The following is a 57671-nucleotide window of genomic DNA, read 5'->3' on the forward strand; positions in this document are numbered from 1 at the left end:
GTTTGGCATTTATGCTGCGTTATCGCCTATTTATGGGGAATAACCACACTACGTAGGCTCTGCCTTGCCTAAAAACCAAACGCACTGCTGCAAAATCAACCTCGAAAGATAAACAGACCCTAAAAACATTAAGTTTTTGATCTCATACCTACTATTAATATGTTTTTGTTGTAAACTAAAACAATAAAGGTATTAAAATAATGGTGTGTAGGTGTCTAGGAGCTCCAATACGGTGGAACAAAAACTAAAGCAAGCAATCGACAGTAGAAAAGTAATAGAAAGCGCACGTAAACATCAAGTTGACACCCTTTCTAACTTTGCAGCTAAGTTATCTTTAAGCTGTAAAGGACTTGATATTGAGCTTGATAACCGCCTAGCAAAGTTCCGTAGCGCATTAAACAAAGGAATGGATTTTGAAGACTTCTCTCCTTTGGTAGATGATATTTTGGCCTTGCTAAAAAATCAAGAAGCGATTCAACTAGCGCATCAACGCGACCTGTTAACCAGCGTACAAAATGCAGGAAAACAGTTACAACAAACGAAAGGCCTGCCTGACGAAACCCGCAGAACGCTGCGTCATTTATTAGATAACCAACTTGACGATATACAATCGGTGCATGGGTTTATCCCAATATTAAACCAATTGATCACCTTTTATCATCAAGCTTTAATTGCTAAAAGCAATAATACCTTTAAACCACCCAATTTAAGTGTGCTCACTGAAAAGCTGTTTAAATTAGTTAGTGAGCTCGAACTAGAAGAAGAAGCCAACGAATCACTGTATTTAATAAAAAAACGCATTGCTAAAAATAAAGCCGTTGACCAGCTACTTGATGCCGCAATAGATGTGATTACTTTAATTGTTAAAAGTTTTCACGTTGAGCGTGAATCAGCGCAAAGCTTTTTAGCTTCATTAAACCAAACACTTGAAGAGCTGCATCGCTCATTGGTATCAACCAGTGAACACTCTCAATCGATGAATGTTGAATTTGACTTAATAAATAAACGCATTGGTGAAAAGCTAGAAAGTCTAAATACACAAACAAAAAATGCGACCTCAATCACAGCGTTAAAGCAGCTAGTTGAAAACGAGTTACGCTCACTCAGTGCAGATATTTTAGAAAAAGAGCAACTCGAACAAAAAGATCGCAGAATTTTAGTTGCCAGCTTTACACAAATAAATGAAAGAATTAATAGCTTAGAAAACAAAGTCAGTAACTATAAAAAACGTTTAAATGAGCAACGATTTAAAAGCTTACTCGACAGCCTGACAAAACTGCCTAATCGCGCGGCATTTGATGAGCGTTACAACTACGAAATTAATTTATTTAACGAACAACCCTCAGACATAACGCTAGTTGTTATAGACGTCGACCATTTTAAATCAATCAACGATCGATTTGGCCATACTGCGGGCGATATTACTTTACAAGTTATTGCCAAAGCGTTGCAAAAGTCGATTAGGCAATCAGACTTTATTGCACGCTATGGCGGCGAAGAGTTTGTGCTATTAATGCCACGCACTTCACTTGAAAACGCGACAGCGCACCTCAATAAATTAAAACAGTCTATTAAAAAGATACCGTTTAAATTTAAAGACAAACAAATTGAAATTACTGTTTCGATAGGCGCAACCCAATTTAAAGAGGGAGATACCCCTCTAAAAGCATTTGATAGAGCCGATCAAGCTTTATACGATGCTAAAAATTCAGGCCGGGATCGTCTGTGCATTAGTAAATAGTGTTATGCATTTCTACCTTTGAGTACAAGGCATAATTACGCAGTAAATTTACCCAAGAAGTTTCAAGGAGAATGCCGATGCTAATACAGTTAAACCCAACAGGGGTATTAGATTTATTATCGCAGCTAGAAGTAGACCTACTAGAACAGTCATCAACAAGCGAACGTTACAGGTTATTCAGAAATTGTGTTTTAGCTGTGCTTAATGTAGGCAGCCATACCGATGTAAGTAACGATATATACGAAAAACATAAAGACTTTGATATTCGTTTGGTAAGCCGTGAACGCGGTATTAAAATTGAATTAGAGAACCCGCCGCAAACGGCCTTCGTTGACGGCCACATAGTCACCGGCATACATGAGCACATATTTTCGGTTATTCGCGATATCTTATTTATTTGCCAAAAGTATGAAAAAAATCTCCAAGAAACTAAAGCCATTACCCACATGGTTTTTGACATGCTTAGAAATGCCGACGCTCTTAAAGTAAATAGTGAACCTAACATGATTGTATGTTGGGGCGGCCACTCTATTAACGAAATAGAATATAAATACACTAAACAAGTAGGTTACGAATTAGGCTTACGCGGGTTAAATATTTGTACTGGCTGTGGGCCTGGTGCAATGAAAGGCCCGATGAAAGGCGCCACTATTGGTCATGCCAAACAACGTATAACTAACAACCGTTATTTAGGTTTAACTGAGCCCAGTATTATTGCAGCTGAGCCACCTAACCCGATTGTGAATGAACTGGTTATTTTACCCGATATTGAAAAGCGACTTGAGGCCTTTGTTCGCACCGCTCATGCCATTATTATTTTTCCTGGTGGTGCAGGCACAGCTGAAGAACTATTGTATTTATTAGGTATTTTGTTGCACCCTGAAAACGAAAAGCAATGTTTACCTGTTATTCTTACCGGTCCAAAACAAAGTGAAGCTTACTTTGAGGAGCTGTGTCAATTCATTCAAATGACTTTAGGCGATGCAGCCCTAGATAAATTTGAAGTGATTATTGATGATCCTCAATTAGTAAGCCAAAAGTTAAAGTCGGCAATGAATGGCGTACGCGAATACCGTAAAAGCCAAGGGGATGCATATTACTTTAACTGGACCTTGAAAATAGACAGTGATTTTCAGCAACCTTTTTACCCCTCTCATGAGGCCATGGCGTCGCTTGATTTACACCTTGATCAACCCAAACAACAGTTAGCGGCTAATTTACGCCGTGCGTTTTCGGGAATAGTGGCGGGAAATGTAAAAGAAGAAGGTTTAAATGCGATTAAAAAAGACGGCCCGTATGTCCTCAGTGGCGAGCCTGATTTAATGAAAGCAATGGACACACTTTTACAAGCGTTTGTAGAACAAGGTAGAATGAAGCTCCCTGGCAGTAAGTATATTCCTTGTTATACAATAAAAGCGTGAGTTTATAATTGAATCCCCATTTACTTCTTATTGATGCGCTTAATTTAATTAGGCGCATCTATGCTGTTGATGCTAACCAAACGCATCACAGCGACGAACATATGTTAAAAGCATGCTGCGCTCGAGTAGCACATGCCTGCAAAAAACTCATAACAACCACTAATGCAACCCATGCAATTGCTGTATTTGATGGCGATAAAAGTTGGCGCTATCACTTTTACAAAGATTACAAACATTCGCGCGCCCCGATGCCACAAACGTTAAAAGAAGCCTTGCCACATTTTAAAGCGGCCATTGAAGAAACCGGCATTGTGGTATTTGAGCCGACTAACGATGAAGCCGATGACATTATTGCAACATTAGCCCATAAAGCCGCAAAAAATCAGATAAATAACACTATTGTCTCTACCGATAAAGGGTTTTTACCGCATTTAAATGAGCAAATTGAAGTGTATGATTACTTTAAAAAGCAACAGCTCACACAGCAGCATATCCAAGAACGTTTTGGCGTGGCACAACAAAAACTCATAGACTTTTGGGCTCTGGCAGGAGACAAAACCAATGACATTCCAGGTGTTAAAGGCATTGGTATTAAATCGGCGCAACAATTGGTGAATCAGTACAACACTTTCGAAGAGGCATTAAGCGATGAATCATTAAGTGCGCGCTTACAAAAAAAGCTTGCTGATGATATGGATATGTTTGTTATTTCTAAACAATTGGTGAGTTTGCGTACTGATATCCACTTAGGCTTTAGTTTAAAGCAGTTAAGGCTTAATTAGTCGCAAGTTAATGGCACTGAACGATCGCAATACGTATACTAGTAATAGTTATATTGGTCTGGGTAGGCAATGTTTAAAAAGTTTTTTAGGTATTTGATATTGGGATTAGGTTTATATGCACTGATAGCCACGTCGGTTATTATGTTTTATAAAGACGATCCACAAGCAATGATTTGGCAAGACCGCGAAGCATTCAATAAACGCTATATTGAAAAACTGCGCTTAGAAGATGCTTTTACGCTAAACGCTGTGCTTGAATATTTAGGCAGCCCAGATTTAACCTACGCGAAGCGCGATGGTGAACAGGTGTGGCAAGTTATATTTTATCGTACACAACATAAAACCTCGGATGGCATTACCACCATGGATGAATGTACCGGGTTATTATTTAAAAACGGCCAACTAATAATGTGGGGCCCAAGTGCTTATGAAAAATACCTTGAGCAAAATGATGGAACAATTTAATGGAAGCACCACTGTCGGGTAACCTAAAAAAGCTACTCGAAAGCACACAGTTGCTTTTAAGTTCACATAATAATAAAAACCAGTGGCATACTTTTTACCCGATTGTTTGTAAACTTGCAGAGCAATACGCATCATTATATAAACAAAACCCAGCAGCGTTACAAGCTCAGCTCAATTTGTATAAAACACACTATAGCTTTGCAACCAATTTAGTGGTTAATCAATGTGTTTTAACCTGTGCATTAAGTGCTAGCCAAAATTACGATAAACACTTAACAGAGCTTTATATCAGTGCCTCATTGGTGGAACACCTTTGTGTTGCTAATCAGTTGAATAAACTAGCCCAACAGCAAGCATTTACTAATACCGACACTAAAATGTGGCAGTTACGCCATAAACTCGCTGCCAAAGTGATATTGACATCACAACAACCAGCACATCAAATTGCCCATATTTTAGCTAAACTAGCCAAATACAAACACGCATTATTAAACACACCTAAAGTCATGCTTTATGACGGAGCCAGTGTATTGGTTGCTTTGGCAAATATTTTGGCGCTTAACGTAACCTGCAACGCAAAACAGCAGCATATTAGTTTTTATAAAGCAGTAGCTGATTTGTACATAAGAACCCCCAACTCATTCGCACAGAGGCTATTAAAAGACTTAGTGGCACACGTTGGACAATATGTACCAGGTAGCCAAGTGGTTTATGCTGACCAAACAATGATTTATTTGGCTACAGATTCGGCAGGCCGTCATATTATCGTTAATAATGCCAATACAAAAATAGCTTGGTATCGAATAAAAGCATCATTAGAGGATGGCTCAAAGGCATGGCCGTGTAATGACGATCGCTTGTTTTTAAAAGTCTGGGACAGTGAGTATCTGCATATTGTTCATAAGAGTGACGATACACAGTCCTCTTTGTACGAATTAGTTAAACAAATAAAAAACCAACAAGAGTACAGTTACAAAGCATTAAATACATTACTTACCCCTTATCCTAATGTTATAAAATCAGTGTGCCATGCAGTAAAACTGTATAATAAAGAGCTGCAACCGGCAAAAGATTTAAGGCATAGCTTGTCTATGGTCGGTTACGATAAGGCCCCTGCGATTATTCAAGGCATGGTTTTCGAGCAGTTAGTAAATAGTATTGCCCATCCTTTACATACATTTTTGTGTACCCGCATGGGTTGTTTAGTCAACATTGTAGAGCTGTTAGTAAAACACGATAAAAATTTGCAAAGTGAACGCATTAGTTTGAGCCTATATGCCTATTTATATTATCTATTAATTAATTACAGCCCAGAAGTTTCTAGAAAAATCACCCTAGACCAAACACCTAATAAATCCTTAGATACGCCAATATGCACATTTTTTGGCATAAACAATGTTGATACCCCTCATTTAACTAATGAGCTTAATGAATTACTTAGTAGCGACCCCTGGGCAATAGCGTTATTAAAAGCTGAAACATTGCCTAAAAAGCAGCTCGATGATAGCGCTAAGTTGTGGGCAGCTTTGAAAGTTGTAGCCCAGCGCGTACTTAAACCTAACCAACCATTAACAGCATGGCAACAGCAGATATTAAATCAACAACTCACCCGCCATGGCTGGAAAAGTGAGGTCATTTTTTATCAATCCCTGCAGCAATTAGGTCTGCACAATAGTATTTAGCTGACTTATTATCACTATAAATTAAAGTTATACCCTGTATTTGCAGTATAAACTGGCAAAATGTTCAATAAATTGGTATAAATGCCGGCTTAAATTTAGCACCCCTGTCATATAAGTAGTCTAAACTCTGTGAGTATTTTTTATTTATGTGTGTATCCAAATCTTTAAAGGAAAAGTTCATGGCCAAACAAACCATAACAGTGATCAAAGGCGACGGCATCGGCCCAAGCATTATCGACTCAGCACTTGAAATACTAAAAGCCGCAGGATGCGATTTTGATTATGAATTTGTTGACGCTGGCCTCGCTGCGCTTGAAAAAACGGGCGAATTGCTTCCACAAGAAACAATTGACACGATTGCTAAAAATAAAATCACTTTAAAAGGTCCATTAACGACCCCTGTAGGCGAAGGCTTTACATCAATCAATGTAACACTTCGTAAGCAGTTTGGTTTATACGCTAATGTTCGTCCTGTGAAGTCGTTCGCAGGTACTAAAGCACGTTACGATGACATTGATATTATTACTGTTCGTGAAAATACCCAAGGTATGTATTCAGGTGCAGGTCAAGTAGTGAGTGCTGATGGCAACGAAGCTGAGGCAATGTCTGTGATCACGCGTGAAGGCGCTGAAAAAATCGTTACTTTTGCATACGAGCTAGCTGTACGCGAAGGCCGTAAAAAAGTAACCGCTGTTCATAAAGCAAATATTTTAAAATCAACATCGGGTTTGTTCTTAAAAGTTGCTCGTGAAGTGGCTGAACGTTACCCTGAGATTGAATCAACTGAAATGATTGTTGATGCAACCTGTATGAAACTAGTAATGACACCGGAAGAGTTTGACGTAATTGTAACGACTAACCTATTCGGCGATATTTTATCTGATTTATGTGCTGGTTTAGTTGGTGGTTTAGGCATGGCGCCTGGTGCTAACATTGGTGAAGATGCGGCTATCTTTGAAGCTGTTCACGGTAGCGCACCTGATATTGCAGGTAAAAACCTAGCAAACCCTACGTCAGTTATTTTAGCGTCTATTCAAATGCTAGAGCATTTAAATATGGGCGATACGGCAGAGCGCATTCGTAGCGCAGTGGCAGATGTAATTAAATTAGGCGACCGTACTACTCGCGATTTAGGCGGCAGCCATGGTACAACTGACTTCACTCAGTCGGTAATCGACCGTCTGTAACAGTATAATTGAATTATAAAGCCAACATCTGTTGGCTTTTTTTATGCCTGCTCAAAACCGCTTGTATTACTTTAATGTAATTAATGTGTATTTAAGCTCCCTACTCCTTAAAATTGAAAATGCATAATTTCTGCTTTTAAAGTGAGAATATTTCATAACAATTAGAATTTAAGATTAAAAAAGATATAAAAGTGAATTTTTAATCCAAAACTTTAGTTTTTGGTTGACATGAGCGCGCAAAAGCCTTAAAAATAACCACATATAAAAATTGTAATTTAAACAGCATTTTATTTTAAAGAGCAAAACATTATGAACACAGAATTTCGTCTTTTAGTCTTACTCGTACTGGTCTTAGTGATAAGCCCAGCGGGGATGTATTAAAAGGTGAAACATGCTTTTTAAAACCCTCGCACTACGCGGGGGTTTTTTTTTTGCATAAATCAGTCAACAGAGGAATGAGGATGAGTAAACAAGAATATAATGGCTCTGAATTGGTTGTTAAGTCATTAAAAGAGTTAAACGTTAAGTATATATTCGGTTACCCCGGTGGCTCAGTATTAGACTTATATGATGCGCTATTTCAACAAGATGATATTGAACATATTTTAGTCCGTCACGAACAGGCCGCCACACACATGGCCGATGGTTACGCAAGAGCAACCGGTGAAGTCGGTGTTGTACTTGCCACTTCTGGACCAGGGGCAACAAACTGTGTAACAGGCATAGCAACTGCGTATATGGATTCTATTCCGATGGTGGTGTTATCAGGTCAAGTGCCAACCAACTTAATTGGCGATGACGCCTTTCAAGAAACGGATATTGTTGGCTGCTCTCGTCCGATTGTAAAGCATAGCTTTAATTGTAGAAGCGCTAGTGAAATCCCCAATATTCTTGCTAAAGCCTTTTATATTGCCAGCTCAGGTCGCCCAGGCCCAGTTATCGTTGAACTTCCTAAAGACATGCTTAACCCTGAGCTAACTTTTGCTTACAACTTTCCAGCGGCAACAGAACTCAGAACCTACAACCCTAATACCAAGGGTCACTCTAAACAAATTCGTAAGGCCGTTACTGCTATTTTAGAAGCGAAAAAGCTGGTTATTTATTCTGGTGGCGGAATTGTGCTTTCAAATACATCAGAACAACTAACCCATTTAGTCGAATCGCTTAATGCCCCTATTACCAATACCCTAATGGGACTAGGCGGTATATCAGGCATTCACCCTAACTTTATTGGTATGTTGGGTATGCACGGTACATTAGAAGCAAATAAAGCCATGGCCAATGCTGATGTTATTTTAGCCCTTGGCGCACGATTCGATGATCGAGTTACCAATAACGTACAAAAGTTTTGCCCTAATGCCACTATCGTGCATGTAGATGTCGATCCGACTTCAATTTCCAAAACCATAAAAGCACATATTCCGGTTGTTGGCTGTTTAGCCACGGTACTTGAACAGTTACAAACTGCTATAGATAAAAGCCCAATAAAAATAGACCGCAGTGCACAAGAAGATTGGTGGCGACAGGTGATCAGTTGGCGCGAACAAAAATGCTTAAACTACAATACCGATGGCGATAAAATTAAACCTCAAGCAGTTATAGAGGCTATTTATAAAGCGACTAATGGTGATGCTTATGTCAGTTCAGATGTGGGCCAACACCAAATGTTTGCAGCGCAGTATTATCCATTTAAGCACCCTCGTCAGTGGATCAACTCAGGTGGCTTAGGCACCATGGGCTTTGGCTTACCAGCAGCTATGGGGGTTAAGCTCGCCTTTCCGGATAAAGAGTCTTTATGTGTGACTGGCGATGGCTCTATTCAAATGAACATTCAAGAGCTTTCTACCTGTTTACAATACAACTTAGCGGTAAAAGTGATCTCGTTAAATAACCGTTCACTAGGTATGGTTAGACAGTGGCAAGATATGATTTATGGCGGCAGACACTCCTCTTCCTATATGGAATCACTTCCTGACTTTGTAAAACTTGTAGAAAGTTACGGCCATGTAGGAATACGAGTCAATACACTGGATGAATTACAGCCGGCAATAGACAAAGCCATGTCGATAACCGATAGATTAGTGTTTTTAGATATTTTAGTAGACGAAAAAGAACATGTTTACCCGATGCAAATTAAGCACGGTGGCATAGATGAGATGTGGTTAAGAAAAGGAGTAAAGGCATAATGCGTCGTATATTATCTATATTATTAGAAAATGAACCCGGTGCGTTGTCACGTATAGTGGGGCTTTTTTCTCAACGAGCTTACAACATTGATAGTTTAACTGTTGGAACCACTGATGATGAGTCACTCTCGCGTATTACTGTCACCACTAAAGGCGATGATAGAATTGTTGAGCAAATCACCAAACAGGTAAATAAACTGGTTGATGTGCTTAAGGTAATCGATTTAACCGAAATGAGTCACATAGAGCGCGAACTGTTATTAGTAAAAGTATTTGCTAAAGATGAAGCTACGCGAGCTGCTGTAACGCGTGTTGTGGATGTATTTCAGGGCGCTATTTTAGATATGGGGCGTCAAAGTTACAGCCTACAATTGGTAAGCAGTACCGATAAAATAGAGTCGTTTTTAGATACCTTACGTCATGAAACAGACATTATAGAAGTGGTGCGCTCTGGCGCGGTCGGCATTGGTCGCGGAGATAAGGCGCTTAAAGCTAAATAAGCGTTAAATTTACAGTAAAAAAAAGGGCTAAATAGCCCTTTTATTATTTTTATAAACCTAAACCTTATAGGTTTACTTGGTCTTTAAGACCTTTACCTGGTTTAAAGCTTGGAATAGTCGCTGCTGAAATTTGGATTTCTGCACCTGTTTGTGGGTTACGACCCGTGCGAGCAGCACGTTCTTTAACTGAAAAAGTACCAAAACCAACTAATGCAACAGAGTTGCCTTCTTTTAGTGAAGAAGTTACAGCGCCTGTGAATGCATCAAGTGCACGTGTAGCGGCTGCTTTAGAGATTTCTGCGTCAGTAGAGATTTTTTCAACTAGTTGAGCTTTGTTCATTATTAGATTCCTATTCGTTATTATTTTGCCTTCGCAAATCCTATCTTTATGCATTTTCGAAGAGTTAGCAACAGCAAATTACGTTTTTTATCTAAAATACTAAAAAATTAGTAAAATTATAATAATTCACTGTAAAATACAGCGAGTTGGGTTAACAAAAACTTAATTTAAGCACAAATATAGTGCAGCTATGCACTGTGATGAGTCGCTATATTTTTTCTATTACTAAGGTCACTTCCCCGACCTCAACGCCAAACTTAACAATAGATGTGCGGTTTATCAAGCGCGTATTGGTGACTAAATACATCCAATCATCAAAGTTAACTTCAAAAGTGCTGCCATCGTAAGGAATTTCTACATTGTAGTTCCAATGAAAAACACTGCCTTCACTTTTGCCTGTGGCCGTGCCTAAAACATCAGAAGCAGTACCGGTTAACGTGTTGTCGTCGTTTAAGGTTATTTTCCAAATACGTTTTTGGGTTTCGCCGTCATCATAAACGAAGTCTTCCTCAATAACGCCTTGGTTGCCATCCCACTTAGCGCTCAAGTCTACAACAAGCTTTCGGGTTAATTCGCCTTTAAAGTCTTGTACAACACCGTAGGCTTTTAAATCGCCGCTAAAAAAAGTCTTAAAATCGAAATTAGGTTCTGAGCCTTTGTAATACTCTACACTCGGCGCTGAACAACTTGCAATAAAGAAGCTTACTACCAGCAGCAAAGTTACTTTGATACGTTTTAGATTAATCATATTAAATCCCTAAAAGTTGATTTCTAATCGATGGTTCTGAGGTGTTCTCACTTAGCCAAATAGCTAAGAAGTCATCTGCAAAAGTGGTGTCTTCTATGCGGCCTATTTCATTGTCATTGTGAAAGAAAATACTGTGTCCTTGCTGATCGGTCAGTAAGGTTAACGATTCACCCTTTTTAATGTCTGGCCATATGGCTAATAATTTATCTGCATAGCGAGCTGATAATTGTGATTTACCTAAATGTTGCCATTGCTCTTTAGTGGCTTTTACAATGTCTTTAGCATCAAAGTCGCGCAGGTAAGTTAAAGTAAATTTAACCGGCGTTTGCTTGGGACTATAAGATCCAGAGGGAGTAAAAAGCGTTGCATCATAAACATCCCAAAAAAGGTATTCCATACGTGCCTCGCCCACTTTGTTAAACTGGGTATCAGCATAAGCAGCATGGTTAAACAGGGCATAAATTAGTACTAAATTTAAAAGCGTTTTCATAATCAGCTCCAAGCAGTAAATACAATTGTTTTATTGCTTAATAAACGCGCCAATTTTACCGTTAATAAATAAAATAACGCTAAACGTTGCAGCCCATAAAGCACCGTATAAAGGCCAAAATTGCCATAACGGCAAGCCGAGTTCTAACACATCGAATCGCGCCCCTGCCCAGTAACTTCCTGGTGCAAACACTAAGCATACAATAAACGCTTGCCAAGGTTTAAGGGTTGTTAAAAACGACATAGAGGTGTTAATACATAGCAATAAAGCAGCCCATAAAAACACTAACCAAAGTGGAAATGGCGCTACTTTAAATTCAATCAGACCGAACTTAACCGCGATAAACTCACTTAGTAAGGCTAGTGGTAAGCACTTTAGAAGCAAAAAAGCATCCTGTTTTTTTTGCGCTGACAAATAAAACATTAATGCAATGATAACAGTTGAATAGATAAGTGAGTGCTGTTCAAGCAGTAGGCATAAAAACCACACTACTTGAAACAGCGCAAAATTAATAAGCGAGTGCAATCTCATCATTACTACTCGTAAAACGGGGTTTGCGTGCCATTAAATGTACGGTACTTGTTGCGCGAGTTCTAAATGCGCCCTCGCAATAAGCAAAATAAAATAGCCATAGACGATAAAATCGCTCATCAAATTTATTACTATCAAGATTTGGCCAACTTGCAATGAAACGATCTCGCCAATCAGCAAGGGTTCTTGCGTAGTGAGCTCCAATATCGCTAACTGTGTGGATATTCATATCGGTATGATTTTTTATTTGCTCACTCATTTCGTTGAGCGAAGGCAAACACCCACCAGGAAAAATATACTGCTGAATAAAGTCAGAATTTTTTAAATAATGTTGGTAACGCTGATCGCTAATTGTAATTGCTTGAATAAGCATAGCACCGTCGTCTTTTAATAGCTGACCGCACTGAGTGAAAAAACTAGGCAAGTACTCATGACCAACCGCTTCTATCATCTCAATTGATACTAGCTTATCGTATTTACCGGTTAATAAACGGTAATCTTGTTTGAGCAAGGTTATTTTGTTTTTAAGCCCAAGCTCTTTAATTTTATTTGCAACATAATCGTGCTGTTCATCAGAGATGGTAGTGGTTGTTACATGGCAGTCGTAGTGAGTAGCCGCATAAATTGCAAATGCTCCCCAACCCGTACCAATTTCAATGACGGTGTCGCCTTGTTGTAACTCAACTTGCTCACAAATACGCTGTAATTTGTATTGCTGTGCTTGCTCGAGGGTGGCGTCTTTACTTGGGTATACGGCACTTGAATAAAGCATTTCTTTACTTAAAAAGGACTCGTATAAATCATTGCCTAAGTCGTAGTGAGCAACAATATTCTTTTTAGAACCCGAATGAGAGTTTTTATTTTTAATGTGGTTTATACGATGAGCAATGTTACTAAAAAAAGCGAATTTCTTTTCAAATGCGTCTAGTTGATCTTGGTTAATTGCAAAAATTTCGATCAACCGAGTTAAGTTATCACACTGCCACTGCCCTAATATGTAAGATTCTCCCGCGCCAATACTTCCCGAGAGCGCAAATGCTTTATACATAGCAGTATCATTAACGGTTACCGTTACTTTAAGCTCTGATGACGTATCGCCAAATACAGACTGCTGATTATTGTCTACAAGCACTATTTGGCCTGTTTCAATAGACGAGAACGCTTTGAATACTAACTTCTTGTATAAGTTAGTAAACCAACTTGTGCGTTCTTGAACGCGTAAGCTCGATACCTTTTCCATACACTTACCTATATTATTGTTATTACTTGTTAAACAACATAAATTAATAAAAAATTATGATCTACCTGAATGACCTAAAAATGGGACTTTTTTTACAAACAGTTTAAATGCCTGATAGTAAATACCTTTGAAAATAGACCATGTCATTGCTGGAAAACGCTTAAGCAATTTACTCATTTGTGCTGTGCAGAGTGTTTGACGCTGTAACCTTAACGATGCGTCAAAAAGTAATTCGTCATCACGCTTATTTTCTATACGTATCAGTATATTGTCTTGCTTTTGTCGAACAGTCCAATGGTAGTTCATATCTAAGTTCATGAAAGGTGATACGGAAAAAACTTTCTTAAAGTTCACTTTTTTTTGTAGTGGAACCAAGTAGTAATGTCGTTCATTCCATGGGATATTACTCACCTCAGCGACCATGTAGCTAAATTGATTATCGTCATGGCCAAAAAAATAAAAATTAACGGGGCTAAAGTAAATACCCAAGCAGCGTAACTGCCCTAACATATAAACATGACTGAACTTTTCTTCAACACCTAGCGCAGCTAACTGAGCGTGAGCACGCTCTACAATGGGCTTATTGTCAGTGTTCGCCAATCCTTTCAAATAGTCATACTGTTTAAATTTTAAAGCCTTAAATCCTGTGGTACCAAGTTGTTTATGTACCCCATTAAGTGCTTCGATGTTATTTAAGTCAACCCACATCATATAAAGCGGGTAATTAAACGCATGATGTTTAACAGCAAAACGGCGATGTTTAACATCGCCTAAATACACTGCATTAGTCAAACTCTACTCCAAATTGCTTGGCCACATCAACGGCGCTGCGCACACCATCCTCATGAAAACCGTTGTACCAATACGCTCCGCAAAAGTACGTGTTATTTTGCCCATCAACGGTATGCTTTTGCTGTTGAGCGGCAATAGATGATTGGTTAAATACCGGATGATGATAGGTAAATTCACGTAAAATTTTACTCTGATTAATACCTTCTAAGTGGTTCAAGGTAACGCAGAACTGTGTATCTGATTTGATCCCTTGCAGTATATTCATTTGATACGTAACCACCGCCGCTTTATCGGTATTATTATTGAGCAAATAATTCCAACTTGCCCATGCGGCTTTTCTATCCGGTAATAATGATTCATCAGTGTGAAGTACTACTGAGTTTTCTGTGTACGGGATAGCACCTAAAACAGTGGTTTCTTGCTCACAAGGATCGCCAAGCAAAGCTAAAGCTTGATCAGAGTGACAGGCAAAAATGACTTTATCAAACTGTGCTTGCTGATCATCTGCAAAGGTAATTGTTACGCCTTCTGCGTTTCTAGTCACAGACTTAATGTGACTGTTAAGTTTTATGTTGTCGGCAAAACCGGCAATTAAAGGCTTAATGTATTCTCGCGAGCCACCGGGAATAACGTACCATTGAGGTCTATTAGTAATGTCTAGCAAACCATGGTTGAAGAAAAACTTTACAAAAAACTCAACCCCTACATTTTCCATTTCTTTAATGCTAGTAGACCAAATGGCAGCACCCATAGGTAAAATGTAGTGGTATTTAAAGAAATCATTAAAACGATGTTGTTGTAATAATTGACCTAGTGATTGCTCTGTGTAGTGACCTTTCGCGTGCAAAGCCTTACATAACTTATTAAAACGCACGATGTCATACAATAAACGCCAAAATTTAGGTCTAACTATATTTCTGCGCTGAGCAAATAAACTACTAAATGTATGCCCATTGTATTCAAAGCCGGTTGCTTCGTTATGCACACTAAAACTCATTTGTGTCGGTTTACGTTTTACACCAATGCGTTCAAGCAACTTTTCAAAATAAGGGTACGTTCTATCATTAAATACAATAAACCCCGTATCTACCGCGTAATTAATACCGCTGTGCTCTACATCTACAGTTGCGGTGTGACCACCAATATAATCATTTTTTTCAAATAATGTGACATCGTAATGCTTGTGCAGTAAATGCCCGCAGGTTAAACCTGATACGCCAGTCCCAATTATTGCTATTTTTTTCAACGGGTTAATCCTTTTGCAATTTTAAGCCAAAGCGAAAGTGGCAATATTCGCAATGCTTTAAGTATAAGTGTAAAACGATAGGGGAAATGAACTTCTTTGCGGCGTTTAGCGACGCCTTTTATTATATAGTCAGCCGCTTTTTCGGCTGTAACAGCCATCGGCATAGGGAAATCATTTTTATCAGTTAAAGGGGTTTTCACAAAACCAGGGTGTACTAATGTCACATCAACATCAGTTAAATCTACCGCTAGGCTCTTAGCTAAATAGCTAACACCTGCCTTTGATGCGCCGTAGGCTTCTGAACGCGGTAATGGTAAATAAGTAACACTTGAACTAACCATCACTAATTGCCCGCCCGAGACTATTTTTGGCAAAAGTGCCTCTAAGCAGTAACCCATTGATAATAAATTAACATTAATAACGCGCTCAAATAAGGCGCTATCAAAATTACGTGCATCGTCAACATACTCGCAGTTGCCAGCATTGAGAATTACGCGGTCAAATTGAGTGTACCCTAACGTTGCCGCTTTTATATCTTGTAAATTAGTGGCGTCAAATTGGCAGGTTTCTATGTTGTTGTGTTTACCTAGTTCAGCAAGTTTTTGCGTATTACGCCCGCAAGCGATCACTGTATCACCCTGCTCGGCATACTTAATAGCAAGTTGTTCACCAATACCCGACGTTGCACCTGTAATAAGGGTAATCATAGTTAACCAGCCCTTTTATCAATAAAATTAATAATGTTGCCCAGTAATGGAATATGCTTATACAAAAGCTCACCAGCATTAAAGTAATCTCGATGTTTTACAATCTTGTCGCCTTCAAATACCAACTTGCTGTGCCCTTGCACTGAAATTGTATTGCCCGCGTTAAGTTTTGGGTGAGAATAATGCATTGTCCAATACACAAATGCGTTATTATCGTTGGTAAATGAGTCGGTTATGTCAAATCGACAATGCTTAACATTACTATATAAACCACAAAAATAACGCCTTAAATCTTCAAGGCCATTAATCTCGTGCAGCGGATCTATAAAGTGAATGTTTTGAGCGTAAATTTCAGTTAATAACTCTAGGTTATCTTTATCAAGCTTTTGATATATTTCTACAAATTTATCGACTGATAATTGGTTATCCATATCACACCTTAAATGCAGCTAAAGCCCTCGCTCGTGCCGCTTTATGATCAACTATTGCTGGCCAGTAACAGTGTTCACTTTGTCCCGTTGCTGCTAAGTAAGTATGTGGGAAATGAATGTGTTTATCTGGCACTTTTTGTAATTCAGGCAGATATTTACGGATAAAATCACCATTTGGATCAAAGCGTTCGCTTTGGGTAATGGGGTTGAATACCCTAAAGTAAGGTTGTGCGTCACAGCCGGTACTTGCAGCCCATTGCCAACCACCATTGTTTGAGGCTAAATCGCCATCAATAAGATGCTGCATAAAAAACTGCTCGCCCTTACGCCAGTCGATTAAAAGATGTTTAGTTAAGAAACTTGCCACTACCATTCGCAAACGGTTGTGCATCCAACCAGTTTGCAATAGCTGTTGCATGGCAGCATCAACAAGTGGATAGCCTGTACGGCCTTCACACCAAAGCTTAAACTCAGCCTCATTATCACGCCAAACAACACTATCGTACTTTTCGTTGAAATTAGCACCGCGCGATAATTTAGGAAATTCGGCAATGAGGTGTTTATAAAATTCACGCCAGATCAGCTCGTTAACCCAGGTAAACGTTTTACTTTTTGAGGTGGTCAGTATATCGGGGTAATGTTGTTGTATATTAACCATTAATTGTTTACTACTAACAACCCCTAGTGCTAAATAGGGGCTTAAACCCGATGTTCCTTTTACACTAGGTATATCGCGTACATCATCATAACTTGCTAATTTATCATGGATAAAATTATCGACTACATTAGCTAAAGTGTCGTCATCAACCGGCCATTTTTTTGAGCTGTCATCACTGCTGAGTAATTCACACGATTCAATCTCAATAGGATTTGAAGATAATGGCCACGGCACCAAGCTAAAGTGAGTATCTTGATATTGTTTTAGCCACGCCCGCTTAAAGGGCGTAAACACTTTATACATTTCATTATTTTGAGTGCGTACACTACCTACGGGAGCAATGATATCACCTTCGTATAAAGTAAATGTTATTTGCTGTTGATCGCATTGCGCTTGAATCGCTTTATCTCTATTAAACTCATTAAGTTCATATTCTTTATTGGCTATTATGTGTTTAATCTCATACTGCTGACAAAAATCGAGAAGCTTAGTTTGGCAGTCTGTGAAATAAGGAGCCTCTATCACGTGTAAATTAATGCCATACTCAGCTAATTTTTCACGGATATAACTGACTCTGCGTTTTAGTAAGTCAATTTGAATTGGGGCAGTATTATGCTGTGCCCATTGTTTTTCGCACACAAAAAAAATGGCGTGTTTAGCACCATTATTTAGCGCTTCAATAAGCGCTTCGTTAGAAAAAAGGCGCAAATCGCGCCTAAACCAAAATAGTGTATTCATTACAAACCGTAACGTAGCTTAAGTTCATTAGGATAAGGGTTAAAGTATATTTGCTTGCTTAAATACTCATTCGGGTGAACCTTTAAATGATGTTTAAGCAAGGTTAGTGGTACATAAAGCGGCACCAACCCTTGGCGATACTCGTCAATTGCATCTCGCATTTCTTCTTTTTCGATTTTTGATAAATCTTTTTTGAAGTAACCTTGCAAATGCATCAACGTATTAGAATTATTTTTTCTTGAAGCAGGTCGTTTAAGCGCGGTCATTAAACCTAAAATGTACTCGTCGGCTAGAGCATTAACATCGTCACCTACAAACGTTCCAAGTAGATTGCCTAAATCACGATACGCTTGATAATTATGAGCCATTAACAAGTATTTGTATTGAGCATGGAACTGGGTCAAACGATGTACAGTAACCGGCTCTTTCACTAACTGTTGCCAGTTATGTAATGTATAAACACGCATTACAAAATTCTCGCGTAAATGAACGTCATTTAAACGTCCATTTTCTTCGCAAGGTAGTAAAGGATTGTGTTTCATGATTTGTTCAGCAAAGAAGCCAACGCCCTCAGAGGTGTTACCCGTTCCTGCTTCATTGTAAATTTTTACCCGCTCCATGCCACAGCTTGGGCTCTTAGCACAAAAAACGAATCCACTTAGATGCCCCGCTTGTTCTGTAGCTATTTTTTTACCGTACTCTGTGAGCTGCGGGCCAACATCTCCCGTACCATCCGGACGACACACTTTAATAGTATCGCCTGTTTTTACTTGACGAATTGTTGGACGGGGTATTGGTAAACCTACCGCAACCTCAGGACAATACATTTTATATTCAACATGTTTTGCCAGCTCTTCCATACAAAAGTTAGATTTTTTGTGGCCGCTGTCAAATCTTACCTTTTCGCCTGCTAAGCAGGCGCTAATACCTATTTTTATTGTATCTGTTTGCATAGATTCTCTTAATAAATCAAGCCACCAATTGGGTTAAGTAACTTGCTAAGTCCTTTATTGAAATGTAGCGCACTACTAACAACAGTAAAGCACAAACATCCCTCTTTTGTTAAAGGAGTATGTTGATGACGGCCATCTTGCCAAATAAAATCACCTGGTACATAACTGCCTTCTTCATCTGTAAATTCGCCATCAAGAAGTAGCGTAACTTCAAAACCTGTATGTGTATGCTCAGGAATTTCGCCGCCTGCGTCTATGTGCAATAAACTCGAGCGCAAATGCCCATCGTCAAGCGCTATACGTGAACGAGCAAGCTTACCTACTTGTGTAAATTTGCTATAAGAAATACGTGTTAATGCTCTTGGTAAGCTGTAATTATGGTCATTCACATCAATAGTAACAGGTTCAACAGCATAAACTTCATCAATCGAATCGTCTGACGTGATTAATTCAAGCAACCCTGAGTCCGCTATATCGTCGCTTTGCTCATCGTTATTAACATTCATGTTGTCACTAAACACTGCTTTTGCATTACTTGCCTCGAGTTTTTCAACCTCAGCTTGGCATATTGGGCACATGTCTACATGAATAGATACGGCTAAGCTTAGTGATGCGGGAAGTGTTGCTGCACAGTATTGTGTAAGTAGTGTTTCACTCGGGTGATGTTTAATCATGCTGATCTCCCATTTCATTACGTAATTTCTGCAAGGCTAAACGTAATCGTGATTTTACCGTGCCTACTGGAATGTTTAATTGTTGAGCAAGCTGCTCTTGCGACATATCTTGAAAGTAAACACCGCGTACCACTTCTCTTTGTGCTTGTGGCAGTTTATCTAGGTAGCGCTTAATTTGTTTATCTTCAAGGTGGTCACTGTATTCGTGATGTGTATCTTCTGATTCATTCAATAACGGCCAGATGTCTTCGCTGATATTTTCTTCTTTGTTGCTTTTCATCTTTCGAAGCATATCAAAGGACGCATTACGCATTACCGTATAAACCCACGTAGTGGCTGCGCCTTTGTCGCTGTTGTACAAATGCGCTTTTCGCCACACTGAAGTGAGCGTTTCTTGCACCAACTCCATTGCTTGGGCTTCTACACCAAACTGCTTAATGCCAAAGCGTTTGATCTTTGGTGCAAAATATTCAAACAAGTACGCGAAAGATTTTTTATCGCGAGATTGGGCTACATTAACTAATGCTTCCCTGAGCTCCGTACTTGGCGTTTCTGGCATGGCAGTATACTTACCTGTGTTAGGTTCACAACGTAATATTTGTTGTTGACTTACCATAGTAAAATGTCCCGTTATAGCTTTTGTAAGTACCATTACGAGCTAAGAATATAAGCGGATCATAATTATTTTAGGCAAATTCATTATTAATCACAGTATGGAGGAAATTCAGCAAGTTATCAAAATTAGTTTCAAATGCAAGTTGTTGTTTTTTCTCAATAGAAATAGGGAGAAGCTCAAGCCATCTGGCAACAACCCAAGTAAGTTGATTAAACTGGGTATGTTTATAAAGAGACTGTAGCTGTGAATTATTAGAGAATACTTCTTCTAATGCCACTTGAAGTAGTTGATGTTCGCCAATGTCATGATTACTGCTATTGTACCAATAAGGTGTATTGCACGCAGAGACCTCACCATAGCGTAACTCCTGTTCGTCTTGGTACACGTTATCTAGTTGCACACTTTTTGATGCAAAAACATCAATCAACAGCATACCGCTTTCGTCTTGGTCGAAATCAATAATATCCATTAAACACCCTTGGGCGCTTATATTAAATGGTGTGTCGTGTTCGAAGGTGCAAAGTACAAAACCGCTGTTTGTTTTTAATGCGTTTTTAACCATCGTCAAATAACGAGGCTCAAATATACGTAATCGCGTATAGCCTTCAGGTAATATAAAAATAGGTAATGGGAAAATCGCACGTTTCATAAAGTCTACTTCTTTCAAACACTCTGCCTTTATTTACGTGCGCTCTATTGAAGTCGATCAGCTTTAGTTACATCGATTGTTTTACCGTGTAAGTGTATTCGCTAATTAAACCTCGTTCCCACATTTTTTATCATGTAAGCGATGTAATATACACTCAGTACACTTGCCACTGGCGCCAACATCAGGGCTAACAATTCGAACTCGCTGTTCATCACTTATTCCCTATTTTTATTGCTTTTGTTGTGTTTTTACTACAAGTTGCTTTTCATCAATGCCACTATTATCAACAACTGGGTTGGTTTGTAGTAAACCATCTAAAATAGCTTCGGCATCAAAAGAAACAGCTTCTTTTACTGACTCTTCAAGTTCATAGGTTGCTTGTGATACATAAGTAGACACTGTTTTAGTTAGCATATCTGTAATATCTAAATCGACCTCTGTAGCGTTAACGTTAGTTGAACCTAATACAAGTAAGCTTGCGATTGTGATGTTGATTGAAGTATTCATAATAGTATTCCTTGTTTGTTTATTGGTTAGTACGCTTAGTTACTATCAAGGGCTATGCCACAATAGAAAAACTTTATAAACCATTGTTTTAAAATGAAATAAATAAATTCAAAAGAAATCCACAAAATCTAGATTAGTAATTTTGACCAATGAATTTAAAAATAAAACCAAATAATAGTGTGTTTGTTAATGTTCAGTAAATTAATGACTTTATTTCGTATTTGAAAATTTCAGCGTACACATGTACACTAAAATTTATTCGCAAAGTGGTAAGATCTGTTATGTCTTTTGAAGCGCCCTATTCTAAAAAAGAAGAGCTATTAAATGTTGTTAGTCATGCTTTAGGTATTTTATTTGCTGCATTTGTAATTTGGGATTTATTTAAACAAGCTAACTCTGTAAAAGGTTACGCCAGCACAGTCGTTTATGGCAGCAGCTTATTTATTTTATTTTTGTCCTCTACTCTTTATCACGCCAGTGTTCGTCCTAAATTAAGAGCGTTTTATAAAAAATGTGACCACTGTGCTATTTACATGCTTATTGCTGGCACATATACCCCTTTTTTATTACTCTCTTTATCTGGGGTTTGGTCTTGGGCCACCTTGGTATTTATTTGGACAGTAGCTTTAGCTGGCGTTGCTTATAAACTGCTTGTTAAAAATGGTAATAAAAAAGTATCACTCGCTACCTATTTATTGATGGGCTGGTTTGCACTGGCAATTATATACCCACTTTACTCAAACTTACCTATCAACGCACTTTACTGGCTGCTTACTGGTGGTTTGTTTTATAGCGTGGGTACATTGTTTTACAGCGCTAAAAGCACTCAGTATAGCCACGCTGTTTGGCATCTTTTTGTTATTGGTGGATGTGTTAGCCATTATATTTCGATCAGTAATTATGTTTATTAGGCTGGTTAAGCCATTTAGATTAGTCTGGTTTGAGCGAGAAACAGACGGTCGCTCAAACTCGTTTTTGGACATAAATGAGATAGCTCAGAAACCGACCTGCAGCTTTATGCCACGAGCAGGTATTGATGACCCTTGATGTGTGGAATATATGTAGTCATGGTTTAACCATTTCGGCTTGTTTAAATTTGCCCAAAGTACAATTCTTTGACTAAAACTTGTCCTTGGGTTGTACTATAAGCCAATTCAACTCTTAAAAAGTTAAATAAATGATAGAGCTTCTGAATTTGCTCTTTACTATTTAATCTATCAAGATTCATTAAATCATGTGAATCATTTGGACTCATGCCTAATGGTCCACCAATGCTAATTGAGCAATTTAATTCCTTTTTTAACATGTTAGTTAGCTCAGATTGTGTAAGCTCTTTTCCCTGAAATAAAATTTTATACTTTAAATTTACAGCAGTTCCGCTACCATAATTTTTAATGTTATAACGATATTTGCCAACGGAACTATTAAAATACTCCATTTTTTCAATTACTGGCTGAATTGAATTTGAAAATTGCCTTTCATTATGTTTCAGACTACGCCATGCAAAAGTAAAGGTAATTAAGGTAGCAAACAGAGCTATCAAATCACTTAATTTAACTTCAAATGAAAACCCTTGACCGATAATTACACCAGCTGAAAAAATCAAAATAGTAGCAACAATTGTCATTTTATCCAATTTCAATATTCTTTCAGCCATTAGAGTCAAAGCAAAGTATCACTCAGAATTCTAAAGGCACAAAAGCTCCAATAAGTTAATAATAAAAAAGTATATTTAGCATGAAATATACAAAGAATTTGGTACTTTAAATTAAAAAATAAGAACAAATTTCAATTCAAAAAATGTACGAGTTCAGCTCAACTTTTTGATCAATACTCGGGCCTTCTCTACATCAAATGCTCTAGCGGCATACCCTTTTGCAAGAATTTCTTGAGGTAAATACTCATCAAACTTATCTATGGCTTTTTCTGCAATAGCATCAGCTAAATCAATTGCTGATATAGTTTGATCATCTCGAAAGCTTTTAAGAGCCCCGATAACATCATCAATTAAGGTATTCTCAACTTCTATAATTCCTGCAAATGCACCTGCTCCAAACCCTTTGTGTATAAGTACTGCAACGAGTGTATTTACAACTTTATCGCCGGCCCAGGGCAAAACAACGGCTGTATTGCCATACTGTAAGAAATGCGTACTTTCAAGTTTTGCAGTTTTAAAAAAGTCGGCCCCTTCTTTGAAAAGTGCTTGAGCAACTGCATCACCAAATTCAATTCTTTGTTCACCAACTTGAACTCTGTAGTCACCTTCTTCCAGAATTTTAAGCATTTCTTGTCTCACTACATCATGTACAGCCATCCCTGAACCACCAAATTTAGGTGGTTTCCCTCCTTTTGCATGCTGTACTGAGATCACTTTTTTGTCTGTATCGACTAGCTTAACCACCCAACGTTTACCCGCAAATATAATATGTTGGCCTTCTAAAATTAGACTGTCTACGGGCAATGTCCCTAATGTTTTACTACCAGTTACGATTCTAAATTCTTCAGGTGTTTTAAAAACGGCATAAAACGTATAATGATTTGTTACTTTTTCCCCCATATAACCTAAAACAAGTTCACCACTACCCAGCTGGGTAATAAGCTCTATATTTCCCATGTGAGATAGCAAACCTTTAAAATGCGTAACAGTAACTTTTTGGAATGGCCCGTCTTTACAAAGTAATACGTATATTTGATCTGCTCTTATACCCCCCCATTGCGCGATTAGCGCTAAGATTTGATGAAGTAATGTTGAAAAGTGATAGAGCGAAGTGTCTGCCGGTTCATACCACTTACTTGCAACCAATAACCGTATCATCGCTAGCGATTGAACTAATTCAAGCCGCAGTTTATCTACAATACTTGATTGCTCTGTAAGTTCAGCCTCTGTTATCAGCATTCGCAAAATACTAGCGCCACCACGCCTACCTGAACGACCCATGCGCTGCCGTAAACTTGCAATAGAATGCGGCGCAGTAACTTGCACGACAGAGTTAACCTTGCCTATATCAATGCCTAACTCCAAAGTCATAGTACACACTGCTGTAGTGGGCTTTTGATCTTGCTGAAGCCGAGATTCAAGTGTTTCTCTCATTTCTTTGGCTAACGAGCCGTGATGTGGAAAAAACTCGTTAGGCACAGTGTTACTCACACACATCTCAGCAAGAGTGGTCGCAATGCTTTCGGTGCGACTTCTGCTGTTTGCAAACACCAAGTGGTTTCCACCACGGCAAAGGCCATATAAATCGTTACATACGCTTTGCTCCGCAGTAACCGCCTCATCTGTTACTACAGCGCTTTCAATGTATCCCTTCACTTGCATTTTTAACGTTGATGAAGACTGCGTTTGCTTTATTATTTTACAAGACAGTGATTTGTTGGGTCTTAAAGATGCCGGGACACTTTCTAAGTCACCTAAAGTGGCACTTAAAGCGGTTCTGGGGATTGGTGCGTTTACACGGCCAAGCAGATGCTCTAAGCGGTGCAGTAAGCTCAATAAGTGATGGCCACGCTCAGTACCAATAAATGCGTGAAATTCATCTATAACTATATGCTTTAAATTTTGAAAAGCAGACTTTACCCAGCCACTGTCTCTTATTAATAATGACTCTAGAGACTCTGGTGTAATTAAAATGATGCCAGATGGATTTCGTTTCAGCTTATTTTTTCGACCTTGAGAGCTATCACCATGCCAGGGGGTAACTTGTATGTCTAACAAATCTGACAAGCTTTCTAGCCTTCGGTCTTGATCGTTTATTAACGCCTTTAGCGGGCTGATATATAAAATACCCACACCGCTTACTTCATCTGCGATGCTACTTATTGCAGGTAGAAAAAATGCTTCAGTTTTACCTGCGGCAGTAGAGGCACTAATAAGCACATCAGTATTGCCTGAAAGAATAGGGTCAATTGCTAAACATTGTATCTCTCTGAGCCGATCCCAACCTTGTTTAAAAATCCACTGCTGAATGCGAAAATCGAGCTTTTCGTGTGCGTCGATCATATTTTAAAGTCAGCTAGCTCATCGTCTTCAGATTCAATGCCTAACTCTACATCGGAAGGTTTTTCCTTTGCTATATCAACATTTTCTATTAAGCTGTCCCACGAAATGTTTGGGTTTTGATCAATCACGGCAAGCATATCTAAAAACGCTTTGATCGTATTTCTTGGCGTTCTGAAGTAAGCGTCTCCAATTGTTTTACTGCAATGGACTAAAAATGCTTTTAGGGACTCGTCAGGCACTAAATATAGCGATTCGTCACCTGATGCAAAAACATGTCTCAGGTTTTTAAGTAGTATAAATAATTCTTCTGGGGTTAAACTTGCCAAGTGTAATGCGGGGGATGAGTAATCAATAACACCAGCTTGTTTAGCAAATGTGTTGCCAGCGAGGCGAGATTGCAGAGCCTCATAGCTATATAACCCTTTTCTTGGATCAAGTAAAAACTCGGGTGTACCACCGAGTAAAAACCCTAAGTACTCAGCCGATCCTTGTAAGCAGTCGTTGAGTATTCTTAGAATTTGCTCGTAATTTGATAATCGTGCTTGGGTGCTATTGAGTTTGTATAGATTTACCATTTCATCGAGGTTAACTAATAACCCTTCGTAGCCAGCTTGCCTTACAAATAAACTCATCAACTTTAGAGAATCATAAAACGATGCATCTGAAATAATACTTCTTATACCAAGATCTTTGCGAGCATCTGTTTTTGTTGCATATTCTGCTCTTAACCATTTTACAGCGTTGTTCTTAAGTTGCTCGTTATCTGTTTCATGGCCTGTCCAGTATGCTTCTATAACTTTTGCAAAGTCGTAACCACCTACAAGCTCAGAGAGAGACGCGAGCCTTTCGTGGATCACTGTGGTTATTTCTTTGCTTGTATTATCAGCTTCTTTTCGTGCCTCGGTAATAAACTTTTCAACCACACTGGTCAATGCATTACCATCAGGCTTATTACGAGTAGACATGTTTCTCATTAACTCAGAATACAAGTTTCTGGCTTGTCCTGATGATGCATGAATACGACGGTCGGGAGATAAGTCCGCATTAACAGTAACTAGCTTTCGCTCTAATGCTATCGCCCTTACAACACTTAAAAAGAATGTTTTACCTGAGCCATATTCGCCAATAATTAACCGAAAAGCAGAGCCGCCCTCTGTCACTCTGTCGATATCTTTAATGAGCGCTTTAAGTTCATTACCACGGCCTACTTGTATATGCTGTATGCCGACTTTTGGGGTAACACCTGATTTAAGAGATTGTATAATTGCATCACGCTCTTTTGCTCTAATTTTTTTTGCTGTCATTGCTATAACTCCCTTATTTCTTCGACTATTTCTTCATCGATGTATATATCACCGTCGTCATCAATTACTGGTGCATCTACTAAATCAAATGACCAGTCATTAATGGTTTCTATAGCACCATCGACCATTAATTTTAGCTCACTACATATTTGAGCTACCTCTTCGCGACCCCATTGCGCTTTAGCACATAGCTTTTCAAACAACTGGCTATGAGCCTGATCTAACCCATCAACTTCGTTTGTCAGCTCTGAGACTTCAATATAATCGCTTTCATCTTCATCTGAGGTAAAGATCTTTTCCAGCATATTTTTAGCTTCTGTTGTTTGGCTTTCATGAAGGGCTAAGATTGTTTCATCTAAGCTAAATTCTGATGAGTTTTGACTTTTTGGCGCAAGCTGGTGACTACTTGTAGTAAGCTGATGAATATCACTCGTGACAGACTCTTTATTCAATCCTAAATTCGCGTAGAGTTTTTCGATTTGTTTTACTTCTTTGTTATCGACGTTGCCATCTGCGAGCGCAATAGACAGAATAAACCGCTTCACAAATTCTATTTCTGTTTCACCTAAATTATTAAGTCTATTTTTTAACCCTGCATTATCAGATGGTGTAACTAATCGCCATGTAAGATAAGCCTTTAAAGATCGCTTTTCTGTATCAGTTAATTTTTCATCATGAGTAATTAGCTTTTCTAGCTCAGAACTTTCAGACTCATCTACAACCCCATCTATATTTGCAACCATAGCACCTAAACGCAGTGCGATACCAACTTGGATAAACGCATGACTAGGGACGAACTCTTCCCCATGCCCTGGAGTAAATAATACAAGTTTGTCATCTAACTTAGGTTTTGCATGGTGGTAACGCAAGTCAGGCGCAATACCTATATCAGCAAAGCTCGCCAAGTTATAAATGAGTTCACTTTCCTTTTTATTTATCGCTTTTGGTGCTGGTAAGTCTGTTTGCAACCAAAATTCAGATACATTTGTTACCCCATCATTTTCTAAAATGATAGCCTTAGCCCACGCTTTAAACTTTTCGATTAATGGTGATGGTTGGCTACTAGCAATGGCGCGAGGCAACAGCATTAATCCAGCTAAATCACCTTTGCTGGTATCAGCCTTAGCTAAATAACGGCTATAACTAGCTAGTTCCTCAGTGGCTTTATCTGCTATAGGGATGAGCTTTTTTATAGGTGCTTTTAATATGCTCGGATCAGGCAAACCGTCGAGTGAAATTTTAACACTAGGAAGGCTGCCGCTAGCAGCAAAGTACTCAGCGTTTAATTTAGTTTTATTAGGCTTAACCTGCATTCCCTCAGGGAATTTTTGCTTGTAGTAAAGTTTAAAAAGTGCATCAAACTCTACATCGCAACGCCTAGCTGCTGTTTTTAAATTGTATTGGTCTGTATTTTTGATCCATTCAAGTGCCAGCTCATCATCGACTCTTTCTGTGGTAGCTATTTGCTCTGAAAGACGTAATTTAAAAAGTAGTGAATGACGCGTCTTCGGTAATATGTGTTTTTTACTTTTAAATAATTCAGGTTTTAGTAAATACATAAATTCTAAAAAGTTTGCTGAGTAACCAGCAAAAGATCGATTTGAAGCAAATACCTTGTGTAAACGAAGGACTTCATTAAAAATATCCTCGAATTGTTCATCTGCAACTTTATCGTCTGTGTTGTTCACAACAACAAATCTTTCAAATCCATAAAAGTACAAAAACACGAATCCTATTGGGGTACTGGCTGCGCTTCTGTCGGTTGCCAACCAGTCGAGGTAGGCGCCTCTACATTGCCTAGAAAGTCTGCTATAACTCGGCCAGTAACCTAGCGAATCATCAGTGTAATAACCCAGTTGGTGCCCTAAAGGTATTGATGCAGGTAAAGTATAGTTTATTAGCGCAGGGTCAGAGTCATAACTTCTCATAGACTCCATTTGCTCACCTATGTATATCAACCCCATTAGCTTACGCTTTTGTACAATAGTTTCTTTATTCTTATCAAGCCATTGGGCTTTTCTTGTACTTTTAACGCTTATATTTTGAGGCTCAGTGCTATCAAAAATATTAAATGTAGCTAAATCGTCTTTAGAATGTGTCGAACTATCAGCACTTTCTATAATTGGGGTAGGTATATTAACTACGGTGATACGAGGTTTTGGATTAATCTGCTTTGCAGTGGTTAATTCATTCGTTTGTTCGTGTAACTCAACACTTACTGATGCATTATTAATTTTAATAGATTTTATCGGGCTGCTTTCGTCATTTGGTAGATCAGATATAGAAGCTGGCGAATCAGGAGTTTCTTTTATACTTTGCCTCGGATTATTTATTACTTTAGGCTTTTTTTTATTTGAATTTGAGCGTGAACTGGTACTTAACCAAATTATCAAAATAACAACAGTAATTACAAAAATGAACTCCATACAACATCCCTTTAAAAATGGTTGCCACCATTTTATTATTTAAACTCCATCTGTAACTATGATACTACTAAAAAAATCAGAAAGGTGTAATACTGCTTTTAGCTAATTTCAATTGTTATTTATCAAACAATAAAATCGTCTTTAATAAAGCTTTAATTTTGCACAAAGCTCACCACAGAGGTTACTTGACCATCATTATTTAGCTAATACACCTTAAATTAGCAAAATATTAAGGTTAACTTGAACCTGATTCATTCGCTAGTGAATTATTGCTGCTCGTTCAAAGCCATTCTTAGAGCATTTACTTTAAGTTATTTTGGGGCAGAAACGAGTTACGGCTGATAGTCGGCTCATGGCACACAGCCGACAGTCAATATAGATGGTTTAACTTACAGTACAAATCAGTTATTTATATCGCTAACGGGTAAATTGGGCTGTTTCTGGTAAATTCATTATTTTTGTCGGATGGCGAGGCTCCGCCACTTGTCCAACCTACATTAAAAGGTAGGTTGGTTAAGCCGAAGGCGCCACCCAACAGATTTTCAGATACACGCCTTTAAAATCCGCTCATGGCACTCTCTGGCTACTCGACAACATTAAATATTGAGAATTATTGGCAAGGTATTTTACTTTGTCGGATGGCGCTTCGCTTATCCGACCTACGCGTACACTTATCTGCTGAGAGTGGTTATATCACTCCCATCTACACTCGCGCATATTCACTTTATTATTGTTAAAATTAACACCTTCTAATAACAGTTTTTGTCGTTGTTCTTGGTATTTATCGCTTCCTTCGGGAAACGATATTTTACCTTGGCTATTAACCACTCGATGCCACGGGATCGCCGAATCTTTAGGCATCTCTTTTAATAATCGGCCAACTAGCCTTGCATTATTAGGATACCCTGCAAGCGCCGCTACTTGGCCATAACTGGCAACACACCCTGAGGGTATACTCGCAATAATAGTATAAATAACCGTTTCTTTATTAACGTCCATTATTATTTAAGTACTCCTGACTGAGTAATTCAAATTGCTGCCAAATTTTACGGGCAACAGGACCATGGTGCATAGCATGTTGACGAAAAGCACGAATTTGCGCGCTAAACTGATGCTCTCTGTCTGTTACTATTATTTGCTGTAATGAGCCCGCGGCAATTTCTTTTTTACAGTGGCCTAAGCTCATCATTGCCCATCCTGCACCTGACAATAAAAACGACTTTAGGGTAGATATGTCATCTATTTTCATCACCGCAGCCCCTTTAGAATAAGACAGCCTGTCGCTGTCTATGCTCAAGCCACTTTCAAACATCGCTAAACACGGGTAAAGCTGTAACTCATCGTAGGTAAGCTGCTTAGGTAAAATCCCTTTTGCGCCAACAATACCTATATCGAGCTTGCCTATCGGTAAGCTTTCTAAATCGCCGGTGGCATGAAATAAATCAAACCATGGGCCAATCCCAAGCTCGGCTTGGCCGGTATTCACTTGCTCTAAAGATACAAACCGTTTACCACTGGTTAAACGAAATTCTGTACTAGAAAAATGCTTAAAAGTATTACTTATGATCTCGTTATAACTTTGCATATGACAAATTTGCTCATAGCAAACTCTATATTGCGCTTCATTCCCCAGCGCCAGCTCGGTTGCAAGCTGTGTAAGCTGCTCATTCGCGTTTAAAAGCTGTTTAGCTTCACGATGAAAAATACGTCCTTTTTCGGTAAGTTGTAATCGGTATTTAGAACGGTCGAGTAGATCAAAACCTAATTTCGCCTCTAAGTTTTTAATCGCCAGTGTCAATGCAGGCTGAGTTTTATGTAGCTTTAATGCAGCGCCACTTAAGCTCGCACTTTGCACAATAGCATCTAAAATTTGTAATTGGTTAAGTTTCATAGCCAGCCCAGCACATTATAAGTAAAACTTATTGAGTTTCTAAAATTTAATGAATTTTATTTTATATGTTTGCAGCGTATGCTGCACTGACTTATTTAGCCTTTTTTTATCATGGAGATATAATGCCACTGTTTCGCTTATGTTTACTATCTGCGACATTACTAAGTTTAATAGGCTGCTCGGAGCCCGAGAAAATAGTTAAAGAAGAGCCGATTCGCCCTGTTAAATTATTTAGTATTGGCCATGATTCGCAAACAAACATACGCAGTTTTCCTGCGGAAGTCGTTGCAAACCAGGGCTCGTACCTGGCTTTTAGGGTCAATGGTGAGTTGGTTGAATTTCCTGTATTAGCCGGTGAGCAGGTAAAAAAAGGGCAACTATTGGCGAAATTAGACCCTGAAGATTTTCAATTACAATATAATGAGCGTAAAGCGCGCTATGAACTGGCTAAGTCGCAGCTAAAACGTATTAAACAATTATTCGACAAAAACATCACGAGTCAATCAGAGCTTGATCAAGCGGTTGCCAATGAACAAGTCGCTGAGTCAGCGTTTAAAATTGCAGAAACAAATTTAGAGTACAGTGAACTTCGTGCTCCTTTTGCTGGCATAGTAGCCAAAGTGTTTGTAAAAAACTTTGAAAGTATTCAAGCAAAACAAAATGTTTTGCGCTTAGAAACCCGCGATTTTATGGATGTAGCAATACAGGTTCCTGAAAAAATCGTGGCACGTATTCAAAAAGATACCCAATATCAACCTATGGTTGAATTTGATGGCTATCACGACAAGCAATACAAACTCACGCTTAAAGAATGGGATACCCAAGCCGATCCTGCAACACTCACCTATAAAGTGGTGTTTTCATTACCGGTGCCAGAAGATTTTAACTTACTTGCGGGTATGTCGGGACAAGTGATGATAGATTTGAGCAAAGTTACACGCTCACAAACCCCCTACACTATTTTACCTATTGAGTCGGTATTTTCAGATCCTAATAAAAGCCTAAGCGATAATGCCTATGTGTGGGTTTTTAATCAGCAAACTGGCACTGTGCATAAACAAGCAGTACAAGTGGGCCAATTGCATCACGACACTATCGAAGTGCTTAGCGGCGTAAAAGAAGGCCAACAAATTGTCTCTGCCGGTGTTCACTCTTTAAAAGAAGGCATGTCTGTTCGTCCTTGGAATAAAGAGCGAGGCTTATAATTATGGGCTTTGCGCAACTATCTATTGAGAAAAAAGTCATTAGCTGGATGTTTACGCTGTTGCTGTTAATTGGCGGCAGTGTATCTTATTTTGATTTAGGCCAGCTGGAAGATCCTGAATTCACTTTAAAAAAAGCCATGGTGATCACTTTATATCCAGGCGCCTCTCCACAGCAAGTCGAAGAAGAAGTGACATTTCCGATTGAAAATGCCATTCAACAGCTCCCCTATGTTGATTATGTCACCTCTATTTCATCCAATGGTAAATCACAAATTACCGTAGAAATGAAAAGCACCTATCGGAAACAGGAGCTAAGACAAATATGGGATGAAATGCGTCGTAAAATAAACGACCTCAGCCCGTCGCTGCCAAGTGGTGTTTACCCCAGTAATGTGATTGATGATTTTGCCGATGTTTACGGCGTTATGTTTGCCGTCACGGGCGATGGCTACTCGTATGATGAATTAAAAGACTATGTTGATTATTTAAAACGTGAACTTGTTTTAGTTAAAGGAGTGAGCAAAGTTACAATTGCAGGCCAACAGCAGCCACAAGTAATGGTTGAGGTATCGACGCAAAAGCTTGCCCAACTCGGTATTGCGCCTAGTCATATTTATGATTTACTGCAATCACAAAACACCGTATCTAACGCTGGACGTATTCGCGTGGGTGATGAGTCTATTCGCTTGCACCCTACTGGTGAATTTAAAGATGTAAAAGAACTTGAAACCTTATTAATTTCAAAGCCTGGTGCCAGCGAACTCATTTATCTAGGCGATGTTGCAAAGGTTTACCGTGAATATGCTGAAGTACCGACTAATGTGATTCATTACAATCAACAACATGCTCTGCTTATTGGTGTGTCGTTTATGTCTGGGGTTAATGTTGTTGATGTGGGTAAACACATAGATGAGCACTTAGCATCTCTTGAGTATCAACGCCCGCATGGTATTGATATTAGCTCAGTGTATAACCAACCTAAAGAAGTAGAGCAGTCGGTAGATGGCTTTATTGTTAGTTTAATAGAGGCCATTGCAATAGTTATTGTAGTACTACTTATTTTTATGGGCTTTAAAAGTGGGGTTTTAATCGGCGGTATATTATTACTGACCGTATTAGGCACCTTTATATTTATGAAGCTGTTTGCGATTGACTTACAACGTATATCATTAGGTGCGCTAATTATTGCACTAGGTATGCTGGTCGATAATGCCATTGTTGTGACCGAAGGTATTCTCATCAACCTCAAGCGCGGACAAACAAAGCTTAAAGCGGCAATTAATATTGTCGATCAAACTAAGTGGCCACTACTTGGCGCAACAGTTATTGCCATAACCGCTTTCGCACCGATTGGTTTAAGCTCAGATGCCAGTGGTGAATTTGCTGGTAGCTTATTTTGGGTGCTGTTTATTTCTTTGCTCTTGAGCTGGATCACCGCAATTACGCTCACGCCGTTTTTTGCCCACTTGATGTTTAAAGAAACCGAATTTAAACACGAACATAATCAAGAGCATGAAGACCCTTACCAAGGCATCATATTCAATGGTTATAAAGCGATATTAAATTTAGCTATGCGCTTTAGAAAAACAACCTTAGTCCTTATGGTTGCCCTTTTATGCAGCGCTGTAGTGGGGTTTGGTGCAGTAAAGCAATCATTTTTTCCAGCCTCGAATACCCCGATGTTTTATGTCGATTACTGGCAAGATCAAGGCGCTGATATTCGCGCAACCCTTGAGGGCATTAAGCAGCTAGAAGCTTATTTACAAAAGAATGAACTGGTCACAGAAATCACCAGTACAGTTGGCCAAGGTGCGCCGCGTTTTATGCTGACCTACGCGCCTGAAAAATCCTACCCTGCTTATGGGCAGTTAATTATTCGTGTCACCAATCGTGAAGCCGTCGCAAAAGTCATGCAAAAAGTGCGTGATTACGCACAGCAACATCCACTGTCTGCAAAGTTAAAAGTAAAACCAATGGAAATTGGTCCGTCAACCGATGCTAAAATAGAGGCGCGGTTCTCAGGCCCCGATCCGGTTGTTTTAAGACAGCTTTCATCACAGGCTAAAGAGATTATCGCCAAAGACGACGGTGCCTTTAACATTCGAGATGATTGGCGTGCACGCACTAAAATGATTCGTCCGCAATTTAATGAACAAAAAGCGCGCCGTTTGGGGATCACCAAATTTGATCTTGACCAAGTTCTGTTAACGAGCCTGTCGGGTAAGCAAGTGGGTGTGTATCGTGATGGTACACAATTATTGCCTATTATTGCCCGCTCACCGGCCAGCGAGCGCTTAAATGTAGACAGTGTTCACGATTTACAAATTTATAGCCCTGTTTTACGCGTGTTTGTGCCGGTTACCCAAGTGGTTGATGAATTTATTGTTGAGTGGGAAGACAGCTTAATTATGCGTCGCGATCGTAAACGCACCATTACTGTGATGGCAGATCATGATGTTTTGGGTGATGAAACACCTGCAAAATTATTTGCTCGGGTTCGCGCTGAGGTTGAAGCAATTGATTTACCTCGTGGCTATGAAATGCAATGGGGCGGCGAGTTCGAATCATCAAGCAAAGCGAAAAAGGCTATTTTTGGCTCGTTACCACTGGGCTATTTAGCAATGTTTGCAGTAACAGTATTACTGTTTAACTCAGTGAAAAAACCTTTGGTTATTTGGGCAACTGTACCGCTGGCTATTATTGGTGTTAGTGCAGGCTTATTAGTGATGAATGCACCGTTTAGCTTTATGGCGCTACTAGGATTATTAAGCTTAAGCGGCATGCTAATTAAAAACGGCATTGTACTGGTTGATCAAATAAACTTAGAACTGAGTGAAGGTAAATCGCCATATCAAGCAGTGTTTGACTCAGGCATAAGCCGTGTACGCCCTGTAGCCATGGCCGCTATCACGACAATACTTGGCATGATCCCATTACTATTCGATGTATTTTTTCAGTCGATGGCGGTCACCATTATGTTTGGCTTAGGGTTTGCGACCATACTGACGCTAATTGTAGTACCGGTTTTATACACTGTGGTATTTAGGATTGATTACCCCAAACAGTAGGCTAACAAAAACGCAGCTAAGGCTGCGTTTTTATTTGCTTTTTTACAAAAGCTTAATTACTTTTTTAAGCTTAACGTGCCACTGCTGCGGGTTTTGTTTCCTGTGGCACTATTTGCTTTGTGAGTATTTGATTTACCCACATAAGTAGTAGAGCGTTTTTGGTAAGGGGTATTTCGACTATTTTTTTTAGCTTGCTTTTGTTGCTCGTCATTATTTTCACGACGTGGTTTTCCGCCCTGAAAATCACGCTTATGAGCAGGTTTAGCGTGACTATTTTTAGCTTGTTCAGTGTAATTGCGCTGTTCAGCATCATCATAAAGTGAGTGTTCTTGCGTTTTACCTGAATCAGCAATCGAGTCGTTAATGACCGCCATTTCAGCGTCACTTAAATGTCGCCACTGCCCTACTTTTAAGCCTTTGAGGGTTACGTTCATAATACGCACACGTTTTAGTGTAACCACTTCGTAACCTAAGTATTCACACATACGGCGAATTTGACGGTTTAAACCTTGGGTTAAAATAATGCTAAATTGCTGCGCACCGGTCTGAGTAACTTTACACTTTTTAGTCACGGTATCTAAAATAGGAATACCGTTCGCCATTTTATTTACAAACTGACGATTAAGTGGTTTGTCTACAGTTACCACATATTCTTTTTCGTGGTTATTGCCAGCTCGCAAAATTTTATTAACGATATCGCCTTCATTGGTTAAAAAAATCAGCCCTTCTGAGGGTCTGTCTAAACGACCAATCGGAAATATACGTTCAGGATAATTAACGGCTTTAACTATATTACTTTGAATTTTACGCTCTGTGGTACAGGTAATGCCCACAGGCTTATTATAAGCAATATACACACGTTTAGGTGGTGCTTTTAATGGTTTACCATCAACCAAAACTACATCTGATTGGGCAACTTTAACACCCATTTCTGGTAATTTGCCATTAACGGTAACACGACCTTGCTCAATATATTTATCGGCTTCGCGGCGAGAGCAAAACCCGGTTTCACTAATAAATTTATTTAAACGCTTCAAGTCTGTCATCTGGCAAATCTTCTTAAATATAAAGGCGCATAGTTTAAACTACTCAAGCTATTTTTTCGCGGTTAATTTTCGCTAATTTACGCCATAGGTATTCAAGCGGGCCTTGCTTAAAATACCGGCAATAAATAGCTGTAAATATTAGCTGTACAATCACTAAGCTAATGGCTAGTAGCCAATAATCGAGTCGATTAAAACTAAGCGTCCACTGCGGAAAAAAAACTTTAAACAACAATAACTGCATAATGGTTTGGCTTATGTATAAAGTAAACGCTAAGCGTCCAACTTGTTGGATAAGCCCCCCTATGTGGGCGCTGTTGTCACAAAGTTTAACGATTAAATGAATATAAAGCAGTGCAACACATAAGGCAGCAAGTTCATTAACAGGCTCTTGTAAGGCATAACCAATACCTTGATTGTATGGCACTAACATTAACCTTAAGCTAATAAATAACGCACTTAATATAATAAGCTTAATAAGCAGCGCCTTACTAAGCCCTTTACTAAACACACCGTATTTGTAAGCCAAAATACCAATTAGCATAAACCCAGCACTAGCCCACAATAATAAAATTGGCACAGCAAGCAACATATAGGCGCTCATTGCTATATTTTGGCTAAAGTGAGCACCGATGCTTTGGTAGTAACTAGTGTATATTTCGTAGTACTCGGGGGAATCTCTGTATAATGGCGCCTCATTAAGTCCTAACATAAATATGGCAATGGTCATTAAAGAAATAAAAGTAAAAAAAGCTGCTTTGTTTTTAAGTTCTTCATTAGTGCAATCTAAATAGCGCAATATAAATAAACCTGACACCCCATATAAAAACAAAATGTCGCCCGCCCACAATAAAAAACCATGTATTAAGCCAAACACAATTAGCCAATGTAATCGTTTTTTTAGTGGCTCAGTGCATTGGTATCGCTGATACTGAATATAAAGACCCGCACCAAACAGTAAAGTGAATAAAGTGCGAAACCGCCCTTCAACAAATATAAGGCTTAGTATGTTTAGAAACTGATCGCTAGGTGGTGGTGTTGTGAGTGGCGTGTAATTAAGCTCGAAAATAGCGAAGGAAAAACAGTTAATAAATACCAGACCAAGTACGGCTATACCCCTTATAAAGTCCATATTATAATTGCGCAAAGCATGAATTCCCTAAATATTATCTTTATGGCTATCGGCCCATTGTACCGCTTGTTTGTATAATTTTGGAAAAAAAGCACTGTCTAAATTAATCAGTAATACCGCTTTCTCAAGTGCCCACCAGCTTCCTGTTTCGTAGGCTTTGACTGTTTCAAGGATATAATATAAGTTATTTTTTTCACCAGTTAACGCTGCTTTTATATCTTCCGGGAATGGAAGTTTATCAACCAGCAAGTCCATTGGCTTGTCTAAAATAGCATCGAGCAGTGAAAAAAGCCCCGTTAAAAATGCTTCACCTTGAACCTGCTTAGCAACTTTAGCGGCTATTAATTCACAAAACCGTGCGCGAATAACGCACATCTGCATGAGCTCTATAGGCTTAGAGCGTGCTGTATGTGCACTGACAATTAAACTAACAAACTTTTTTAAACGTGCTTGGCCGAGGTAAACTAACGCTTGTTTTAACGACGAAATTTGGCTTTGTAGCGGAAACACACCGCTATTTAATAAACGCAGTAACTTGTAGGCCAATGCCGCATCAAGCTCAAATAAACCGGTGATCACTTTAACATCAGGATCTGGCTTCATTACTTCTGAGTAAATGGCGATCACTAGGCCGTAATTATAGTGAATATCTTTTTGTTCTATCATCACTGGGCGCGCAAAATAATAACCTTGAAAATAATCAAAGCCCATTTTACGGGCCAATTTATATTCTTCATCGGTTTCTATTTTTTCGGCTAGTAGTTTAATATTTTTGTACTTTTTAAGCTTATGAACCACCAGCGGAATTTCAGCAAGTGGAGTAAGGCGAATATCAAATTTAATTAAGTTGACCAGCTTTAAAAAGCGCTCCCACTGCGGCGTATAAACAAAATCATCCAGGGCTAATTTGTAGTTACTGTGAAATAGTTTGCGACATAGCTCGTAGGTATCGTCGGTGGGCTCTATGGTTTCAAGTAATTCAATAACCACATCTTTACAAGGTAAAAAATCACACAAATCAAGTTTTAACGACTCAGGGCCAATATTGATCAATGCTTTTTTACCCGAGGTAATGTGACGAGTACCTAGGTTAAGCTGGTTTTCCATGATAAGCCTCGCCGTTGCTTGACCATCAGATACACCAGGAAAGCAATTTTCAGGACTATCGCGAAATAGCAGTTCATAAGCAACTACATTTTGATTTCGATTTAGTATTGCTTGCCTTGCCACAAATACAGACACATTACCTACTTTATATTATTTCCACCAGACTAAGTAATTAAAGCGTAAATAAGAACGGATGTCACTGAACTTTATAAAATTTTTTAATATAAGTATGTTATATAATCAGTTACCACACTATCCCAACTAAATCGTGCATCAGCAGCTCGCCTTTTTATTGCTTGCCATTGCTTAGGGTTTGTTTGATATAGGCTAAGTGCCTCAGTTAAACTCTGCAAGAGTGCATCAGCTTGTGTACTTAGCGTATCGCCGTTAAAACAAAATCCACTGACATTATGCTCTACGGTATCTTTTAAACCTCCGACACTGTGCACTAAGCAAGCTTGGCCGGCTCGCATTGCGAGCATCTGGCTAATTCCACAGGGCTCAAAAGAACTCGGCATTAAAAATAAATCACCTAATTGATACATTAAATCGCCAACACCTTGCCCATAGCCTTTTAAAAACAAAAAGTTGTTATTACGTGCCATGGCGCAGGTAAACAGGTGTTCAAGTTTACTATCGCCTGAGCCCAGCACAAGTAAACGCCCCTTAAATTGATTAATGATCTGACACACTGAATCAATAGTCAGGTCTTTGCTTTGTTGCTGGCAAAGTAACAATACTTTTTGCTCAGTGAGCCGCCCTACACTTGTTACAAGTGGCCCTTGCTTATCACACGCCATAAATTGTAAAACACGCTGATGGGCGATGTAGTGGCTGCTGTGTAATTGCGCGCCTTTTGCCATCCAACTAAACAAAGTCGATTCTATTTGCTCTAATAGCTGACTATAGGTTGCTTCATGTTCGTCTTGAACTGCGTAATCACAGCCGTTGAGTATGCCAATTAATTTGCCTTGCTCAGCCGCTTGTTGTAAATCTCGTTCAAGTCCTTCGCCACCAAAGAATCCGTGGGCGTCATTACTTGCTATTTGCACTTCTTGGCTATAACTCGGTGAAACCACATGTACTTTGTCGGCTAAATTAATGGCACTGCGCATAGGGTTAAAGCAATGCGGATAACGAGGGTCACATAATCGTTGCCCGTCGTAACTTAACGAGGGAAACCATGCTTCTAAGCTTGAATCATCCCCTTTAAAAGGACGAATTCCCTGCAAAGCTAAATTGTGCACCGTATATACCAAGCGCAGCTTAGCAAGCTTGCCATAACGAGGATTAAATTTAAGTAACACAGCCACACAGGCACTGTGCCAATCATGCAAATGTAAAGTGTTGGGTTGTGTTAATACGCCCTGTATCAGGGCTTCACAAATAGCGGCATTAAACAGTGCAAACTTGGTTGCATCGGTAGCAAATGGTCTATTATCGTTGTCGTTACAATACACACTCAATGATTGACTAAAAAGAGGATGACTTATAACTATTTGCCTCACCCCTTTTTGATTCTGTGTAATTTCAAACAAAGATAAAACGTGGGTCTCTGACTTAAATGCCACACTCACTTCACCAATAAAACAGCGCTCACCTAGTTCAAAACCATAATCAGGAATAACCACATCTACCGTCAGCCCCTGCGCCACTAACGCCTTTGGTACATCACGAATAACATCAGCAACACCACCAACTTTGGCATTAGGTAACGCATCATTCTCTGCAGCAACCATTAATACATGCATTAATTTACTCTTATAGTTTGCTGCAAGGCTTTCGCCTTGCTCTTTTAATTATTATTTATTAACGATGTGACTTATTGTCTAACTTCATCAGCATATCGCGGGTGACCAATACAATCCCTTTTTTTGATACCCGAAATCCATTGGCTTCATCGGTTTTACGATCAAAACCAATCTCTAATCCAGGTGGGATCTCACAGCTTCTATCTATAATTGCTCGCTTAATTTTACACCCTCGATTTACAATAGCACCGGGTAAAATGACCGACTCCTCAATGGCACAATATGAACGAATATGTACATTAGAAAATAATAATGATTTTCTCACTAAAGAGCCGGAAACAATACACCCACCCGACACCGTTGAGTCAACCGCCATCCCTCGGCGATCATCATCATCAAAAATAAATTTGGCAGGAGGAAGCTGCTCTTGGTAAGTCCAAATTGGCCAAGTAGGATCGTACAAATCCAGTTGAGGCTCTGGCATAACCAGTTCCATATTTGCTTCCCAAAACGAATCTAGAGTTCCCACATCGCGCCAATAGGGTTGTCCTACTTGTGCGGGATCTCTAAACGGGTAGGCAAACACATTATGCTCTTCAATAATAGCCGGAATTATATCATGGCCAAAATCACGCCCTGAGCCCTCTGTTTGCGCATCTTTTTGTAGCTGCTCAAATAAAAACTCAGTATTAAATACATAATTTCCCATTGATGCTAAACAGGTGCCTAGTTTACCAGGCACTGAGCTGGGCTCGGCAGGTTTTTCGTCAAACCGACGTACACGACTTTCTTCATCAACCGTCATCACACCAAAGGTACCCGCAGCTTCTTCAACCGGTACTTCTAAACAGCATACCGTCATGTCGGCGCCATTTTCTACATGCTTTGCCAACAGCCCGCCATAATCCATACGATACACATGGTCGCCAGATAAAATCATCACATATTTAGGTAACTCATGGCGAATAATATCCATATTTTGAAATACCGCATCGGCAGTACCGCAATACCATTCATCACCATGGCGCTGTGACGCAGGTAATATTTCAACTGACTCACCTAATTCCTTTTTAAAATGCCCCCACGCTCGATTTACATGGCGAATCAGTGAGTGTGATTTATATTGCGTTGCAATTCCGACACGTCTCACACCTGAGTTAATGCAATTTGATAGTGGAAAATCAATAATACGATGTTTACCACCAAAATAAACGGCGGGTTTAGCACGCCAGTCGGTTAGCTCATGCAAGCGAGAACCGCGACCTCCGGCAAGAATTAAAGCGTAGGTTTCTCTTGTTAAATTACTTATATAACGATTTGCATAACTGGGCATATTACTCTCTCCGTTTAGTGTCAGCTGTTAGTGTCAGTGTTTGTTTTTACTGTTTGGTGTGTGGTATCTAGTGGAGTTAAATGCCATATATCATCACAATATTGACTAATTGTTCTGTCACTAGAAAATGAGCCACTGGCGGCAGTATTTAAAATACTCATTTGAGTCCAGTATGTTTGATCTGCATAGGCTTTATCAACATCACGTTGCGCAGCTATATAGCTGGCAAAGTCATGAGCGGTTAACCAAGGATCGTTGTTACTTTTAATGCCATTAATCACATCGCCAAATAAGCCAGGTTCAAATAGATTGAAATGGCCACTTTCGAGTAAGTGCATCACACTATTCAAATCAGGGTTATTCGCAATTATTTCACTGGGGTTATAATACGCTTTTATGTCGTCAATATGCTCAGCTTGTGCGCCAAATAAGAAAAAGTTCTCAGCCCCAACAGCGTCACGTATTTCGATATTAGCGCCATCTAGTGTGCCTATTGTTAGCGCGCCATTCATCATAAACTTCATGTTGCCGGTACCTGAGGCCTCTTTGCCCGCGGTTGATACTTGCTCCGATAAGTCCGTTGCAGGGCAAATGGTTTCCATGGCGGTGACATTATAATTAGGTAAAAACGCGACTCTTAGAAAAGCAGATACCTGTGGGTCTTTATTGATCACCTCAGCAACATTATTAATGAGTTTAATGATTTTTTTAGCCATCATGTAACCCGGTGCTGCTTTACCACCTAATAAAACGCAACGAGGCACCATGCCTTGTGTGTCGCCACGGCGTATGCGGTCATATAAATGAATAACGTGTAAAATGTTAAGTAACTGGCGCTTATATTCGTGAATACGTTTTACCTGCACATCAAATAGCATATTGATATCAAACTCTACGCCACATCTTTGTTTTACTAAATCAACTAAGCGTTGTTTGTTTTGCTGTTTTGCTTGCTGCCACTTTATATGAAACTGCGGGTCATCGTAGTAACGACGTAATTGGCCAATTTGTGCAAAATCACCTATCCAGTCTTTGCCTATTTTTTCGCTAATGATCTGGCTTAAACTCGGATTGCAGTATGCAAGCCAGCGCCGTGGAGTAACACCATTGGTTTTGTTGTTAAATTTATCAGGCCATAGCGCGTAAAAATCTTTAAACAAACCCGCGGTTAATAACTGCGTATGTAGCGCTGCCACACCATTGACAGAGTAACTGCCGACAATGGCTAAAAAGGCCATACGTATTTGCGGCTCGCCCCCTTCTTCAATTAATGATAAATCCCGTTGTTTTTGCACATCACCTGGCCAATGCATGGCCACCTCGGCTAAAAAGCGGGCATTAATTTCATAAATAATCTCTAAAATACGCGGTAATAATTTAGCAAATAACGATACCGACCACTTCTCTAATGCCTCTGGTAGTAAGGTATGATTTGTGTAAGCCATGGTTTTGGTGGTGATATTCCATGCCTGATCCCAATCCAGTTCATGGTCATCAACTAAAATTCGCATCAGCTCGGCAACCGCAATACTTGGGTGGGTATCGTTAAGCTGAAACACATGATGCTGAGCAAATTCAGTAAAATCATTACCGTATTGTTCAATCCATTGTGTAAGTACATCTTGAATACTTGCAGATGATAAAAAGTATTGTTGACGTAATCTCAGCTCTTTACCATTTTCACTGCTGTCGTTAGGGTACAACACCATGGTTATTTGCTCAGCGAGATTTTTTTGTGCTACTGCTTCAGAATAACTTCCGGCATTAAATTCTGTTAAATTAAATTCGTCCGTTGCTTCAGACTTCCAAAGTCTAAGGGTATTAACAATATTATTTTTATAGCCCGGAATAGGTACATCATAAGGCACTGCTAATACATCTTGAGAACTGATCCATTGGCGATGCTCACGGCCAAATTTATCGGTGTAGCTTTGTACATAACCAGAAAACTTAACCCGTTTAGCTTGCTCCGGTGCGCTTAATTCCCAAGGATGACCTTCTCGTAACCAGTTATCTGGTTGCTCAACCTGATTACCCTCTTTTATTGACTGATTAAACATACCATATTCATAACGAATACCGTAACCGACCACTGGCAGCGCTAAACTGGCACAGCTATCTAAAAAACAAGCCGCTAGTCGCCCTAAACCGCCATTGCCTAAACCGGCATCATGCTCAGCTTGTTCCACACTTTCAAGCTCAGTACAGTAAGCTTGCAGTGCCTTTGTAACTTGTGATTCTAAATCTAGATTTAATACTGCATTACCCAGCGCTCTGCCCATTAAAAACTCTAACGATAAATAGGCTGTTTTACGGCGTTTTTGTTGTTTTATTTGTTGATTGGTTTCCCTGCAGCGTGCCACTAATCGGTCTCTGATCGTCAGTGCTAATGCATGATACAAATACAGCTGTGACTCGCCCACCACATCACGCCCTAAGGTGTAATAAAAGTGCCGTGTTAAATCATCACTTAAAGTACTTTCGTCTATCACTGGGCCTGCTTGCCAGCCTTTTACTACACACACTTGCTCGTCTTGCTTAGTCATAATCATCGCCTTCTAAATTGGCACTAAAAACCCAACTACTTTGTGCTGAAATATTCACGGTTGCATCTTCTTGAATAACAGATGATGCGTTATTTACACTTGATAACACTAACGTCCATGGCGCGATAATGGGCGATTGTGGTAATTGGCAGACCACAGGCTGTTTACTAGCATTAAGAATAATCAATAACGCATGCTTATTTTGCTTATCAAGTAAGCTATACATTAAAAATTGCCGTGTATCTTCATGCCAATGTGTTTCATCCATTTTTTTACCTTGCTCGGTAAACCACTTAACGGTGAAGCGCTCATCAATATCATCCAAAAACACACTGTGTTTAAATGCACTGTGACCACGCCTGATTTTTAGCGCATCATCAATAAACTGAATCAATGTATGATTCAGTTGTGAGTCTTTCCAGGCAAGCCAGCTGGTGCGATTATTTTGACAATAAGCGTTATTATTACCGCCTTGCGAGTGCGCCATCTCACTGCCAGCGGCTATCATTGGCACGCCTTTGGAGAGTAATAAGGTGAGTAGAAAGTTTTTTTGTTGTTGTAAGCGCAAACTCATTACTTCTGGGTCGCTGGTAAATCCCTCAACCCCGCAGTTAAACGAATAATTAGCGCTATGGCCATCTTGGTTGTTTTCACCATTGGCCTGGTTATGTTTTTGCTCATAACTGACTAAGTCGGCTAACGTAAACCCATCATGGCTGGTAATAAAGTTAATGCTATTTAGCGGGCCTCGGTTACTGTGTTCAAAAATATCAAACGAGCCATGTAAACGCTTTGCCACATCACTAATAATGCCTTTTTCACTTTGCCAAAAGCGTTTAATCACATCACGATATTGATCGTTCCACTCTCGCCAAGGTGAAGGAAATGCACCAAGCTGATAACCACCAGGGCCTATATCCCACGGCTCACTGATCAGTTTCACTTTATTTAACACAGGATCTTGGGCAATTGCTTGTAAAAAGGTGTGAGACGCACTAAAGCCCGTATTTGAACGCGCTAAAATGGTGGCTAAATCAAATCGAAAGCCATCAACGCCCATAACTTCAACCCAGTAACGTAAGCTGTCGAGTACCAATTGTAAGGTTTTAGGGTGATCGATATTTAACGTATTGCCACACCCTGTATCATTAATATAAACATTGGGTTGCCCCTCAATGGTGCGATAATATGTCAGGTTGTCGAGCCCTCGCAGAGATAAAATAGGGCCATCATTTCCTCCCTCTGCGGTGTGGTTGTATACCACATCCAAAATAACTTCAATATTGGCGCGATGTAACTCACTAACCATTTGTTTAAATTCGTTTATATCGTCATTAACCAAATAGTCTTTATGAGGAGTAAAAAAATTAAGACTATTATAGCCCCAATAATTTTGCAGTCCTTTAGCGGTTAAAAACTGTTCGCTTATAAAAGCATGCACAGGCAAAAGCTCAATAGCCGTTACCCCTAAACTTTTTAAATGATCAATAAAACTGGGATGACTCAAACCTAAAAATGTCCCTTGTAGCGCTTTAGGGATATCAGGATGGCGACAGGTGGCACCTTTAACATGGCACTCATAAATAACGGTATTGGCCCAACTATGCTGTGGCTTATTATTTGAATAAGCAACCGGCGCAGTCACTTTTGATTTAGGCATATCTATCGCATTATTAACCACGCTTTTAGTGCCAATGGGCATTTGCCCGTAATGACGTTCGCTCCAAGTAAATTCGTTAAACAAGTCTTTTGCATACGGATCAATCAGTAATTTATGCTCATTAAATAACATGCCTTTTTCTGGGCTGTATTCGCCATCAACCCTAAAGCCATACAATGCGCCTGTGCTTAATGGGGCTATGTGAATGCTCCATACGCCGCCTTCATTAATATTCATGGCTATTTTTAATATTTCTGTATGACCACTTTTATCAAATAAGCACACAAAAGCTTGGCTTGCATTAGGGGCATACAAGGCAAAATTAACGCCTTGGTTTTGTACACTCGAACCCAGTGGCAAAGGCACACCCTGAGTAACCTCAAAGCAATTACTCATCATTCACCTTTTCTAAGTAAAGTGTGGTTAAGCCGCCAATATTAACTGTAATACTGTGATCAAACCCATGACTTGGCTGAACGACTGAATGGATAAGCTGGTTTTTATCCTCTGTGACAAGATAACCTGAGCCAAAAAAGCAGACCTCATCGGTATTTAATACCACTTTATATGTGCCCTTCGCTGGCACACCTAAGGTGTAGTGTTGATAAGCCGTTGGTGTAAAGTTAGCGACAATAACCATAAAGTGGTCAGCATTTTTAGCATAACGAATAAAGCTAAACATACTCTGCTGGCTGTTATTATTATCTATCCATGAAAAGCCCGTTGCACAGCTATCAAGCTCATATAAAGATGGATGCGCTTGATACACTTGATTAAGGCGTTTAACCGTATGCTGAATCCCTTGATGGCTTTGATGCTCAAGCAAGTGCCAGTCTAGTGAATGGTCATGATCCCACTCTTTACGCTGTGCTATTTCGGCGCCCATAAACAGTAATTTTTTACCTGGGTGTGCCCACATAAACGCATAATAAGCACGTAAGTTTGCAAACTGCTGCCAATCGTCACTGGGCATTTTGTTTAGTAGTGATCCCTTGCCATGCACCACTTCATCATGACTGAGCGGTAAAATGTAATTTTCACTAAATGCATACACCATAGAAAATGTCATTTTATGATGGTGATATTTTCTAAATAACGGATCTTGCTGCATATAATCTAAGCTGTCATTCATCCAGCCCATATTCCATTTATAGCCAAAACCTAAGCCATTGTGTTCAACACTTTGCGTGACCCCAGGCCAAGCCGTTGACTCCTCAGCCACCATCATAATGCCGGGGTTATTTTTATAACTGCGTAAGTTCACTTGTTTTAGGCACTCTATCGCCCCTAAGTTTTCTCGACCGCCATAACAATTAGCTACCCACTGTCCTTCTTTACGACTGTAATCAAGGTAAAGCATTGACGCCACCGCATCCACACGCAGTCCGTCTATGCCAAATTGGCTAAGCCAATACATCGCATTAGAAATTAAAAAGCTTTTTACTTCAGGGCGGTCATAATTATAAATATAGGTGTTCCAATCAGGATGAAACCCTTGGCGCATATCAGCGTGTTCGTATAAATGGGTGCCATCAAAGCAATGTAAGCCATGTGGGTCGCTTGGAAAGTGCCCAGGAACCCAATCAAGTAATATGCCTATGTTAGCTTTATGACATTGTTCAATTAAGTATTTAAAGCTGTTGTAATCACCAAAGCGGCTCGTAGGGGCAAACAGCCCTACTGGCTGATAACCCCAAGAGCCATCAAACGGGTATTCACTGATCGGCATAAGTTGTAAATGCGTGAACCCCATTTCAATCACGTAACCTACAAGCTTATCTGCAAGCTCGGTGTAGCTTAAGTAACGGTTATGCTCAGCGCGTTGCCAGGAGCCTAAGTGCACTTCATAAATACTGATAGCCGCATCAATATGATTACGCTTTTGGCGATTTATAATCGCTTGTTCACTTAGTAAAATAGGCGCTGGTTTGTACTGTAATATACTGGCAGTGCCCGGTGCTTGCTGCATTTTAAATGCAAAAGGATCGGCTTTATCTAAAACCTCGCCACTGAGCGTAGTAATAGCAAATTTATAGCACATGTCTGCACTTAAACCCGGGATAAATAATTCCCATACCCCACTTGCCGGATGAAATCGCATAAAATGGCGATTCGCTTGCCAAAAATTAAACTCACCAATAACCGATACACTGGCGGCATTAGGCGCCCACACACAAAAACGAACACCATCTACCCCTTGTTGTGTAGTAAATTGCGCACCTAGGTGAGTATAAGCATGCTCAAGGCTACCTTCGTTAAACAAATACATAGCCTGTTCATCCAATGTACTGCTGAAGCTGTATTCATCGTAAAATATAACATCGCTATTTTCATAACTAACTTGGCATTGGTAAATACTGCTAGGCATGCTTGATAACTCAGCGATAAATAAATCACTGTGTTTATAGCGTAACGCGCTAATAACTTGACCATCAATTAACAGTTCGACGCGTAATGCCGCTGGCAAATACACGCGTATTTCAGTGCCACTTTGGGTGTTGTGCGCGCCTAAAAAACTAAACGGGTCTTTAAATCGCCCTGCAGTTAATGCGTTTACCTGTGCGTCATAATCAACTAATTGCGTTGATACCCTATTTTTAGTACTGCCCATTTACGCATTCCTTATTGAATGTATTGCAGCCAAAAGAGCAGCATTATCTTTAAAAATATCGTCGCACGTATGTGTGAGTACCCGTCGCCAATTAGGATACTCTTTATCGGTGCCAGGAATATTGACTGGGTAGTGTTGCTTGTCTAAATCATCAAGCTGTAATGCAAATAAACGAGACGGCGATTTAGCTAAACATACAGCCAAAGCGCTATAAACGTCAAAAGCATCCGTGTTAAGTGAAAAGGAAGTGTTTTGTGGATTTAAAAAGCGTAATAACCGGTGTTGCTCTTGCTCTCGCTGCTGAACTAACTGCTGATACTCATCAGTATCAATCAGCCCATACTGCTGTTTAATTTTTAAATCGCTATGCTGCCACCAGCCCACAAATGGCGGTACATCATGATTGGCTATCATTAGCAGGCATTGCTCGCTAAGGTCATCGCTATTTACAAATTCATCATTTTGTTGTTTTTCAAAATAAAATAAGCTGTTTGAGAAAATGCCACTATCAACCAGTGCCTCTTTTACCTCCGGTGGTACAACCCCTAAATCTTCGCCTATTACTATGGCCTGATTAAGATGAGATTCAATTTTTAAAATTGCTAATAAATGCTCAAATGGGTAGTACACATAACAGCCATCTTGGGTATCATTGTTTATGAAACACCACCACAAACGCCTAATCGCCATTACATGGTCGATTCGTAACCCGCCTACAGCATCCATATTGGCGCGTATAAGTGAGCGATAAAACTGATAGTTATTGTCAGCAAGGCGCTGCGGGTTTATTGCTGGCAGCCCCCAATTTTGGCCGTTAGGTGCCCAAGGATCTGGTGGTGCACCAAGGGTTGCATCTTGACTAAATAATCCCTGCTGATATTTAAATTCAGTGCCCTCATTAGCACAGCCCACCGCTAAATCATTGATTAAACCAATCGCCATCCCTTGGTCAATACAATGCTGTTGGCATTGCGTAAGTTGGCTGTGTGCTTGCCATTGGAGGTAATATTCAAATGTGGGTTCTGTGGTTTCTAACAGAGCCAGTACATCACTGTACTGTTTACAAAACGCACTAAATTCGTTTTGCCGTGCTTGACTGCCCTGTTGTTGAAAATGCTTAAAAAGCAGCTTAAAAGCAGCATATTTACACTTAGTAACCGTTTTATAATCAATAAAGGCTACACCTTGGTCGCTGTATTTACTTGAGGTATTAGCAGATAACAACTTAGTTAAATCCGGATTGTTAAAGCTGTCTGGCGATAAATTAATTGCGATATATAGCGGATTGAGTAAGGCACGATTGTTTGGGTTGTAGGGGCTGGCGCACTCAGGGTTATCTACAAACAATAAGTGCAATGGGTTAAGTAAAATATAGTCCATATTTTGCTTTGCACATAAGGTTGCCAACTCAAGTAAATCACTAAAATCGCCAATCCCGAGTCCGGCTTTATTTTTTAATGTATATAACTGAATTGATAAGCCAAAGCGTTTTTTATCCGCTATTTGGTAGGCTTGTTCAGGGGTCGACCAAATTTGTGTTTTAGCTGATTGCTCACCCATCGTTAATAACGCATCATAATAGCCGGTTGGTAAATGCGTCAGTGGTAGCGCTATTTCTATATAACGACACCCATTTACAAAGTACTCACCTAATGCTGCATACTGAGCAATGTGTTCAAATTGCAGCTTTATATTTAATTCTGCCACAGTTAATGTAATTTTGTGATGCGTATCAGCTTCATTAACACGCACCTTTAGCACATTACTAGCCTGATCTATTATGCTAACAGCAGGTGCGAGTGTTAACCATGTAGCCGCATCCAATTGATAATTTAACTGGGTTATTTGCGCCGTATCACGTGTGTCAACGCCACAGCAGTGCAAAGCAGATTTACGGGTGTCTTCGCTAAATATAACGTGTTCACCCGTATACTTAGTGTATTCGTAACCAATACCATGCAAATAAAACAATTGCGATAGTGCGTCCATTCAGCGACCTTAATTAATGCGTTGTGTATTTACTATACTATTTTCTGTACCAAAATTATTAGCAATATACCCATCTGCCTGATGATCGTTATCCCACTGTTTACCATTTATTAAATAGCGAAAATGAAACTCTTTATCAACGGGAAGACGTTGCTTGCATTTAAATACGCCAAGCCTTTTGTTGTGCTTCATTGGCACCGGCTGCCAATCATTAAATTCTCCAAGTAAACAGACATCATCTGCATCTGGGTGAGAAAATTCAAAGGTTACTTCTGCTTCATTTTTTGTTTTAAAAAAGCGTTTATTCAACATAATAGGCTCCAACTAAACCATAAGGGTTATTCATCTTTGCCACAGGCCAAACAGCTTAAAAAGGCGATGTGGAATCCATTCATTCACATAAAAACAGCTTTAAAGTTAATCAAAACTTTATTTACGCATTATTACAGTGCGTTATTTATTTTACCGCACTGATTTGGTGCAATTTTAACCATTAAAATTGATTTTTACGTAAGCTCTTCAACTGAGCAACTTTTAAACCAACTACACCATAACAGCTAATTAATTTGCTTTTGTCCTTATACACAAACTTATTAATTTTTATTACTACATTAAAACTATAAAAACCTTTAGCTTAACAACATCATCAGCGATAATAACTATCTACTGAGCCAACCCAATGAACACTTAAATACAATGTTGAAAAAAAGCATCCTTATTACTTCTGTTATCGTCTTTAGCATCATTACGGCTGTTGTAGGCAGTTCAATTTATACACTATATAGTAAAAAGGTGGTCTCTGTAGACCCAAAACTAAAAGAAATTTCAGGCATTGAGTTTGATAAACATAAACGGCTTTGGGCTATTAACGATAGTGGCGACGAGCCTAAGCTTTATAGGCTCAATGACGATGGTTCAATTGCAAAAGAAGTACTCGTCACGAATGCAAAAAATATAGACTGGGAAGATATGACGCAAAATAAGTTTGGTCATTTCTTTTTAGGCGACTTTGGTAATAATAAAAATGAACGTAAATGGCTAACAATTTATAAAATAGAAAACCCCATAGATATAAAAACCAATACAACAGAAGCTGAAATTATAAAGTTTACCTACCCAGAATTAGATGGCAGCCCAATACAGCCTGATCAACGTAATTATGACTTAGAAGCGTTTGTGGCTTTTGGTCGACATTTATACTTGTTTACTAAAAATCGCACAGAGCCATTCGATGGAATTACTAACGTTTACAAAGTAGGCGACCATGCAGCGAATTTTGATGCTCAGCTGATAGATTCATTTAAAACGTGCACCACTATGGAAAAGCTTTGCTGGATCACATCCGCAGCACTTAGCCCAGATAGAAAAAAGCTCGCACTACTAGATTCAACCAGTATTTGGCTGTTTGAAAACTTTAAAGGCGATAAGTTTTTCTCTGGCGATGTATTTAAAATTGACTTAGGTATTGTAACCCAAAAAGAGGCAATCACCTTTTATGATGACAACACCATCGCCTTTACCGATGAAGAATTCAAAGGCATTGGCGGCAATGTTTATTTTATAAAGCTCGACCAAGTAACCAAAGTAAAAGTGCAGCGAAGCCATCCTCAGCCGCAGTAGTTTAAAATAAATCTATTTCTGAGAAATTAACTTGTACACTTATTAAGTTCTCGGCAAGTAAATCTTCATAGATACAAAATTTATCTCGGCCATTATTTTTTGCATAATAAAGCGCTTTATCTGCGCTTTCTAGCACTGCAATTGGAAAATCATAAGAACTAATACGCGCTAAACCAGCACTGATCGTCATATTTTCAACAAAAGGAAACGATGTATTACCTAATGAGCTGTATAAACTCAGCCATTTTATTACTGATTGAGTCAGCATCTGTGGGCTCAAAAACAATCACGAATTCTTCCCCACCAAAACGAAAAATTAAATCTGTTGAGCGAAAAAAGTGACGCATTTTTTGCGCTAATACCAGTAACACTTCATCTTTACAGATATGACCTTATTGATCATTTATATTTTTAAAATGATCAATATCTAAAATAGCCAGCCAAGATGTTGATGCCTGCTTTTGTTGCCTTTTATCCTCATCTCGGGATGAGCCGTGCATTTTTAATACTTGTTTTTCAATTAGCTGTTTTATTTTCTTCAAAGGTCTATCTATTTAACAGACCCGTTAATTTATCTCTTTCGTTTTCATGGAGTATCACTAAATAGTTTTCAAATATGCGGCAAAAAGCATATAGCATCACTTGAGCCGAACTATCTAAACTTTTTGAAACCACAGAAATGGCAGCAACTGTTTTTTTGGCGGGTAATGGGGAGGCAACGGCGTTCAATTCCATCGGCAGACTGAACAGTAATAATACAGGCAGAGCGTAAACACGATAGAAGTTCATCCTCAGGCTGTGCAACAATTTGTCGTTGTACCCACTCTAATTGCTTTTCACCCGTCACTTTTAAGCAAAGACTTTGCTCAATAGTCAGTTGGCCTTAAAATTCTATATCTTTATAAACTAAGACCTTTTTACAGCCTATAAATTCTTGGATGGTCGATATCAAACTATATTCAAGAGAATCTACATCTCTATTTTTTGTTATTTTGATGACTGAATTCAGTAAATTTTCTTGCATTGTACTCCCTAAAGCAAACTGGGCGTTTGAGCATTAATAAAATTTAGCATAGACCACGCAGTGGAATATGCTAAATAAAAATCCAAGCATCAATGCTCATTCAGTTTAGGAGCCGCGCTTTTAATATATTAAGAACTGTAAGTGCTATTTTAGCTATTGGTCATGCAATTAATAAACTTCTCAGAGAGCTGTGTTATAGCCACTTTATCAGTGTACATAGGCTCGTTACTTTTTATTATAAACTCAGCACATTGTGCTTGAGATTGTTTGAATTTTTGCTTACATGAGTTTACCGATTCGCCAATTACTTCTTGGTAGATGGTTTCATCACACAAGCTATCGGCAAATTGACTCGCCCCGGTAATAATTTCATTAATGCTGACAGGAGAGGATTCTAATTTGAAGAATATATCGCTGTAAGTTTCAACCGTTATGCTCTGTGCAGGGTCAAATAAAGTCGTTTTTGCACTTAAATATGAGCCACCTATTAATAATGCCACAGCAGCCATTGTTGTGTATTTCATAACATTTCCTTGTAAAGTCTTAGCCCAGTGGTGCTAAAAACGTCCTATTTCACTCACATCTTATTAGCCAATGCTAATAAAATTAGTAACTGTATTGATGAGATTTATTAAGTACCGGAGAATTGCAACAAATGCAGGGCAATAAGCCTATTGATTTGGTTAAAAATATTCCTTGTTCCTAATATCGAGTAGACTACAATCAAGTTAGCTTAAATGCAATAATTAATGCTCACTGAATGTACTAAATAAATCGAATTAACGCTTAAATTTAGTCTCTAAAATAACCGAGGAACGGGTACGCTCTACCCCATCTAAGTTACCAATATCATCAAGTAAGTGGCTTAACTTCTCAAGGTTCTGTGCTTCTACAATGGCAATTAAATCAAACTCTCCACTAATTGCATACAACTGAGAAATCGCATCAATTTGCTTTAATTCAATATTAGTTTTTGTTGTTAGCTTATGTTTTACTTTTATTGAAACATGCGCAGAGACCAAGCTATTTAAAAAGTCATCTCCAAAGTCAACGCTATAACCCTTAATGATCCCACTTTGCTCTAATTTTAGCATTCTGCTTTGCACCGTTGAACGAGATAAACTCAAGTGCCTTGCAAGGTCAGAAATGCTAGCGCGGGCGTTCGTTTTTAATACTGAGAGTAGTTTTTCATCTTGGGGAGTTATCATAATGCTAATTAAATTCGTTAATTTGACTATTATTCTAATCATTTTTCACAAAATAGCACTGCAAATTTCATTCATAACCTTTGATAATGACATTTTTAATAAGTAAAACACATTGTATTGCTGAATCATCTTGACCTTATCGTTATTTTTTCAGCAACGTATTTTTTATGTGAATAATTTAGGTGTAAAAATGCAAGTAACCAGAGATTTATTTAACGACGTAATGGTCCCTAATTACAACCCTTCAGCTGTTGTTCCTGTTCGCGGTGAAGGCTCACGTGTGTGGGATCAGAACAATAACGAATTTATCGATTTTGCCGGTGGTATTGCAGTTAATTGTTTAGGGCATTGCCATCCTGCATTAGTCGGTGCACTTAAAGAGCAAGGCGAAAAAATTTGGCACTTATCAAATGTAATGACCAATGAGCCAGCTCTTCGTCTAGCTAAAAAAATGGTTGATGCCACGTTTGCTGAAAAAGTTTACTTTGCAAACTCAGGGGCTGAAGCAAACGAAGCAGCATTAAAATTAGCACGTCGCTTTGCACTGGATAAATTTGGTGCTGAAAAAACTAAAATTATTGCTTTCAATAAAGGTTTTCATGGTCGTACATTTTTCACTGTAACAGTGGGTGGCCAAGCTGCTTATTCTGACGGTTTTGGTCCAAAACCTGCTGATATTGTGCATTGTGACTACAATGATATTGCCGCTTTTGAAGCCTTAATTGGTGATGATACCTGTGCGGTAATGATGGAGCCATTACAAGGTGAAGGCGGCATTGTGCCACCAACTAATGAATTTGCACAAAAAGTACGTGAACTGTGTACTAAACACAACGCACTACTTATTTTTGATGAAGTGCAAACCGGCGTTGGCCGTACAGGTCACTTATACGCATACGAAGGCTTAGATGTTGTTCCTGATATCTTAACGACGGCTAAAGCCTTAGGTGGCGGTTTTCCAATTGGCGCTATGATCACCACCACTGAAATTGCAGCACACCTAAAAGTAGGCACGCATGGGTCTACATATGGTGGTAACCCGTTGGCTTGTGCTGTTGCAGAAGCGGCATTTGATACCGTTAATACGCCTGCTGTATTAGATGGCGTAAAAGAGCGTGAACATATGTTCCGTGATGGTTTAAATGCAATTAATGAAAAATACCATGTATTTAGCGAAATCCGTGGTAAAGGCTTACTAATCGGTGCGGTACTAAATGAGAAATTTGAAGGCCGCGCTCGTGACTTTTTAGTAGCAAGTGCAAATAACGGCTTAATGAACTTAGTAGCCGGTATGAACGTTATTCGTTTTACACCTTCATTAGTGATCCCATTTGAGGACATTAAAGAAGGCTTAGCTCGCTTTGAAAAAGCAGTAAGCGATGTAGTAAACGGTTAATAACTAAGTAAAACATAACTAAGTCCTGAGGCAAACACACGTTTACCTCAGGATTTTATATGTTGTTGGAGCAAGTAGTTAATGCAAGTATTACGTCCTATTACTGTCAATGATTTTGCAGCACTTAAAGAGATTGCCATTGAGTCTGGCCATGGCTTTACCTCTTTACCTGTCGATGATGGGCAACTACAAGAAAAAATTGATCGTGCGCAAAACAGTTTTACTAAAAACGTAGATAAGCCCATCGACGAAAGCTATCTATTTGTTTTAGAAGACAGTGAAACCGGAAAGGTAATTGGTACTACCGCCATTGAAGCGGCCGTCGGGTTATCTGTACCTTTGTATCATTATCATCTAGGTAAAACCGTTCATCACTCACCTACCTTAAACGTTTACAATACCGTAGATATTTTGAGTATGTGTAATGACTACACTGGCTGCTCAGAAATATGTACTTTATTTTTACGTGAAGACAGTAGAAAAGGCCTGACGGGACGTTTTTTATCACGTTCACGTTTTTTATTTATGGCGCAACACAGTGAGCGCTTTGCCGACACAGTAATTGCTGAAATGCGTGGTGTTAGCGACGAAGACGGTCACTCGCCATTTTGGCAATGGTTACAGGAACACTTTTTTAGCATTGAATTCCCACAAGCCGACCATTTAGTGGGGTTAGGCGATAAAGTGTTTATTAGCGAACTCATGCCTAAATACCCTATCTATGTGAATTTGCTGAGCAAAAAAGCACAAGCGGTGATTGGCCATGTGCATGATAAAACCAAACCAGCACTTAAACTGCTTGAAAAAGAAGGATTTGAACACCGCGGATACGTTGATTTATTTGACGCAGGCCCCACTGTAGAAGCAAAACTCGGTAATATTCGCAGTATTCGTGATTCACAGGTGTGCCCTATTACTATTGGCGAGCTTGAACATATTAATGAGCAAAGCTCAGACACCCTTGCTATTTGTAATCAAGGGGTTAGTGACTTTAGAGCCACATTCACTAAACATGCTCATTATAATCAGGCAAAGCACACCTTAATCATCAGCCAAGAAGTAGCTGATGCACTTCATTTAAAACAAGGAGATGCAGCGCGATTTTTCCGCCTGTAACATTATTTATGAACACACAACTAATTAATAATCAATGGCTTGTAGGCAAAGGCCCAGCGTTTGATTCTATTAACCCAAGTAATGGTGAAATTGTATGGCAAGGTAATGGCGCCAACGCAGAGCAAGTTGACAGTGCCATTAAAGCGGCAAGAGCCGCGCAAGCTCAATGGGCAGACATGCCAATTGAGCAACGTATTACTATTTTAGAAAACTTCGTAGCCCAACTAAAAGAACACAGCGAAGAGTTTGCCACTATTATTGCTCGTGAAACAGGTAAACCGCTATGGGAAACACGCACAGAAGTGGGCGCGATGACAGGCAAAGTGGCCATTTCGATCCGTGCTTACAATGAACGTACTGGTACAACCGAAAACCCAATGCCTGGTGCAAAAGCCTTTATTCGCCACAAACCTCACGGTGTGGTCGCTATTTTTGGTCCGTATAATTTCCCTGGGCATTTACCAAACGGCCATATTGTACCAGCCATACTAGCCGGTAATACCGTGGTATTTAAACCATCAGAGTTAACACCTCATGTAGCGCAGTTTACCTTAGAACTATGGTTAAAAGCAGGCTTACCTGCTGGGGTTATAAACCTTGTTCAAGGTGAGTTAGAAACAGGTAAAGCGCTGGCCTCACACCAAGATATAGATGGCCTATTTTTTACTGGTAGCTCAAACACAGGTCATTTATTACATAAACAATTTGCTGGCCACCCAGGTAAAATTTTAGCGCTTGAAATGGGCGGTAATAACCCGCTAGTGGTTAAAGATGTTGCTGATGTTAGCGCCGCCGTGCACGATATTATTCAATCGGGTTTTATCACCTCTGGCCAACGCTGTACTTGTGCACGCCGTTTATTTATTGAAAAGTCGCCCAATGGCGATGCTATTTTAGAAAAGCTGATTAGCGCCACCAAAAATATCTTAGTAGACGATAGCTTTGCGGACGATCAAC

48 protein-coding genes and 1 pseudogene (1 of these 49 running past the window's edge) are annotated in these 57671 nt (G+C 39.3%); 15 read left to right on the forward strand and 34 right to left on the reverse strand.

The features are described from left to right. Positions 1-232 precede the first annotated feature (232 nt). The 8 genes from CWC14_RS08625 to ilvN all read left to right on the forward strand — a co-directional run bounded on the left by CWC14_RS08625 (position 233) and on the right by ilvN (position 9964). Positions 233-1741 carry a GGDEF domain-containing protein gene (locus CWC14_RS08625; protein ID WP_138562392.1) on the forward strand — a complete coding sequence of 503 codons (1509 nt, stop codon included), beginning with the start codon at positions 233-235 and terminating at the stop codon, positions 1739-1741. A 77-nt stretch (positions 1742-1818) separates the two neighbouring features. Further along, a complete protein-coding gene (gene ppnN, locus CWC14_RS08630) occupies positions 1819-3162 on the forward strand; it encodes a nucleotide 5'-monophosphate nucleosidase PpnN (protein ID WP_013463271.1) in 1344 nt (447 codons plus the stop codon). A gap of 8 nt (positions 3163-3170) precedes the next feature. After that, entirely contained in the window at positions 3171-3944 is a 774-nt protein-coding gene (xni, locus tag CWC14_RS08635; protein WP_138562394.1) for a flap endonuclease Xni, read from the forward strand. Between the two features lie 69 nt (positions 3945-4013). Next, the gene (locus CWC14_RS08640) at positions 4014-4409 is read left to right on the forward strand and encodes a DUF3192 domain-containing protein (RefSeq protein WP_024600863.1); all 396 of its coding nucleotides are present in this window, start codon (positions 4014-4016) and stop codon (positions 4407-4409) included. Beyond that, positions 4409-6091: a hypothetical protein gene (locus CWC14_RS08645; RefSeq protein ID WP_138562396.1), complete on the forward strand. Its 1683-nt coding sequence runs from the start codon at positions 4409-4411 to the stop codon at positions 6089-6091. The genes CWC14_RS08640 and CWC14_RS08645 overlap by 1 nt, the downstream gene beginning before the upstream one ends. A gap of 179 nt (positions 6092-6270) precedes the next feature. After that, on the forward strand, positions 6271-7278 hold the full coding sequence (locus tag CWC14_RS08650; RefSeq protein ID WP_138562398.1) for an isocitrate dehydrogenase: 1008 nt from the start codon (positions 6271-6273) through the stop codon (positions 7276-7278). Between the two features lie 461 nt (positions 7279-7739). After that, positions 7740-9464, forward strand: coding sequence for an acetolactate synthase 3 large subunit (locus tag CWC14_RS08655; RefSeq protein ID WP_138562400.1), 1725 nt, complete (start codon positions 7740-7742; stop codon positions 9462-9464). Continuing rightward, positions 9464-9964, forward strand: coding sequence for an acetolactate synthase small subunit (gene ilvN / locus CWC14_RS08660; RefSeq protein ID WP_076921825.1), 501 nt, complete (start codon positions 9464-9466; stop codon positions 9962-9964). Before CWC14_RS08655 ends, ilvN begins: the two co-directional genes overlap by 1 nt. 64 nt (positions 9965-10028) lie before the next feature. On the opposite strand, the gene CWC14_RS08665 is transcribed toward ilvN, so the two are convergent. The 15 genes from CWC14_RS08665 to CWC14_RS08735 form a co-directional block, all read right to left on the reverse strand. Then, positions 10029-10304, reverse strand: a complete 276-nt coding sequence (locus CWC14_RS08665; RefSeq protein ID WP_008112559.1) for an HU family DNA-binding protein — start codon at positions 10302-10304, stop codon at positions 10029-10031. Positions 10305-10512: 208 nt separating this feature from the next. Further along, positions 10513-11052 carry a DUF3833 domain-containing protein gene (locus tag CWC14_RS08670; RefSeq protein WP_138562402.1) on the reverse strand — a complete coding sequence of 180 codons (540 nt, stop codon included), beginning with the start codon at positions 11050-11052 and terminating at the stop codon, positions 10513-10515. Position 11053: 1 nt separating this feature from the next. Continuing rightward, a complete protein-coding gene (locus CWC14_RS08675; RefSeq protein ID WP_013463263.1) occupies positions 11054-11542 on the reverse strand; it encodes a chalcone isomerase family protein in 489 nt (162 codons plus the stop codon). Between the two features lie 30 nt (positions 11543-11572). Next, positions 11573-12073, reverse strand: coding sequence for a DUF2878 domain-containing protein (locus tag CWC14_RS08680; protein ID WP_138562478.1), 501 nt, complete (start codon positions 12071-12073; stop codon positions 11573-11575). Then, positions 12051-13313 (reverse strand): SAM-dependent methyltransferase, encoded by a 1263-nt coding sequence (locus CWC14_RS08685; RefSeq protein ID WP_138562404.1) that lies wholly within the window; start codon positions 13311-13313, stop codon positions 12051-12053. Before CWC14_RS08685 ends, CWC14_RS08680 begins: the two co-directional genes overlap by 23 nt. 54 nt (positions 13314-13367) lie before the next feature. Further along, entirely contained in the window at positions 13368-14105 is a 738-nt protein-coding gene (locus CWC14_RS08690; protein WP_138562406.1) for a DUF1365 domain-containing protein, read from the reverse strand. After that, entirely contained in the window at positions 14098-15351 is a 1254-nt protein-coding gene (locus CWC14_RS08695; protein WP_138562408.1) for an NAD(P)/FAD-dependent oxidoreductase, read from the reverse strand. The genes CWC14_RS08690 and CWC14_RS08695 overlap by 8 nt, the downstream gene beginning before the upstream one ends. Then, complete coding sequence (locus CWC14_RS08700; protein ID WP_033104218.1) at positions 15348-16058, reverse strand: SDR family NAD(P)-dependent oxidoreductase; 711 nt, start codon at positions 16056-16058, stop codon at positions 15348-15350. Before CWC14_RS08700 ends, CWC14_RS08695 begins: the two co-directional genes overlap by 4 nt. Positions 16059-16060: 2 nt before the next feature. Continuing rightward, complete coding sequence (locus tag CWC14_RS08705) at positions 16061-16489, reverse strand: nuclear transport factor 2 family protein (protein ID WP_036983980.1); 429 nt, start codon at positions 16487-16489, stop codon at positions 16061-16063. A gap of 1 nt (position 16490) precedes the next feature. Further along, positions 16491-17885 carry a deoxyribodipyrimidine photo-lyase gene (gene phrB / locus CWC14_RS08710; RefSeq protein ID WP_138562410.1) on the reverse strand — a complete coding sequence of 465 codons (1395 nt, stop codon included), beginning with the start codon at positions 17883-17885 and terminating at the stop codon, positions 16491-16493. Continuing rightward, on the reverse strand, positions 17885-18838 hold the full coding sequence (locus CWC14_RS08715; protein ID WP_036983978.1) for a YbgA family protein: 954 nt from the start codon (positions 18836-18838) through the stop codon (positions 17885-17887). The genes phrB and CWC14_RS08715 overlap by 1 nt, the downstream gene beginning before the upstream one ends. Before the next feature lie 8 nt (positions 18839-18846). Continuing rightward, on the reverse strand, positions 18847-19512 hold the full coding sequence (locus tag CWC14_RS08720) for a ChrR family anti-sigma-E factor (protein ID WP_036983977.1): 666 nt from the start codon (positions 19510-19512) through the stop codon (positions 18847-18849). Continuing rightward, a complete protein-coding gene (locus tag CWC14_RS08725; RefSeq protein WP_036983976.1) occupies positions 19505-20128 on the reverse strand; it encodes a sigma-70 family RNA polymerase sigma factor in 624 nt (207 codons plus the stop codon). The genes CWC14_RS08720 and CWC14_RS08725 overlap by 8 nt, the downstream gene beginning before the upstream one ends. Positions 20129-20198: 70 nt before the next feature. After that, positions 20199-20777, reverse strand: a complete 579-nt coding sequence (locus CWC14_RS08730) for an LON peptidase substrate-binding domain-containing protein (protein ID WP_171034733.1) — start codon at positions 20775-20777, stop codon at positions 20199-20201. Positions 20778-21005: 228 nt separating this feature from the next. Further along, positions 21006-21284 carry a hypothetical protein gene (locus tag CWC14_RS08735; RefSeq protein ID WP_138562414.1) on the reverse strand — a complete coding sequence of 93 codons (279 nt, stop codon included), beginning with the start codon at positions 21282-21284 and terminating at the stop codon, positions 21006-21008. Positions 21285-21565: 281 nt separating this feature from the next. Between CWC14_RS08735 and trhA the strand changes: the two genes are divergently transcribed. Continuing rightward, complete coding sequence (gene trhA / locus CWC14_RS08740; RefSeq protein ID WP_138562416.1) at positions 21566-22195, forward strand: PAQR family membrane homeostasis protein TrhA; 630 nt, start codon at positions 21566-21568, stop codon at positions 22193-22195. A 179-nt stretch (positions 22196-22374) separates the two neighbouring features. On the opposite strand, the gene CWC14_RS08745 is transcribed toward trhA, so the two are convergent. The 6 genes from CWC14_RS08745 to CWC14_RS08770 all read right to left on the reverse strand — a co-directional run bounded on the left by CWC14_RS08745 (position 22375) and on the right by CWC14_RS08770 (position 30905). Next, entirely contained in the window at positions 22375-22941 is a 567-nt protein-coding gene (locus CWC14_RS08745; RefSeq protein WP_138562418.1) for a DUF8453 domain-containing protein, read from the reverse strand. Positions 22942-23094: 153 nt separating this feature from the next. Beyond that, positions 23095-25284: a DEAD/DEAH box helicase gene (locus CWC14_RS08750; RefSeq protein WP_138562420.1), complete on the reverse strand. Its 2190-nt coding sequence runs from the start codon at positions 25282-25284 to the stop codon at positions 23095-23097. Next, positions 25281-26588, reverse strand: a complete 1308-nt coding sequence (locus CWC14_RS08755) for an ATP-binding protein (protein WP_138562422.1) — start codon at positions 26586-26588, stop codon at positions 25281-25283. The genes CWC14_RS08750 and CWC14_RS08755 overlap by 4 nt, the downstream gene beginning before the upstream one ends. A 2-nt stretch (positions 26589-26590) precedes the next feature. After that, on the reverse strand, positions 26591-29014 hold the full coding sequence (locus CWC14_RS08760) for a tellurite resistance TerB family protein (RefSeq protein ID WP_138562424.1): 2424 nt from the start codon (positions 29012-29014) through the stop codon (positions 26591-26593). A gap of 693 nt (positions 29015-29707) precedes the next feature. Beyond that, entirely contained in the window at positions 29708-30013 is a 306-nt protein-coding gene (locus CWC14_RS08765) for an MGMT family protein (RefSeq protein ID WP_036983973.1), read from the reverse strand. Beyond that, the gene (locus CWC14_RS08770) at positions 30003-30905 is read right to left on the reverse strand and encodes a LysR family transcriptional regulator (protein WP_076921811.1); all 903 of its coding nucleotides are present in this window, start codon (positions 30903-30905) and stop codon (positions 30003-30005) included. The genes CWC14_RS08765 and CWC14_RS08770 overlap by 11 nt, the downstream gene beginning before the upstream one ends. 122 nt (positions 30906-31027) lie before the next feature. Between CWC14_RS08770 and CWC14_RS08775 the strand changes: the two genes are divergently transcribed. Beyond that, positions 31028-32110, forward strand: a complete 1083-nt coding sequence (locus CWC14_RS08775) for an efflux RND transporter periplasmic adaptor subunit (RefSeq protein WP_171036835.1) — start codon at positions 31028-31030, stop codon at positions 32108-32110. A gap of 2 nt (positions 32111-32112) precedes the next feature. Beyond that, positions 32113-35178 carry an efflux RND transporter permease subunit gene (locus CWC14_RS08780; RefSeq protein ID WP_138562428.1) on the forward strand — a complete coding sequence of 1022 codons (3066 nt, stop codon included), beginning with the start codon at positions 32113-32115 and terminating at the stop codon, positions 35176-35178. A gap of 56 nt (positions 35179-35234) precedes the next feature. Here CWC14_RS08780 and rluF read toward each other — a convergent pair whose 3' ends face one another. The 10 genes from rluF to CWC14_RS08830 all read right to left on the reverse strand — a co-directional run bounded on the left by rluF (position 35235) and on the right by CWC14_RS08830 (position 50662). Beyond that, positions 35235-36224, reverse strand: coding sequence for a 23S rRNA pseudouridine(2604) synthase RluF (gene rluF, locus CWC14_RS08785; RefSeq protein WP_138562430.1), 990 nt, complete (start codon positions 36222-36224; stop codon positions 35235-35237). A gap of 43 nt (positions 36225-36267) precedes the next feature. Next, positions 36268-37368, reverse strand: coding sequence for a DUF418 domain-containing protein (locus tag CWC14_RS08790; protein WP_502705419.1), 1101 nt, complete (start codon positions 37366-37368; stop codon positions 36268-36270). A 12-nt stretch (positions 37369-37380) separates the two neighbouring features. Further along, positions 37381-38595: an EAL and HDOD domain-containing protein gene (locus CWC14_RS08795; RefSeq protein WP_138562432.1), complete on the reverse strand. Its 1215-nt coding sequence runs from the start codon at positions 38593-38595 to the stop codon at positions 37381-37383. Positions 38596-38678: 83 nt separating this feature from the next. Further along, positions 38679-40211 carry a glycogen synthase gene (locus CWC14_RS08800; RefSeq protein ID WP_138562434.1) on the reverse strand — a complete coding sequence of 511 codons (1533 nt, stop codon included), beginning with the start codon at positions 40209-40211 and terminating at the stop codon, positions 38679-38681. Between the two features lie 58 nt (positions 40212-40269). Then, a complete protein-coding gene (gene glgC, locus CWC14_RS08805; protein ID WP_138562436.1) occupies positions 40270-41544 on the reverse strand; it encodes a glucose-1-phosphate adenylyltransferase in 1275 nt (424 codons plus the stop codon). 20 nt (positions 41545-41564) lie between these two features. Then, positions 41565-44090, reverse strand: coding sequence for a glycogen/starch/alpha-glucan phosphorylase (locus tag CWC14_RS08810; RefSeq protein WP_138562438.1), 2526 nt, complete (start codon positions 44088-44090; stop codon positions 41565-41567). Continuing rightward, on the reverse strand, positions 44083-46146 hold the full coding sequence (glgX, locus tag CWC14_RS08815; protein WP_051385847.1) for a glycogen debranching protein GlgX: 2064 nt from the start codon (positions 46144-46146) through the stop codon (positions 44083-44085). The genes CWC14_RS08810 and glgX overlap by 8 nt, the downstream gene beginning before the upstream one ends. Continuing rightward, positions 46139-48361: a 1,4-alpha-glucan branching protein GlgB gene (gene glgB, locus CWC14_RS08820; RefSeq protein ID WP_024600884.1), complete on the reverse strand. Its 2223-nt coding sequence runs from the start codon at positions 48359-48361 to the stop codon at positions 46139-46141. Before glgB ends, glgX begins: the two co-directional genes overlap by 8 nt. Continuing rightward, a complete protein-coding gene (gene malQ / locus CWC14_RS08825) occupies positions 48362-50350 on the reverse strand; it encodes a 4-alpha-glucanotransferase (protein ID WP_024600885.1) in 1989 nt (662 codons plus the stop codon). A gap of 9 nt (positions 50351-50359) precedes the next feature. After that, on the reverse strand, positions 50360-50662 hold the full coding sequence (locus CWC14_RS08830) for an isoamylase early set domain-containing protein (RefSeq protein ID WP_076921800.1): 303 nt from the start codon (positions 50660-50662) through the stop codon (positions 50360-50362). 384 nt (positions 50663-51046) lie between these two features. Here CWC14_RS08830 and CWC14_RS08835 point away from each other — a divergent pair, with 384 nt between their 5' ends. Next, complete coding sequence (locus CWC14_RS08835; protein ID WP_028834784.1) at positions 51047-51970, forward strand: hypothetical protein; 924 nt, start codon at positions 51047-51049, stop codon at positions 51968-51970. Between the two features lies 1 nt (position 51971). Here CWC14_RS08835 and CWC14_RS19975 read toward each other — a convergent pair. The 3 genes and pseudogenes from CWC14_RS19975 to CWC14_RS08850 form a co-directional block, all read right to left on the reverse strand. Beyond that, positions 51972-52847, reverse strand: a pseudogene (locus tag CWC14_RS19975) (GGDEF domain-containing protein). Positions 52848-53143: 296 nt separating this feature from the next. After that, entirely contained in the window at positions 53144-53518 is a 375-nt protein-coding gene (locus CWC14_RS08845) for a hypothetical protein (protein WP_138562440.1), read from the reverse strand. A gap of 255 nt (positions 53519-53773) precedes the next feature. After that, positions 53774-54202, reverse strand: coding sequence for an Lrp/AsnC family transcriptional regulator (locus tag CWC14_RS08850; RefSeq protein WP_036983954.1), 429 nt, complete (start codon positions 54200-54202; stop codon positions 53774-53776). Between the two features lie 190 nt (positions 54203-54392). Between CWC14_RS08850 and CWC14_RS08855 the strand changes: the two genes are divergently transcribed. The 3 genes from CWC14_RS08855 to astD form a co-directional block, all read left to right on the forward strand. Continuing rightward, positions 54393-55598: an aspartate aminotransferase family protein gene (locus CWC14_RS08855; RefSeq protein ID WP_138562442.1), complete on the forward strand. Its 1206-nt coding sequence runs from the start codon at positions 54393-54395 to the stop codon at positions 55596-55598. 81 nt (positions 55599-55679) lie between these two features. After that, on the forward strand, positions 55680-56714 hold the full coding sequence (gene astA, locus CWC14_RS08860) for an arginine N-succinyltransferase (protein ID WP_013463229.1): 1035 nt from the start codon (positions 55680-55682) through the stop codon (positions 56712-56714). A gap of 8 nt (positions 56715-56722) precedes the next feature. Continuing rightward, positions 56723-57671 carry the 5' portion of a succinylglutamate-semialdehyde dehydrogenase gene (gene astD, locus CWC14_RS08865; protein WP_138562444.1) on the forward strand. 518 nt of this gene lie beyond the right edge of the window, so only the first 949 of its 1467 coding nucleotides appear in the window; it begins with the start codon at positions 56723-56725; the stop codon falls past the right edge of the window.

The sequence above is a fragment of the Pseudoalteromonas sp. S3260 genome (assembly GCF_005886925.1).
In the GTDB taxonomy this organism is placed as follows: domain Bacteria; phylum Pseudomonadota; class Gammaproteobacteria; order Enterobacterales; family Alteromonadaceae; genus Pseudoalteromonas; species Pseudoalteromonas tetraodonis.

Coding starts and splice junctions, on each gene's coding strand:
- CWC14_RS08685 (WP_138562404.1), bottom strand. CDS start 13,313: ATGGAAAAGGTATCGAGCTTACGCGTTCAAGAACGCACAAGTTGGTTT.
- trhA (WP_138562416.1), top strand. CDS start 21,566: ATGTCTTTTGAAGCGCCCTATTCTAAAAAAGAAGAGCTATTAAATGTT.
- CWC14_RS08715 (WP_036983978.1), bottom strand. CDS start 18,838: ATGCAAACAGATACAATAAAAATAGGTATTAGCGCCTGCTTAGCAGGC.
- phrB (WP_138562410.1), bottom strand. CDS start 17,885: ATGAATACACTATTTTGGTTTAGGCGCGATTTGCGCCTTTTTTCTAAC.
- CWC14_RS08720 (WP_036983977.1), bottom strand. CDS start 19,512: ATGATTAAACATCACCCGAGTGAAACACTACTTACACAATACTGTGCA.
- CWC14_RS08810 (WP_138562438.1), bottom strand. CDS start 44,090: ATGACTAAGCAAGACGAGCAAGTGTGTGTAGTAAAAGGCTGGCAAGCA.
- glgC (WP_138562436.1), bottom strand. CDS start 41,544: ATGCCCAGTTATGCAAATCGTTATATAAGTAATTTAACAAGAGAAACC.
- malQ (WP_024600885.1), bottom strand. CDS start 50,350: ATGGACGCACTATCGCAATTGTTTTATTTGCATGGTATTGGTTACGAA.
- CWC14_RS08730 (WP_171034733.1), bottom strand. CDS start 20,777: ATGAAACGTGCGATTTTCCCATTACCTATTTTTATATTACCTGAAGGC.
- CWC14_RS08675 (WP_013463263.1), bottom strand. CDS start 11,542: ATGAAAACGCTTTTAAATTTAGTACTAATTTATGCCCTGTTTAACCAT.
- CWC14_RS08775 (WP_171036835.1), top strand. CDS start 31,028: ATGCCACTGTTTCGCTTATGTTTACTATCTGCGACATTACTAAGTTTA.
- CWC14_RS08755 (WP_138562422.1), bottom strand. CDS start 26,588: ATGACAGCAAAAAAAATTAGAGCAAAAGAGCGTGATGCAATTATACAA.
- astA (WP_013463229.1), top strand. CDS start 55,680: ATGCAAGTATTACGTCCTATTACTGTCAATGATTTTGCAGCACTTAAA.
- CWC14_RS08655 (WP_138562400.1), top strand. CDS start 7,740: ATGAGTAAACAAGAATATAATGGCTCTGAATTGGTTGTTAAGTCATTA.
- CWC14_RS08640 (WP_024600863.1), top strand. CDS start 4,014: ATGTTTAAAAAGTTTTTTAGGTATTTGATATTGGGATTAGGTTTATAT.
- ppnN (WP_013463271.1), top strand. CDS start 1,819: ATGCTAATACAGTTAAACCCAACAGGGGTATTAGATTTATTATCGCAG.
- CWC14_RS08745 (WP_138562418.1), bottom strand. CDS start 22,941: ATGGCTGAAAGAATATTGAAATTGGATAAAATGACAATTGTTGCTACT.
- CWC14_RS08700 (WP_033104218.1), bottom strand. CDS start 16,058: ATGATTACCCTTATTACAGGTGCAACGTCGGGTATTGGTGAACAACTT.
- CWC14_RS08765 (WP_036983973.1), bottom strand. CDS start 30,013: ATGGACGTTAATAAAGAAACGGTTATTTATACTATTATTGCGAGTATA.
- ilvN (WP_076921825.1), top strand. CDS start 9,464: ATGCGTCGTATATTATCTATATTATTAGAAAATGAACCCGGTGCGTTG.
- CWC14_RS08705 (WP_036983980.1), bottom strand. CDS start 16,489: ATGGATAACCAATTATCAGTCGATAAATTTGTAGAAATATATCAAAAG.
- CWC14_RS08845 (WP_138562440.1), bottom strand. CDS start 53,518: ATGAAATACACAACAATGGCTGCTGTGGCATTATTAATAGGTGGCTCA.
- CWC14_RS08780 (WP_138562428.1), top strand. CDS start 32,113: ATGGGCTTTGCGCAACTATCTATTGAGAAAAAAGTCATTAGCTGGATG.
- CWC14_RS08830 (WP_076921800.1), bottom strand. CDS start 50,662: ATGTTGAATAAACGCTTTTTTAAAACAAAAAATGAAGCAGAAGTAACC.
- CWC14_RS08750 (WP_138562420.1), bottom strand. CDS start 25,284: ATGATCGACGCACACGAAAAGCTCGATTTTCGCATTCAGCAGTGGATT.
- glgX (WP_051385847.1), bottom strand. CDS start 46,146: ATGAGTAATTGCTTTGAGGTTACTCAGGGTGTGCCTTTGCCACTGGGT.
- CWC14_RS08665 (WP_008112559.1), bottom strand. CDS start 10,304: ATGAACAAAGCTCAACTAGTTGAAAAAATCTCTACTGACGCAGAAATC.
- CWC14_RS08680 (WP_138562478.1), bottom strand. CDS start 12,073: ATGAGATTGCACTCGCTTATTAATTTTGCGCTGTTTCAAGTAGTGTGG.
- glgB (WP_024600884.1), bottom strand. CDS start 48,361: ATGGGCAGTACTAAAAATAGGGTATCAACGCAATTAGTTGATTATGAC.
- CWC14_RS08725 (WP_036983976.1), bottom strand. CDS start 20,128: ATGGTAAGTCAACAACAAATATTACGTTGTGAACCTAACACAGGTAAG.
- CWC14_RS08850 (WP_036983954.1), bottom strand. CDS start 54,202: ATGATAACTCCCCAAGATGAAAAACTACTCTCAGTATTAAAAACGAAC.
- CWC14_RS08670 (WP_138562402.1), bottom strand. CDS start 11,052: ATGATTAATCTAAAACGTATCAAAGTAACTTTGCTGCTGGTAGTAAGC.
- CWC14_RS08770 (WP_076921811.1), bottom strand. CDS start 30,905: ATGAAACTTAACCAATTACAAATTTTAGATGCTATTGTGCAAAGTGCG.
- CWC14_RS08835 (WP_028834784.1), top strand. CDS start 51,047: ATGTTGAAAAAAAGCATCCTTATTACTTCTGTTATCGTCTTTAGCATC.
- rluF (WP_138562430.1), bottom strand. CDS start 36,224: ATGACAGACTTGAAGCGTTTAAATAAATTTATTAGTGAAACCGGGTTT.
- CWC14_RS08760 (WP_138562424.1), bottom strand. CDS start 29,014: ATGGAGTTCATTTTTGTAATTACTGTTGTTATTTTGATAATTTGGTTA.
- CWC14_RS08800 (WP_138562434.1), bottom strand. CDS start 40,211: ATGCATGTATTAATGGTTGCTGCAGAGAATGATGCGTTACCTAATGCC.
- CWC14_RS08650 (WP_138562398.1), top strand. CDS start 6,271: ATGGCCAAACAAACCATAACAGTGATCAAAGGCGACGGCATCGGCCCA.
- CWC14_RS08855 (WP_138562442.1), top strand. CDS start 54,393: ATGCAAGTAACCAGAGATTTATTTAACGACGTAATGGTCCCTAATTAC.
- CWC14_RS08645 (WP_138562396.1), top strand. CDS start 4,409: ATGGAAGCACCACTGTCGGGTAACCTAAAAAAGCTACTCGAAAGCACA.
- CWC14_RS08735 (WP_138562414.1), bottom strand. CDS start 21,284: ATGAATACTTCAATCAACATCACAATCGCAAGCTTACTTGTATTAGGT.